Here is a 55,703-nt window from a genome sequence, read left to right as displayed (position 1 = left end):
AAGACTCAGATCGATGCCGACTGCGAGACCCGCATGCGCGAGGCGCGCCGGCTGGCGCTCATGCTGAACGCACTCAATACCATGCCGAAGCCCCTGATCGGCCGCATCCAGGGCGGCGCTTTCGGCGGTGGCGTCGGCATCGCCTGCGTCTGCGACGTGGCGATCGCCGAAGGCGCCACGCGGTTCGGGCTGACGGAGACGCGGCTGGGGCTGATCCCCGCCACGATCGGTCCCTATGTCGTGGCGCGGATGGGCGAGGGGAATGCCCGTCGGGTCCTCATGTCGTCCCGCCTCTTCGACGCCGGGGAGGCGGTCTTGCTCGGCATCGTTGCCCGCGCCGTGCCCATGGCCGGGCTCGACGAGGCGGTCGAGGCGGAGGTGCTGCCCTATCTCTCGGCCGCGCCCGCTGCCGTCGCCGCGGCCAAGGCCCTCGTCCGCAGCCTTGGGCCCCGCATCGACCAGTCGGTCATCGACGATACCATCCGTCGCCTCGCGGATACCTGGGAGCGAGCGGAGGCGAAGGCGGGCATTGCCGCCTTCCTCGAGAAAAAGCCTCCACCATGGAGCCGGAGTTAGAGGTTCGCACTCCGGCACACCGCTCCTTCTTCGAGGCCTCTATCTCCCGACCGCATAGGCCTGCATCAGCCGTGGCGTGGCGGCCGCTCGCAGAAGCCCGTCCGCGTCGCGCCTTGCAGCGGTCAGGCGTCCCACTGTCCAGGGGTCGGCGACGGTGACCCTGTGGCCACGGCGCCGCAATTCGTCGAGGACGCGATCGCTGATATTGGCCTCCACCATGATCTCGCCGGGCGAACTCGTCCGCGGATAGAAGGAGCCCGGGAAATGCGAGGTGTGGAAGAGCGGCATGTCGATTGCCGCCTGCAGGTTCTTCCGGTGGTGAACGTAGCGGAGGAAGAAGGGCAGCTGCCACTGGTCCTGCTGGTCGCCGCCCGGTGTGCCGAAGGCAAGGGTCGGCCGCCCTTCATGGAGGGCAAGCGACGGCGTCAGCGTCGTGCGCGGTCGCTTGCCGGGCGCAAGCGATGTCGGAAGCCCGGGCTTCAGCCAGAACATCTGGGCGCGGGAATTCAGGCAGAAGCCGATGCCGGGCACGATCGGCGACGACTGCAGCCAGCCGCCGGAAGGCGTCGTCGATACCATATTGCCCCACCGGTCGATGACGTCGATATGGACCGTGTCGCCACGCTTTTCCGAAAGGTGCGCCATCGTCGGCTCGTAGACGGCGCCCTTTCCGCTCATTTCGTCGAGCATGGCGAGCGTCAGGTCGTACTGCGCTTCGAACCCGGGTACCCGTCCCGGGCGCAGGTCGTGTGACGCCTCGCCGGTCATCAGCTTGCGGCGCTCGTCGTTATAGGCGTCCGAGAGCAGGTACTCGATCGGCACCTCGGCGAAATCGACGTCGCCGTAATAGACTTCCCGGTCCGCGAAGGCGAGCTTCATTGCTTCCACCACCGTGTGCACGAAATCCGGCCCGGCCGGGTCCATCGCCGCGATGTCGAAACCCTTCAGCAGCGCGAGCGATTGCAGCAGCACCGGGCCCTGGCCCCATGCGGCTGTCTTGGCGATCGTCCAGCCGTGGTAGTCATAGGTCTGCGGCGCCTCGATCGTCGCTTCCCATCCGGCCATGTCGTCCGCCGTCAGCACGCCCTTGTGGCGCTGCCCGCTGGCGTCCATAACCTCGGCCGTCCGCACATAACGGTCGATCGCTTCCGCGACGAAGCCGCGATAATAGGCGTCGCGTGCGGCCTGGACCTGTTCCTCGCGTCCGGACTTCGCCTCCGCCTCGGCAATGATCCGCTTCCATGTCTCGGCCAGAACCGGGTTCCTGAAATTGGAGAGCGGCTCCGGAACCGCGCCGCCCGGCAGCCAGGTCTCGTGGGATGTCGGCCACTCCTTCTCGAAGAAGGCCGCCATGCCCTGGATCGTCGCGGAAACGCGAGGCAGGACGGGATGGCCGTGCTCGGCGTAGTAGATGGCTGGCTCCAGCACCTCGCGGACGGACATGGTGCCGTAGTCCCGAAGCATCAGCATCCAGCCGTCGAAGGCGCCCGGGATCACCGTCGAAAGCAGGCCGTCGCCGGGGATGAGCTTCAGCCCTTCGGCACTATAGTGCTCGATCGTCGCCCCGCGTGGCGCGGGGCCCTGTGCGCAGATGACCTCGATCCTGTTATTCTTCCGGGAATAGATGACCGCCGGCATGTCGCCGCCCGGGCCGCAGAGGTGCGGCTCGACGACCTGCAGCACGAAGCCCGCCGCCACGGCCGCGTCGAATGCATTGCCGCCCTTCTCCAGGATGCTCATGCCGACGGCCGAGGCGATCCAGTGGGTCGAGGTGAAGACACCGAAGGTGCCGAGGATTTCCGGCCGGGTGGTGAAGTCGCTCATGTCGTGAATTCCCTGTGAATGTCATGCTTCGCGCGGATCGAGCGCATCGCGCAACCCGTCGCCGAGGAGATTGAAGCCCATCACGATCAGGAAGATCGCGATGCCGGGCCAGGTCGCCATCCAGGGGGCCTGCGAGAGAAAGTTCTTGGCCACGTTCAGCATCGAACCCCAGCTGGGCGCTGGCGGCTGCTGGCCGAGGCCGAGGAAGGAGAGGCTCGCTTCCGCGATGATGGCCGTGGCGATCGTCACCGTCGCCTGGACGATGATCGGCGCCATGGCGTTCGGGAGAATGTAGCGTAGCATGATGTTGGCATGCCCGAGCCCGATAGATCGCGCGCTCTCGACATAGTCCTCCATCTTGACCGCCAGCACCTGTCCCCGCGTCAGCCGCACGAAGATCGGCATGGCTGAAAGTCCGATCGCGATCATCGCATTGGTGAGGCTCGGTCCGAGGAAGGCCGCAAGCGCGATCGCCGTGATCAGGAACGGCATGGCGAGCAGCGCCTCGGTGACGCGGGAGATCACCTGGTCCGTCCAGCCGCCGAAATATCCGGCCAGAAGCCCGAAGGGGACGCCGATCGCGACTGCGATGGCAACCGAGAAGACCCCGGCCATGAGCGACGCCTGCGCGCCCCAGATCATGCGCGAAAGGATGTCGCGTCCCAGGTCGTCCGTGCCGAGCCAGTGTGCGGCCGAAGGCGCCTTGCGGATGGCGGACCAGTCCGTCGCCGCGGGGTCCGGGATCGGCAGCACGGGCGCCGCAATCGCCAGCAGGGCGAAGAACAGGATGACGCAGAGACCGACGACGGCTCCCCGGTTGGCCTTGAGCTTGCGCCAGGCGCGGCCGGCCGGGCGATCGCCGGCGGGCGGATGTGTCGTCGCGGCGATCGTCATGTCGTCCCCCTGAGTTTTGGGTTGAGGAGAACGTAGAAGACGTCGGCGATCAGGTTCATGAGGATGAAGCCGATCGCGGTGCAAAGCACGACGCCCTGCACCACCGCATAGTCACGCGTGAAGACGGCATCGACGATCAGCTTGCCGAACCCGGGGATCGTGAAGATCTGCTCGGTGAGGACCGCCCCCGCCAACAGTTCCCCGAAGAGGAGCGCGATCATCGTGACGATGGGAAGGAGCGCGTTGCGGAAGGCGTGGCTCATGACGACATCCCAGGGCGAAAGCCCCTTGGCCCGCGCGGTGCGGATATAGTCTGCACTCAGGACCCCGAGCATGGAAGAGCGCGTATGGCGCATCAGCTGTGCGGCAAGTGCTGTGCCCAGCACGAAGGCCGGCATGATCATCGTCTCGATGGAACGGACGGGGTCAACGAAGATGGATTCGTATCCGGACGCCGGCAGCCATCCGAGGTTCACGGAGACGAGAAGGATGAGCATGATGCCCAGCCAGAAGTTCGGCACCGAGAGGCCCGACAGGGCGACGAGATTGCAGATATAGTCGATCGGGCCGTTCTTCCAGACGGCGGCCAGGATCCCGGCGGGAACGCCGATCGCCAGCGCGAACATCATCGCCATGACGGCGAGCTGGATCGTAACCGGCAGCTTGTCGCCGATCAGCTCCAGCACCGGCTGGTTTGTCCGCAGCGAGATGCCGAAGTCCCCGGTGACGACGCCGCCCAGCCAGTTGAGATACTGCAGGACCACGGGGTCGTTCAGCCGGTACTTCTCGCGAAGAAACGCAAGCGTTCCAGGGTCGCGCTCCTCGCCGGCCATGGCCAGCACCGGGTCGCCGGGAAGCAGCTTCTGCAGCGAGAAGACGAAGATGGAGATGATGATCAGCGTCGGGATCGCGACCAGCAGCCGCTTTCCGATATAGACAGCCATGGGACGGCCCTCGCGTTTTGAAGCCGCATGGGCGAGCCCATGCGGCCGGAGGACTTAGTCGGCGTCCTTGACGCCGACCAGGCGGATCATCCCGTCCGGCGACGGCGCGAAACCCTCCACGCCCTTGGCGATCGCATAGGCATAGGGCTGATGGCCGAGATAGATGATCGGCAGGTCGTCGTTGAGAATCACGCTGACCGCGTCATACTTCTGCTTGCGGACGGCCTCGTCAGTTGAGGCCCGCGCCTCGTTGAGAAGCTGGTCGACCTCCGGGTTGCAGTATTTGACGTCGTTGATGCCGCCCTTGCAGGTGATGAACTGGTGGATGTTGCCGTCCGGATCGATCCGCCCCGACCAGTCGGAACGGCTGAGCTGGTAGTTGCCGGCCGTCTGCTCGGAAAGAAGGGTCGCGAACTCGGTCGATCTCAGCGTGACGTTGAAGCCCGCCTCCGACACCATCGACTGGATGGCCTGCATCATCTGCGTCTGGGTGGTGTTGTTGGCATGCTGCAGTTCGATATCGAGCGTCTCGTGGCCCGCCTCCTTCATGAGTTCCTTTGCCTTCTCGATGTCGCGTGCCGGCACCGGAAGGTCCTGGTTGAACCATGGGCTGGTGGGCGGAAACGGCTGGTTGCCGCCCTTTGCGGTCCCTTCGAAGACGATCTGGTTGAGCGCCTGACGGTCGATGGAAAGCGAAAACGCCTGGCGCAGACGCTTGTCCTGCCCCAGCGGGTTTTCCGCTCGCGGGCCGTTGGCGAGATTGACATACATGGCCATGTAACCCGGGCCGATCACGTCCGCATAGGTGAGGTTGGCGTCCTCCTTGACCGAGGCGGCATCGGAGGCGGAGATCCGCTCGGCGATGTCGAGATCGCCGGACCGGAGGTTGGCGAGACGCACGGTCGTGTCCGGGATCGGCAGATAGATCACCCTGTCGAGGTGGACCTCGTCCTTGTTCCAGTAGTCCTCGAATTTCTCCAGCACGATGCGGTCCTGCTGGATGCGCTCGACGAACTTGAATGGGCCGGCGCAGACGGGGTTGGAGCCGAAATTGGCGCCGAGTTCCTGCGCCGCCTTCGGCGAGACGATCATCCCGGCGCGGTCGGAAAGCTGTGCCAGGAGCGTGACGTCGGGGCTCTTGAGGGTGAATTTCACCTCGTGTTCGCCGCTCGCCTCGACTTTCTCCACCGACGACAGCTCGCTCTTGCGGCGCGATTCGGGAAGCGTCAGGTTCCGCTCGATCGTCGCGACGACCGCGTCGGCGTTGAAGGGCGTGCCGTCGTGGAATGTCACGCCTTCGCGCAGCTTCATGGTGAGCGTCGTGGCATCGTCCGACCAGGTCCATTCGGTCGCCAGCTGCGGGACGATCTTCATCTCCTGCGATATATCGACCAGCTTGTCGCACATGGCGGTGTAGACGAGACGGCCGACGAATGTCCTCGACTGCGCCGGATCGAGCACGTCGGCATCATCCTGCAATCCGATGCGAAGTTCCGCGGACGCCGCCGGAAAGGCGGCAAGTCCAGTGGCAAGAAGCACTGCTGCACGTAGGTTGAGCTTGGTCATGTCCTGTTCCTCTGGATCGTTTTTTGAGTTTTCTTGGTATGCCCGGCTGGTTGCGTGCCTGCGCCTTGGTTCAGCACGCGCTGCGGATGGGATCGTCCTCCGTATGTTCCAGCGACGTCGCGCGGATGAGGCGCTCCTGCAGCATGAGAAGGTGCTGCCGCATGGCCTCGGCCGCCCTCGTCGGATCGCGTGCGGCGATGGCGTCGATGATGCCGTGATGCTGCGCAATCGAGATCGTCATCGCGTTGCCGGCATTGCGTGCGTTCTCCCGGATTGCCTGCCACGCCTCGTCCTGGCGCACCCGGTTGACGAGGTCGAAGATGCCGAGGAAGAGCTGGTTGCCCGCGCTCTGGGCGATCTGCCGGTGCAGCGCCCCATCCCAGAGTTCGCGTGAATCGGCGTCCTCGCTGTGGCTGATCCTGGCGGCGAGACTGCGCATGCGCTCGATGTCCCGCGGTTTGGCGCGCATCGCGGCAAGCTGGGCAAGTTGCGGCTCGATCCTGAGCCGGACCTCCATGATCTCCATGAAATCGGTGCCGGCGACGATCGCCCCGAGTTGGTCGGTCAGGCTGTCCGGCTTTTCTCCGGCAAAGGTGCCCGCGCCGTGCTTGCGCCACACCAGTCCTTCCGATTCCAGGACTTCCAGCGCCCGCCTGACGGCGCGCCGGCCGATGCCGAGCTTTTCGGAAAGGTCCCGCTCGGTCGGCAGCCGTCCGTTTGGGGCAAGCTCGCCGGCCGCGATCATCTCGCGCAGCCGCTCGAGGGCGTAGTTGGCATTGTCGTGCTTTACCGTACTCAAGTTCGTACCACCGTGCGCACCACTTTCCGATTGGTTCAGTGGACGTCGGTTTCGACGCGCCGTCAATCTATTTTTTGGTCATTCCGGAAATTGGCGAAGCTTTAGGCAGTCAGAGCGTTTCGCTCGGATCGACAGGGGAACGGGCTCAGGCCTCTATCTCGACGTCGCCCTTCGGGCGCGAGCAGCAGGCGAGGATGAAGCCCTCCTCGATCTCCTCGTCAAGAATGCCGCCATTGTGGGTCATTTCCACGTCCCCCGAGAGCTTGAGCACTCTGCACGTGCCGCAAAGGCCGGATTCGCAGGCGGCGGCGATCCGCACTCCGGCGGCGCGGGCGGTCTGTAGGATCGTGTGCCCGGGCTCGCAGCGCCCTTCCTTGCCGGAAGCGGAAAAGGCCACCCTTGCCGGGGCGATCTCGCCGATTTCCCCGGCGCTCGTGGAGGGCAGTGGCGTCGCGACCGGCTGGAAGCTCTCCTCGTGGTAGCGGCCCATGTCGAAGCCCGCGCCCTTCAGCGCGTCCCGCACGGTCGCCATGAACGGCTCCGGCCCGCAGCAGAAGACGGTGCGGTCGAGGAAATCGGGCGCGAGCAGCGCGATCTTCGCCTTGTCGATGCGGCCCTTGAGCCCGGACCAGAGCTGTCCGCGCGACAACTGCTCGACGATCAGGCCGAGCGTGAACTGCGGCATGTCGCGCGCCCGGGCCTCCAGCTCCCAGCGGAAGATGATGTCGTCGGGCGAGCGGGCGCAGTGCAGGAAGGTGATGTCGCTGTCGGGCGACCGGTCGCCGAGATCGCGCGTCATCGACATCATCGGCGTGATGCCCGATCCGGCGGAGATGAACAGATACCGGCTGCCCGGGTGCCTGGCATAGGAAAAATCGCCGAGCGGGCCGAAGGCCTTCAGCGACATCCCCGGCTTCAGGTTGTCGAACATCCACCGCGTCCCGATCGATCCGGCCTGCGCCTTGACGGTGACCGAGACCGTATAGGGGCGGGACGGGCTGGAGGAGAGCGTGTAGGTCCGCATCAGCGGCTCGGGACCCACGGGTATTTCCAGGGTGACGAACTGGCCGGGCAGGTAGCGGAACCATATGCCGGGCTTGTCCGGGCGGAAGGTGAAGGTCATCACGTCCGGCGCTTCCGGCGTGACCGCCACGCATTCCAGCCGGTGCTCCCGGTCTGTCCACGGGCGCATTTCGTCGAGGTGGCGGAAGATCGGCTGCGCCATGTTCATCTCACGCCACCGCCGAAAGCGCCGTGCCGCCCTGCAGGCGGGTCAGCATGAAGTTCGTGTACCACTCGACGAACTGCATGACTCCGCCCTCGTGCTCGGGAGAATAGGGTCCGGGCTCGTAGGCCGGCGAGCGGATGCCGAAGGCGTTCTCCTCGACGATCTGCCGGTCCTGGTCGTTGGTCATGTTCCACACATGCGTCAGGTCGTGGAGATCGTAATCGACGCCCTCGACGGCATCCTTGTGCACCAGCCATGTGGTGGTGACCGCCGTCTCTTCCGCCGACAGCGGCAGCACGCGGAAGGAGATCGCATGGTCGACGAGGATGTGGTTCCACGTCGTCGGGTAATGGAAGAGCAGCATCGTGCCGATATGCGAGATCGTGACATCGTCGGAGAGCGGCCGTCGCACGGCCCTTCGGCCCGTCATCGTGTAGCTTTCGGCATCCTCGATCAGCGGCATGCGGGCGGTGCGGAACTGGCCGGACGGGTCGATGCGGAACTCGCTCGGCAGCCGCGCCGCCTCGCAGCGTGCCCAGTGTTCCGCGATGACCGGATCGTCCTTTGCGCCCTGCACCCCCGTCGCGCTCGGCGCCTCTGGATAGGTGCGGCAGAGTTCCGGGTGATTGCTGGCGCAGTGGTAGCATTCCCGGTTGTTTTCCCAGACGAGCTTCCAGTTGCCCTTTTCGACGATCGTGTTCCGGTGGGCGACCTTGGCTTCCCACAGCCGGTGCGGCTTCATGTACGGCTCGATCGACGCGCGCACCGGACCGAAGTCGCCCGGCGTCTCGGCAAGGCAGATGAAGATGTAGCCCGCGACGCTCTCGCAGGCGACGGCCTTCATGCCGAACTGCGCCTTGTCGAAATCCTCGCCCATCTGCCGCGCGAAGACCAGCGAGCCGTCGAGGTCGTAGGTCCACTGGTGGTAGGGGCAGACGAGGCGGGCGGACGCGCCGCGCTCCTGGGTGCAGACCCGGTGGCCGCGATGGCGGCAGGTATTGTGGAAGGCCCGGATCGCGCCGTCCTTTCCCCTGACGATCACCACCGGATAGTCGCCGATCTGCGCCGTGAAATAATTGCCGGCGCGCGGGATCTCGCAGTCATGGCCGATGAACAGCCAGTCCTTGTACCAGATCTCCTCCAGATCGACCCGGTGGAAATCGGGATCGGTGTAGAAGGGTTGTTCGAGGCTGAAGCCGGGGGTCCTTGCCCTGATCCGGCGAAGCATGTCGTTGCGGGCATCCATTCTCTTCATCCCTTCGCGGGACCGTCGGATGGCTTAGTTGCGCACCGGCCCGCCCTGAGGCGCCGTCGCCCGATCGCCCACCGCAACCAGTCGTTCCTATCGACCCTGGGCCGGTCATCGTCTTCTCGAAACCGCACTGCGCGTGCGGCGCCGAACAGCTTCAGGCTAGCAGAGGTGCCGGCATTTCGAGATGTTCTTTCGCGACATGGCGACTGCGCAAACGGAACAGCCGTTCGACACGGCGATTTCCTCTCCGGTTCCGGCCCGTCCTGTGGTATCGGCATGACGGTCGCGCTCGCGGGTGGACTGCCCATGCCGCCGCGCGACACGGGGCATCAATCGGAGGAACAGCATGCCGACACCACCTTTCCGTGCCGACCACGTCGGCAGCCTTCTTCGCCCGCTCGCCATTGCGGAGGCACGCGCGGCGCAAGTCGACGCGGCCACCCTGCGCGCCATCGAGGACGCTGAAATCCCGAAGCTCATCAGGATGCAGGAAGAGGTCGGCCTCAAGGTCGTCACCGACGGCGAGGCCCGCCGCGCCTTCTGGCATTTCGATTTCATGGGCATGCTCGACGGCATGGACATGGAAACCCGCGGCCAGGGCGTGCAGTTTCACGGCACCCAGATCCCGCCGGTCCATCCGGTGATCAACGGCAAGCTCGGCTTCCCCAAGGATCACCCGATGCTCGAGCACTTCACCTTCGTGAAGGATCATACGACCGTCTGCCCGAAGATCTCGATCCCCGGCCCGTCCTGCGTCCACTTCCGCACCGATCCGGTCGACGTCCGCCCGGCCGAGTACAAGGATCCCGACGTCCTCTTCGCCGATATCGCCGAGACCTACCGTCAGGCGGTCGCCGCCTTCTACGCCGCCGGATGCCGCTACCTGCAGCTGGACGACATCTTCTTCGCCTATCTCGGCGATCCGAAGCAGCGCGAGCAGCGCAAGGCCATGGGCCAGGATCCGGACTGGCTGATCGACCGCTATGCCTGGATGCTCGAGGAGGCGATCAAGGACCGGCCCTCCGACATGGTCATCGGCATGCACATGTGCCGCGGCAATTTCCGCTCCACCTACGCCGCCACCGGCGGCTACGACGCGGCCGCGGACGCCATCTTCAACAAGACCAGCGTCGATATCTATTTCATGGAATACGATACCGACCGCGCCGGCGGGCTGGAGCCGCTCAAGCTCCTGCCGAAGGGCCGCAAGCGCATCATGGCCGGCTTCATCACCACCAAGACGCCGGAGCTGGAATCCATGGACTGGCTGCGCAAGCAGTTCGAGGCGGCCTCCCGCTACGTCGACATGGACCAGCTCGGCATCGCGCCGCAATGCGGTTTCGCGTCGACCGAGCACGGCAATGCCATCACCGAGGAAGACCAGCGCCGCAAGCTCGAACTGGTGGTGAACACCGCCCGGGAAATCTGGGGAACGGCGTAAGCCCTTGGTAAAGCCGAACCCGTCCGTTGCCGCGGGCGGGTTCGCATCGATCCCGACCCTCTCCCGCCAGAACCTCCCGCCCGCGAACGGCCCGCCTCCGCGCCGGTGACAGGTGCCTCTGATCCTTTCCCGCACCGACCCGATTGACACTCGCCCGGACTTCGCCGAACATGGCCGCATTCCGAGGGGGGCATCGTAACGATGCTGAGATGGCGGTGAGCCGGACCCTTGAACCTGATCCGGGTCATGCCGGCGTAGGAACGGAAACGGCCTTTTTCGGCGCGAATTCTCTTCTCCGCTTTGCCTGGATCTCCGTGATGTAACGTCGGGAGATCGATTCATGCCATGCATTTCAAGTCGGCGCCCCCGGACGGGGCGTCCGCCGTCCGGCCGGCCGGCGCGATAGGCGGACCATGCCGTCCCGTCACATGGGGATGGGGGTCGTCGGCCTGCTGGTGCTCTGGCAGCTCGCGGTCTGGCTCTTCACGCCCCCGGCCTACATCCTGCCGCCACCGGCGAACGTGCTCGCCGCCTTCGCCACTCGGGGCGGCTTCCTGCTGTCCAACAGCCTGGTCACGATCACCGAGATTGCCATCGGGCTTGCCTGCGGCGCGCTGCTCGGCTCGCTCGCGGCCCTTGCGGTCGCCGCCTTCCCCCGTGCCGGCCGGCTCGTCTGGCCCGTCATCCTCGTGCTTCAGGCGCTGCCGGTCTTCGTGCTGGCGCCGATCCTCGTCTTGTGGTTCGGGTTCGGTGTCGCGTCGAAGGCGGTGATGGCCACGATCATCATCTTCTTCCCGGTCGCGTCCGCATTCGCCGATGGCCTCAACCGGACCGACCCCGCCATCCTCGATGCCGTGGCGCTGACCCCGGCGACCCATTGGCAGACCCTTCGCCACATCCGCGTTCCGCTCGCCCTGCCGGGCCTCGTGTCCGGCCTGCGCGTCGCAGCGCCCCTTGCGCCCATCGGCGCGGTGGTCGGTGAATGGGTCGGCGCGTCTGCCGGGTTGGGCTTTGTCATGGTCCAGGCGAACGCCCGCATGCAGACCGATATCGTCTTCGCCGCAACCGTCGTCCTCGCGCTGCTCACCCTTCTGTTGCGGCTCGCGGTCGATGCGGCCACCGCCCGCTTCACGCCCTGGGCGCCCGAAGTCCCGTCCCGTAACGCAAGATAGTTAGCCGGAGAAGCTTTCATGAATAGTCGTCTTGTTTCCCTCCTCCTCACCGCGGCCCTTTCGATGCCGATGACCGCTCATGCCGCGGATCGCCTGACCGTCATGCTGGAGTGGTTCGTCAATCCCGATCATGCGCCGATCGTCGTCGCCCGCCAGAAGGGCCTGTTTGAGGCGGAGGGGCTGGAGGTCGAACTCATCCCGCCGGCCGACCCCTCGTCCGTTCCGCGGCTCGTCTCGGCACGGCAGGCCGATGTCGGCGTCCACTATCAGCCCAACCTCTACCTCGACCATGCCGCGGGTCTGCCGCTCGTTCGCTTCGGCACCCTGGTGGAGACGCCTTTGAACACGCTGACGGTGCTCTCCGACGGACCGGTCAACACGCTCGCAGATCTCAAGGGCAGGAAGATCGGCTTTTCCGTCTCCGGCTTCGAGAGTGCCATGCTGAGGTGCATGCTTGCGGCCGAGGGGATAGCCCCGGACGAGGTGGAACTCGTCAATGTCAACTTCGCGCTTACCTCGTCGCTTCTCGGCAGGCAGGTCGATGCGACGATCGGCGGCTACCGCAATTTCGAACTCACCCAGATCCGGCTTGCGGGAGGAAAGGCGCGCGCCTTCTTCCCTGAGGAACACGGCGTGCCGATCTATGACGAATTGATCTTCGTGACGCGCAGCGAACTTGCCGGCGACGATCGCCTGCCGCGGTTCCTCAAGGCGGTGGAAGAGGCCAGCATCTTCCTCACCAACCATCCGGATGAAGCCTGGGCGCTCTTCATCGCCGCCTATCCCGATCTCGACGACGAACTGAACCGCCAGGCCTTCCGCGATACCCTTCCGCGCTTTGCCAAGCGCCCCGCCGCGCTCGACCGTGGTCGCTATGCCCGCTTCGGCGCCTTCCTGGTCGAAAGTGGGCTGATCGAAAAGGCGCCGCCGGTCGCGGATATCGCCATCGAGATCGGGGGGTGACGCGGATGGCGTCCGGCGACAGTGCCGGCGGGAACCCGGCCCAGCCCGCCTTGCTCCGACCGGAAGACCGGCCGGCAGCGCCTTCCGTCGCGGCCGGGCTCGCGCTGCGGATTACAGGCGTGCTCTCGGCTGCGGCGGGCATTCTCCTCGCAATGCTCCTGCTTCTCGTCCTCGTCGCGGTCGCGCTCCGCTACGGCGCCTCGACCGGCTTTGCCGGCACGGAGGAGGCCGCTCTCTGGCTCTTCCTCGCGCTTGTCTGCGCGGGCCTGCCGCTGACGCTGCGGGGCCCGCTTTCCCTTCGCCTCGATATCGTCACCCGGCTCCTGCCGCCGCGCGGGCGGGGCATGGCAACCGTCGGCGCCGATGCCGTGAGTGCGGCCGCGGGCTTCCTTCTCGCCAGGGGAGGGGCCGAGGCGGCGACGGCGATACGCTCGGTCTCGCCTGCGCTTGGCCTGCCGGAATATCTGAGGTTCTGGCCGCTCGCGGCGGGCGGCCTTCTCCTTCTTGCCATGCTCCTCCTGCTGCGCATCGCCGAGGGGAAGGGATTTCATGGCGTCCTGTCGCTTGTCGCCGGCGCGGCAATCGCCTTCGTCCTCCCGGAGGCCGACCTCGTCTCCGGCCTCCTGCCGAGCGCGGTCGCCGCACTCGCCGCCGGCGCCGGTCTCCTCGTCGGCGCCCCGCTTGCCCACTGCCTCCTGGCCGGGGTCCTGATCGCAATTCCGGCCGGAAGCGGAATGTCGGAACCTGCCATCGTCTCCTCGGCCGCGTCGGGCATGTCGCGCTTCCTGCTCCTCGCCATCCCATTCTTTCTTCTCTGCGGCGGCCTGCTCACCATCTCCGGCGCCGGGCATCGCCTCGTGCGGCTGGCTGAAACCCTTGTCGGCCACAGGAGGGCTGGCCTGGCGCAGACCGCGCTCCTGACCAGCGTCTTCTTCTCCGGCGCGTCCGGTTCGTCGATCGCCAACGCCGCCTTCGGGGCGGCCACCTTTCATCCGCATCTCGTGCGCCAGGGCTATCCCCCCGAGCGTTCCGCCGCGATCATCGCCGCCACTTCCGTCCTCGACAATATCATTCCCCCGTCGATCGCCTTCCTCATCCTGGCGGCCGCGACGGACGTTTCGGCCGGTGCCTTGCTGACGAGCGGCCTCTATGCCGGTCTTCTCATGGCCGCCTGCCTGGCGGTGGCGATCCGTCTGGCGAATGGCGACAGCCCCCGCGGTCGCCGGGCCGGCGGCCCTGAACGGGCAAGCGCCATGCTGGCCGCGCTGCCGGCGCTCGGGCTTGTCGCCGTCGTCATCTGCGGCATCCGTTTCGGGATCGTGACCCCGACCGAGGCTGCCGCCGTCGCGGCCGGCTACGCGCTTCTTCTTGCCATCGCAGGCGGGTTCCGTGGCCGGGAGCTTGTCTCCACCTTCCGCCAGGCGGGCGCCGAAACGGCCGCGATCGGCCTCCTGATCGGCGCGGCGGCGCCCTTCGCCTTTCTTCTCGCCATGGACGATGTCGCCGGGGCGGTCGTCGGCATCGTCGGGTCGCTCGGCGAAAGCCCGTGGCAGGTCCTCCTGCTCTGCAATCTCGTCCTGCTCGGGGCAGGCCTCGTGCTCGACACCGGAGCCGCCATCCTCCTGCTCGGACCGATCCTGCTGCCGCTTGCGATCGCCGCCGGGATCGATCCCGTCCAGGTCGGGGTGATTGCCGTGGTCAACCTGATGATCGGAGGCCTCACGCCGCCGGTCGGCATGCTGGTCTTCGTCGTCAGCGGTACGACCGGCGTTCCCGCCGGCGCGCTCTTCAGGGCGGTCGTCCCCTATCTCGCCGCGCTGCTATGCGCCCTCCTGATCCTCTGCCAGCTCGCACTTCTCCTCTGAAAGGATAGCCGATGCTCCCGCTCAAACGCCGTGACTTCCTTGCCGCCGCCGGCCTTCTCCCGGCCCTGGCCTCGCCCGGTTTCATTCGCCCCGCCCATGCCCGCACCCGGGTGGTCACGGTCGCCTCGCTGCTCGGGGAGGAAAAGCCGGAAACGCGGATCTGGCGCTGGGTCGCGGAACGGTCGGAAGAGCGTCTTCCCGGCCGCTTTCGCTTTAGGATCGTCGCCAACGGTGCGTTGGGCGGCGAGAAGGATGTTGCCGACGGCGCGCTGCTCGGCTCGATCCAGGCAAGCCTCTGCACCGTCTCGACCCTGACCGCCTGGGTGCCGCAACTGCAGATCCTCGACCTGCCCTTCCTCTACGGCGACGGGGCCCATCTCGCCCGCGTCGTCGGCGGCGGGGTCGGCAGCGAACTCGGCCGGCGGCTCGGCGAGGAGGGGTTCGTGGTCGGCGGTTTCGTCGATTACGGCGCCCGCCATCTTCTCGCCAAGGAAGCGGTCACCCGGCCGGAGCAGCTGCAGGGCAAGACGATGCGGGTGATCCAGAGCCGCCTTCACACCAGCCTGTGGAGCGGCTTCGGTGCCATCCCCGTCGGGATACCGATCACCGAGACCTATAACGCCCTTTCGACCGGCGTGGCCGACGCCATGGACCTGACCGTTTCCGCCTATTCGGGCCTGAAGCTCTATGAGGTCGTGCCCTTCCTGACGCGGACCTCGCACATCCGCTCCGCCGGTGTCGCCTTCTATGCGGCGGACTTCTGGCGGGGTCTCGACGAGGAGGAGCACCAGGCGCTCTCGGCAATCACCGCCGAGGCCTGCGACCTTTTCAACGGCTGGATGGCGGCGGACGAGAAGGCCTCGCTCGATATCGCCGTCTCGCAGGGAGCGCAGGTGCTCGAGCCGGAACAGCCCGAGGCGTGGCGAAAGCCCGCCGAAGCCGTCTGGGAGGAGTTCAGCGCGACCGTCGGCGGCAAGGAGGTCATCGACGAGGTCCTCCAGCTTGCCTGAGCCGCAGGTCGCTGCGGTCAGTCCTCCCGCAGCAGGTCCTTCACCAGGTGGCGAACGAGGCCGACATGCTGGAGCGCCTCGCGCAGCCGCTCCATGTCGCCGCGCTCGAGCCTGGACACGTCCACCGTGCCCCCGGGCTTGCGGCCGGCCTCGATGTCGGCGATCTGTTGGGTCAGGATGAGCCGCATCAGGAAGCCGTGCATGTCGGCCAATAGCTCCGCGTCGGCCTGCCCGCGTCCGGCCGCCGCGGCCGCCTGGCGCAGGCGCTCCGGCGTCGCATGGGCGCAGATGCCGTGGCGGAGCGCCACGACGCGGGCGCCGGAGACGATCGGCAGCAGGGCCCCTTCCTTGAGGTCGATCCGACCGTGATTGTCTTTCCGCAATCGGCCGAACATGCCGAGCGGGTTGCGGCGTGCCGCTGCGTCCTCGCCGAGCATCCGCAGCATGTCGAGGGAACCCCGCGCCGTATTGCCAGCTTCCGTCCGGACGCTTTCCGCAAGCCGGGAAGCCCCGGTCGATGAGACATGCGCCGGCACGAGGTCGAAGAAGATGTCGACGTTCGCGAGATCCTGCCGCGTCGGGTTCGTCGCCCAGTCGCGGGCCTGCTGCAGCCATTCCGCATGCGTCCGGCGCCAGGCGCCGTTGCGGGCCATCACGCCGGCGCGGCAGGTATGCATGCCGGCGCGGTCGAGGATCTCGTTCACCCGGCACGAGAAGCGGCTGAACCAGTCGTCTTCGGAGTCGAGGTCGCCCTCGTATTCGTCGTCGACGACAAGCGCATTATCCTGGTCCGCGGCCAGCAGGCTCTCGCCCCGGCCGGCGGATCCGAGGACAAGGAGCGCGTAATCGGCAGGCGGCGGGCCGTGGCCGGCAGAAAGCAGCTCCGCCTCGGCGATCTCCGCCGCGCGCGCCGTCATCGCCCTGCCCTCCGCGGCGATCACCGCTCCCACGGCCTGGGCGTTCAGTCCGTCCGACAGCAGGCCGGCGGCGAGCGAGGGGAGGGCCGACTGGACGCGGGCAAGCTCGCGCGGCCGTGTCGCGGCGGCAATCTCGTCGCCCACCGCCAGCGTCGACAGCGCCCTTTCCCGCAGGAGGGTGCGCAGCGTGAAGACGCCCGCAAGCTCGCCATGCTCGTCCCGGACCCCGAGATAGCGGAGGTTCCGGCGCGCCATCAATCCGAGGGCGCGGTAGAGGAACGTGTCCGCCGTCGCGGTGATGACCGGCGAGCTCATGATCGCACCGACTGTAATCGCGCCGGCGTCCGCTCCCTTGTCGGCGAGCGCCCGCAGCACGTCGCGTTCGGTCAGGATCCCGTGCGGGCCGCCGGCCTGCCGGACGATGACGCAGCCGATCCCCCTGTCGGCCATCAGGCGGGCCGCCTCGTGCAACGAGGCATCGGCCCCGACCGTGATCGGCGGGCGGCTCATCACGTCCTCCAGCCGCTGGCGGTAGAGGAAGCTGTCGATGGCCTGCTGGCTTCCCTGCTCGATCGCCGTGTGGAGGAAATCGGGCTTGCCGGCCGGACGCTCGAACCACCCGACGCCCCGCTGCTGCTCCATCAGCGTGGTTGCGGAACGCCCGAGATTTTCCGCCTCGCCGAGGGTGCGCACGCCGCGAGCGAGGAGGCGCGGCTGCATTCCGGCATAGACGCCGGCGGTCGCAAGCGCGTCGCCCAGCGCCGTATGCCGGCCCTCGAGCCGGACGTCGTAGGTGAGCGCAAGGTTGTCGAGCGAGGGGCTGACCAGGCCGGGGGTGATCGCCACCGACATCAGCGCCACGTCGAGCCAGCGCGGCTCCTTCCAGCGCACCCCGTGCCGATGCGCCTCGTTGCGCAGCATGGCGAGGTCGAAGTTGATCGAGTGGCCGACGACGACGCGGTTGCCGATGAACTCCCGCAGCCGCCCGGCGACCTCGGCGAAGCAGGGGCTTGCCGCGACGTCCTCGTCCCAGAGGCCATGCACGCGGGTGGAGGTCGGCGGGATCGGGATGCCCGGGTTGACCAGAACGTCGAAGACCTCGGTTTCCAGGATATCGGCGCCGTGCATGCGAACCGCGCCGATCTGGATGATGCGGTCGTGACGGACGTCGAGCCCGGTGGTTTCGGTATCGAGGACGACCGTATCGAGGGCGATCAGCGGGGCGCTTGCGCCCGCCGCGGCATCACCGGGCGTTCGTGGCGTCAAGCCGATGCTCCCATGTCGTTCCCGGCCCTGTTCATCGCCCTTCCCCGTCCGGTTCCCGGACTGCCCTTTTCGCCAAACTCGACCGGATTTCACCCGCCCACAAGTAGACTTAAGGCGGAGTGCACGCTGCCGGACGATGGCGATGCGGCTTTGTCCTTGCCGCCTGCTTCCGCTATCACTCGGCAAAGGCATGGCATGCGGGAGGGCGACGTGGAGGAAGTGGAATGCGTGGTGGTGGGCGCGGGCGTCGTCGGACTGGCCGTCGCCCGGGCGCTGGCGCTGTCGGGGCGGGAGGTGATGATCCTCGAGGCCGAGGCGGCGATCGGCACCGGGACCTCGTCCCGCAACAGCGAGGTCATCCACGCGGGCATCTATTATCCGGCCGGAAGCCTGATGGCGCGATTGTGCGTGACGGGCAGGCATGCGCTCTATCGCTATTGCGGCGAACGCGGCCTGCCGCATCGCCGCTGCGGCAAGCTCATCGTCGCGACGTCCGCCGAAGAGCTTGCCGTGCTGCCGTCGATCGCGGCCCGGGCGGCGGCGAACGGCGTTAACGACCTTCGCCAGCTGTCCGCCGGGGAAGCCCTCGAACTGGAGCCGGCCCTGGCGGCGACGGGCGCACTCCTGTCGCCCTCGACCGGGATCATCGACAGCCATGCGCTGATGACCTCGCTGCTCGGCGATGCCGAGGACGCCGGCGCGCTTCTGGCCGTCCGGACGCCGGTCTTGAAGGGGCGGGCGACCGACGCGGGCTTCGAGATCGAGGTGGGCGGCGAGGCGCCGATGACGCTGAGGGCACGGACGCTGGTCAACGCCGCCGGACACGGGGCGCCCGCGCTTGCCCGGTCGCTGGCCGGAACGCCGCAGGACCGCGTGCCGCCTGCCTATTTCGCCAAGGGCAGCTATTTCTCGATGAGCGGCAGGACGCCGTTCTCGCGGCTGATCTATCCCGTGCCGGTGAAGGGCGGGCTCGGCATCCACCTGACGCTCGACCTTGCCGGCCAGGGCCGTTTCGGCCCCGATGTCGAATGGGTCGAAGGTCTCGACTACGCGGTCGATGCGGCAAGGGCCGAGACCTTCTACCGGGGCATCCGCCGCTACTATCCCGGCCTTCCCGACGGGTCGCTGATCCCGGCCTATTCCGGTATCCGGCCGAAGATCGTGCCGCCGGAAATCGCCGCGCAGGACTTCGTCATCGAAGGCCCGCGGTCGCATGGCGTTCCCGGCCTCGTCAACCTGTTCGGCATCGAATCGCCGGGCCTGACCTCCTGCCTCGCCATCGGCGACCATGTCCGCGACATGGTAAGCCAAGGCTGACGCGTCAGATGTTGCGGCGCTTGCCCTCCAGCAGGTCGAGCACCTTGTTGGCGGCATCGAGCACGTTCGTGCCGGGACCGAAGACGGCGGCGACGCCGTGCTCCAGCAGGTAGTCGTAGTCCTGGCGAGGCACGACGCCGCCCACCACGACGATGATGTCGCCGCCGCCCTTCGCCTTCAGCGCCTCGACCAGCTGTGGCGCGAGCGTGTTATGGCCGGCCGCGAGCGACGACATGCCGACCACCTGGACCTTTTCCTTGACGGCAAGCTCCGCCGCCTCGTCCGGCGTCTGGAAGAGCGGACCGGCCAGCACGTCGAAGCCGATGTCCCCGAAGGCCGAGGCAATCACCTTGGCACCGCGGTCGTGGCCATCCTGGCCGAGCTTGGCGACCATGATCTTCGGCTTGCCGGAGGACCGGGCATAGCCGGAGAGGCGCGTGACCAGCGTCTTGTACTCCGGGTCGTCCTCGTAGGCCGGCCCGTAGATGTCGCCCACCACTTCCGGCACGGCCGAATGGTCGCCGAAGGCTTCCCGCATGGCGTCGGAAATCTCGCCAACCGTGGCGCGTGCGCGCGCCGCCTCGACCGCGGCCGCAAGCAGGTTGCCCTTGCCGGTTCGTGCCACCTCGGAAAGGGTGGCGAGCGTCTCCTCGACCCGTTTCGGGTCGCGCTGGCGGCGCACCTGCTCCAGGCGTTTGATCTGCGCGGCGCGAACGGCGGTATTGTCGATCGCGAGGATGTCGAGTTCCTCCTCGTTCTCCAGCCGGTACCTGTTGACGCCGACAATGACCTCCTCGCCGCGGTCGACTGCCGCCTGGCGCTTGGTGGCGGCCTCCTCGATCAGCCGCTTCGGCAATCCCTCCGCCACCGCCCTGGTCATGCCGCCGAGCTTTTCCACCCCCTCCATCAGAGCCCAGGCCTTCTCCGCCAGCTCGTTGGTGAGGCTCTCGATGTAGTAGGAGCCGGCAAGCGGATCGACGACCTTGGTGATGCCGGTCTCGTGCTGCAGGATGAGCTGGGTATTGCGGGCGATGCGGGCGGAAAAGTCGGTCGGCAGCGCCATCGCCTCGTCGAGTGCGTTGGTGTGCAGCGACTGGGTGCCGCCGAGCACGGCCGACAGCGCCTCATAGGCGGTGCGCACGACATTGTTGTAGGGATCCTGCTCCTGCAGCGAGACGCCGGACGTCTGGCAATGGGTGCGCAGCATCAGCGACGACGCCTTCTGCGGCTTGAAATCCTCCATGATCGAGGACCAGAGCAGGCGCGCGGCGCGCAGCTTGGCGATCTCCATGAAGAAGTTCATGCCGATCGCGAAGAAGAAGGAGAGCCGGCCGGCGAAGTCGTCGACATTGAGCCCCTTGGCAAGTGCGGCGCGGACATATTCGCGTCCGTCGGCAAGCGTGAAGGCAAGCTCCTGCACCAGCGTCGCGCCGGCTTCCTGCATGTGGTAGCCGGAGATCGAGATCGAGTTGAAGCGCGGCATTTCCTTCGCCGTGTACTCGATGATGTCCGCGACGATCCGCATGGAGGGCTCCGGCGGATAGATGTAGGTGTTGCGGACCATGAACTCCTTGAGGATGTCGTTCTGGATCGTGCCCGACAGTTCGGCGCGCGAACAGCCCTGTTCCTCGCCGGCGACGATGAAGGAGGCGAGGATCGGGATCACCGCGCCGTTCATCGTCATCGAGACGGACATGTCCTTGAGCGGAATGCCGTCGAACAGGATCTTCATGTCCTCGACGGAATCGATTGCGACACCCGCCTTGCCGACATCGCCCTCGACGCGCGGGTGGTCGGAATCGTAGCCGCGGTGGGTGGCGAGGTCGAAGGCGACGGAAAGGCCCTTCTGGCCGGCGGCGAGGTTGCGGCGGTAGAAGGCGTTGGAGGCCTCGGCCGTCGAGAAGCCGGCATATTGCCGGATCGTCCAGGGGCGGCCCGCATACATGGTGGCCCGGGGACCGCGCACGAAGGGCTTGAAGCCCGGCAGGCTGTCGAGATGGTTGACCCCCTCGAGGTCCTGCGCGGTGTAGAGCGGCTTGACGTCGATGCCTTCCGGCGTCTCCCAGACGAGCGTCTTCGGCGAAGCCTTGAGCTCCTTCTCGGCAAGCTGTTCCCAATCCTTCAGGGTCTTCTCGGACATCTGATATTCCTCATACGCCGGTGTTCACGCGCGGAGACCTCCGCCGTGGCTTAAAGCTAGTGTTCGGACGGGGCGCTGAAAGCTGCCTCGTAAAGTTAGTTTATGTGGCACCTCTCAGCGCCCCGTTCGGCGGTTTTTGCCCGCGACTTGGGTCTCTCTGTCGAGGTCTTGCGGGGAGGTGCTTTCCGCCGGTTTCCCGGGTCCCGAGGCTTTAAGCCCCGGTCTCTCGTCGGACTTGAAAATCCGGCGACACCATCTCCGTCGACCCCCTTGTGTGCCGCACAGGCACGCCCGGCGCGCTGTTCGGGCATCAGAAGCAGGTGGCCGGTCCTTGCACCATCCCGCTTCCCCCGTGTCGCCGGAGGGAGACCATTTTCCGCGGACCCCGATGATGAGGACTTACGTCGTTTCCCCACCACCAGCGCCGGCCCCGCCTCGCCAGCACGCCTGCCGGTGTATCCGAGGGCGGAACAGTTGACAGTCTGCCTCATAGTTTGACCCCGGGGACGATCCGCGCCTTGATTTTTCTCAAGCCACTGATTTCGTTGAACCCGGGACACGAACTCATCCCCGTTTTCCAGCCCTATTCGAACTCCATGATCAGCTCGTCGACCGCAAGGCTTTGCCCCGCGGCCGCGGCGATGCGCTTGACGATGCCCTTGCGCTCGGCCTTCAGGACATTCTCCATCTTCATGGCCTCGACGCTCGCAAGCGTCTGGCCGGCCTCGACGGCCTCGCCTTCGCTCACGGCGATCGAGGTGATGACGCCGGGCATCGGGCAGAGCAGCATTCTCGACGTGTCGGGCGGCAGCTTCACCGGCATCAGCCGTGCAAGTTCGGCGACCCGCGGGCTGCGGACCCGGGCGATCACGTCGATGCCGCGCCAGCGCAGCCGGATTCCCGACCCGTGGAGATCGACCTTCACGCCCATATGGTGTCCGCCGGCATGGAAGACCGCATGGCTCTGGCCGGGTGCCCAGTCGCTTTCGACGGAAACCGGTTCACCGTCCGCGAAGGAGACGAACGTGCCCTCAGCCGAGGTGTCGAAGCCGGCGGAGAGTTCCGTCTCGGCAAGCGTCACGACCCAATTCCGCCCGACGACGCGGCGGTGATTGCCGATCGTGCCGGAAATCCGCACCGCCCGCTCCTGCAGGGCCTGGTTGATGGTGACGGCGATCGCCGCAAGGCGGCGGACGGCATTGGCGTCCGGCTTCAAGCCCGAAAACCCTTCCGGGAACTCTTCGGCGATGAAGGCGGTGGTGATCTTGCCCGAGCGGAAGCGCGGATGCTCCATGACGGCCGACAGGAAGGGAAGGTTGTGGCCGATGCCCTCGACCTCGAAATCGTCCAGCGCGTCACCCATGGCGCGGATCGCCGCCTGGCGGTCCGGCCCCCAGGTGCACAGCTTGGCAATCATCGGGTCGTAGTACATGGAGATCTCGCCGCCCTCGAAGACGCCGGTGTCGTTGCGCACGATCGTGCCGTCGCCTCGCCTGCCTTCCGCCGGCGGCCGATAGCGAGTGAGCCGCCCGATCGACGGCAGGAAGTTGCGATAGGGGTCTTCCGCATAGAGACGGCTTTCGATCGCCCAGCCGTCGAGCCGGATGTCCTCCTGGCCGAAGGACAGCGTCTCGCCGGCGGCGACGCGGATCATCTGCTCCACGAGATCGATGCCGGTGACGAGTTCGGTGACCGGGTGCTCCACCTGCAGGCGGGTGTTCATCTCGAGGAAGTAGAAATTGCGGTTGCCGTCGACGATGAACTCGACCGTGCCGGCGGAATGGTAACCCACTGCTTTCGAAAGCGCGACCGCCTGCTCGCCCATGGCGCGGCGGGTGGCCTCGTCGAGGAAGGGCGAGGGGGCCTCCTCGATGACCTTCTGGTTGCGGCGCTGGATGGAGCATTCGCGCTCGCCGAGATAGAGGACGTTGCCGTGCCTGTCGCCGAGCACCTGGATCTCGATGTGGCGCGGTTCGGTGACGAACTTCTCGATGAAGATGCGGTCGTCGCCGAAGGAACTCTTCGCCTCGTTCTTCGACGACTGGAAGCCTTCGCGGGCTTCCGCGTCGTTCCAGGCGATGCGCATGCCCTTGCCGCCGCCGCCGGCGGATGCCTTGATCATCACCGGATAGCCGATCGAGGCGGAAATCCTGACCGCCTCCTCGGCATCCTCGATCAGGCCCATGTGGCCGGGGACGGTCGAGACGCCGGCTCCGGCCGCGAGCTTCTTCGAGGTGATCTTGTCGCCCATGGCCCGGATGGCGCCGACCGGCGGGCCGATGAAGGTGACGCCTTCCTTCTCCAGCGCCTCGGCGAAGGCGGGATTCTCGGACAGGAAGCCGTAGCCCGGATGGACCGCATCGGCGCCCGTCCGGCGGATGGCGTCGAGGATCTTCTCGATGACGATGTAGGACTGCGAGGAGGGCGCCGCGCCGATATGCACCGCCTCGTCCGCCTGGCGTACATGCAGCGCGTCGCGGTCGGCGTCGGAATAGACCGCGACGGTGGCGATCCCCATCTTCTTCGCGGTGCGGATGACGCGGCAGGCGATCTCGCCGCGGTTGGCAATGAGAATTTTCCGGATCGGCACGGTCAAACCTCGAACACGTCTTCAAAGGATTCCGGGAAGCTCTGCCGCGCGACCTTCTCGTTGATCATCAGCAGGGCCTCATAGGAGGTCGGGTCGAACTCCTTCTCGGCGGCGACGATCTCGCGGCCGAAGAGGAGGTTGATGCGCGCCGCGTCGAGATTGCCGCGCTCGAAGGGCTCGCTCCCGAAATGGTGCCACAGGGCATGCAGGAAGGCCGCATCGATCCGGTGTTCCTTGGTGCCGGGCCGGCCATGGCGGGGCAGCGCCTTGATCGGCGTCACGCCCTTCGGATTGGCACGCCGGATGGTGAACTGGATGCCGGTGCCCGGCATGCCGGAGGGAAAGCCCCGGTGCTTCGTCATGTCGGGCAGGTTCGCCATTTTCTTCTCCTTCAGGCCTTGCCGATCTTGTCCTGGGTCTTCGTCTCGAAATCCGAGGCGTCGTGGCGTTCGTGCAGTTGCGAGGACGGTGCGCCCGAGAGGCGGTTGACCATGCCGCCGCGCTTGACCGCCGGACGTTCGCCGACCTGCTTTGCCCAGCGCAGGACATTCCCATATTCGTGGACCGCCAGGAACTCGCCCGAATCCGGATAGGAATCGTCGAGCGCGAGGCGGCCGTACCACGGCCAGATCGCCATGTCGGCGATCGTGTACTCGGACCCGGCCATGAACTCGTTGCCGGCGAGGTGCCGGTCCAGCACGTCCATCTGCCGCTTCACCTCCATCGCATAGCGATCGATCGCGTAGCGGATCTTCATCGGCGCATAGGTGAAGAAATGGCCGAAGCCGCCACCGAAGAAGGGCGCCGATCCCATCTGCCAGAACAGCCAGTTGAGCGTCTCGGTGCGGGTCCGGATCTCCTGCGGCAGGAAGGCGCCGAACTTCTCGGCGAGGTAGAGGAGGATCGAACCGGATTCGAAGATGCGCAGCGGCTCGCCGCCGCCCTTCGGCCGGTGGTCCATCATCGCCGGGATCTTGGAGTTCGGATTGACCTCCACGAAGCCGGAGCCGAACTGCTCGCCGTTGATGCGGACCAGCCAGGCATCGTATTCGGCGTCCCGGTGGCCGGCGGCCAGCAGTTCCTCCAGGAGGATGGTGACCTTCACGCCGTTCGGCGTGCCCTGGGAATAGAGCTGCAGCGGATGCCTGCCGACCGGCAACTCCTTCTCATGCGTGGCGCCGGCGACGGGCCGGTTGACGCCGGCGAATTCCCCGCCATTGCTTGCCTCGAGGGTCCACACTTTCGGGGGCACATAGCCGGGGGGCACGTTCTTCTCGGGCGGAAACTTCTCGGTGTCGGTCATGAGGGCGATCCTTGTCGGAAGGTTTCGGTGGGGCGTGACGTCATTCGAAATTGTTCGGCCGGCCGGGCGGCATTCCCGGGTCTTCTCAAAGCGGGATCGTATCGTGCTTCTTCCAGTGGGTCGTGACCCGCTTGTTGCGCAGCGAGGCGAAGGCGCGGGCGATGCGGCGCCGCGAGGAATGCGGCATGATCACCTCGTCGATGAATCCGCGCTCGGCGGCGACGAACGGGTTGGCGAAGCGCTCCTCGTACTCCGCCGTGCGGCCGGCGATCTTTTCCTTGTCGGAGAGTTCCGAGCGGTAGAGGATCTCGGTTGCGCCCTTCGCCCCCATCACGGCGATCTCGGCGGACGGCCAGGCATAGTTGATGTCGGCGCCGATATGCTTGGACGCCATCACGTCATAGGCGCCGCCATAGGCCTTGCGGGTGATCAGCGTCACCATCGGGACGGTCGCCTCGGAATAGGCGAAGAGGAGCTTGGCGCCGTGCTTGATGACGCCGCTATATTCCTGGGCCGTCCCCGGCAGGAAGCCCGGCACGTCCACAAGCGTCAGGATCGGGATGGAAAAGGCGTCGCAGAAGCGCACGAAACGGGCGGCCTTGCGGGAGGAATCGATGTCGAGACAGCCGGCCAGCACCATCGGCTGGTTGGCGACGACGCCGACCGTCTCGCCCTCGATCCGGATGAAACCGGTGACGATGTTCCTGGCGAAGGCTTCCTGGATCTCGAAGAAGTCGCCTTCGTCGGCGATCGCCAGGATCAGCTCCTTCATGTCGTATGGCTTGGTGGCGCTGTCGGGGATCAGGCTGTCGAGCCGCATCTCGACCCGGGACGGATCGTCATGGAAGGGCCGGACCGGCGGCTTCTCCCGGTTGTTGAGCGGCAGGAAGTCGAAGAGCCGGCGCGTCGCCTCAAGGGCCTCGATGTCGTTCTCGTAGGCCGCGTCGGCGACCGAGGATTTCTTTGTATGGGTCCCGGCGCCGCCGAGTTCCTCCGCGGTGACGATCTCGTTGGTGACCGTCTTCACGACGTCCGGACCGGTGACGAACATGTAGGAACTGTCGCGGACCATGAAGATGAAGTCGGTCATCGCCGGCGAGTAGACCGCGCCGCCGGCGCAGGGGCCCATGATCACGGAGATCTGCGGGATGACGCCGGAGGCCTCGGCATTGCGGCGGAAGACTTCCGCATAGCCGGCGAGCGAGGAAACGCCTTCCTGGATGCGCGCGCCGCCCGAATCGTTGAGGCCGATCACCGGCGCCCCGACGCGCACCGCCATGTCCATGATCTTGCAGATCTTCTGGGCGTGCGTTTCCGACAGCGATCCGCCGAGGACGGTGAAATCCTGCGAGAAGACGTAGACCTGGCGGCCGTTGATTGTGCCCCAGCCAGTGACGACCCCGTCGCCCGCGATCTTCTGCTCGGCCATGCCGAAGTCGACCGCCCGGTGGGTGACGTACATGTCGAACTCCTCGAAGGAGCCCTCGTCGAGCAGGACCTCGATCCGTTCGCGGGCCGTCAGCTTGCCCTTGCCGTGCTGCGCCTGGATGCGTTTCTCGCCACCGCCGAGCCTTGCTTCGGACCGACGCTTCTCCAACTCATGCAGCACTGCGCGCATTGGCAACTCCCAAGGTTATTCCGGCTTCCTTATGTCCTCGGCCGGCCGCAGAAAAGCATTGAACGCGTGCTGGTGCCAAATTATAAAATTGCAAAGCGGAAAATGCGAAATTGCAAACATGGCGATCGGCAAGCTTTTCATCGGCCGGAAGGTAAGGGAACTCCGCGCGGCGAGCAATGCGACGCAAAGCCAGTTCGCCGAGCGGATCGGCATTTCGACCAGTTACCTGAACCAGATCGAGAACAACCAGCGCCCGGTCTCGGCGGCGGTCCTTCTCGCGCTCGCCGACAAGTTCCAGCTCGACCTTGCGGAACTGTCGACCGGGGAGACCGACCGCCTTCTGTCGGCGCTGGCCGAGGCGCTTTCCGATCCGCTGTTCGACAATTATGCGCCGAGCGTCCACGAACTCAAGCTGGTGACGCAGAATGCGCCTGGACTGGCGCATGCGCTGATCACCGTGCACCAGGCCTATCGGCGAAACAGCGAACAGCTGGCAAGCATGGACGACCGGCTGGGCGGCACCGCGGCGGTGGAGACGACGCCCTATGACGAGGTGCGCGACTTCTTCCACTTCGTCGACAACTACCTCCACGATCTCGACACGGAGGCCGAGCGGCTCGCGGGCGAGCTCGGCCTCGGCGACGCTAGCCGGCACGCCGTCCTCGCCGATCATCTTGAGCGGCAGTACGGCATCCGGGTCGCCTACCAGCCGATGCCGGACAGTGCCTTGCGGCGCTTCGATCCCGCCGGGCGGATCCTGACGATCAATCCCTATGCGCCGCCGGCCACGCGCGACTTCCAGGTCGCGGTCAAGATCGCCCAGCTGCATGCCGCAGGCATGGTCGACGCCATCGCCAGAGGCGCCGGCTTCCGCACCGAGGAGGCGGTGGAGATCTGTCGCATCGGCCTGCACAACTATTTCGCCGGCGCGCTGATCATGCCCTACCAGGCCTTCCTGCGCTCCGCGCGGGAGCTTCGCCACGACATGGAACTGCTGGCCGCGCGCTTCGGGACGTCGCTGGAGCAGATCTGCCACCGCCTCTCGACCCTGCAGAGGCCGGGGCAGAAGGGCGTACCGATCTTCTTCGCCCGCATCGACCGGGCCGGCAACATCACCAAGCGCCATAGCGCGACCAAGCTCCAGTTCGCCCGCTTCGGGGCGGCCTGTCCGCTCTGGAACGCCCACCGGGCCTTCGAGGCGCCGGGGCGGATCATCCGCCAGCTTGCCGAGACGCCCGATGGCGCGCGCTATCTCTGCCTCGCCATCGAGGTGAACAAGGGGCTAGGCGGGTTCCGCTCCCAGCAGCCGAGCTATGCGCTGGCGCTGGGCTGCGAGATTTCCTATGCGCAGGCCTTCGTCTATGCGGACGACCTGAACCTGACGGAGCGGTCGAGCTTCGATCCGATCGGCATTTCCTGCCGCACCTGCGAGCGGGTCAACTGCGCGAGCCGCGCCGTGCCGCCCTTCCGCCGCCGGATCTTCGTCGATCCCGATATGCGCGAGACGACACCCTACCGGATCGGCTAGGCTCGGACGGCAAACCCACGAGGATGATGAGAATGCGGGCACTGGTACTGGAAGAAAAAGGCGTCCTGGCGCTGCGCGAGATCGACCTGCCGATGACGGTCGGCCCCGACGACGTGAGGATTGCCATCCATACGGTCGGCGTCTGCGGCAGCGACGTGCATTATTACACGCACGGCGCGATCGGCCCCTTCGTGCTGCGCGAGCCGATGGTTCTCGGCCACGAGGCCGCCGGCACGATCGTCGAGGTCGGAGCCGCGGTCAGGCACCTGAAGGTGGGCGACCGGGTCTGCATGGAGCCCGGCGTGCCGAACCTCTCGTCGCGGGCCTCCAAGCTCGGCCTCTACAATGTCGATCCGGACGTCCGCTTCTGGGCGACGCCGCCGGTCCACGGGGTCCTCGCCCCCTATGCCGTCCATCCCGCCGCGTTCACCTACAGGCTGCCGGACAATGTCTCCTTTGCCGAGGGCGCCATGGTCGAGCCCTTCGCGATCGGCATGCAGGCGGCGACGAAGGCGCGCATCCGGCCGGGCGACGTGGCGGCGGTGATCGGCTGCGGGCCGATCGGCATCATGGTGGCGCTGGCAGCCCTGGCCGGCGGCTGCGCCCGCGTCTTCATCTCCGACCTCAGCGCCGAAAAGCTGGCGATCGCCGGTCGCTATCCCGGTATCGTCCCGGTGAATATCAACGAGCGGTCGCTCGCCGACGTCATCGCCGACGAGACGGGCGGATGGGGTGCCGACATCGTCTTCGAGGCAAGCGGCAGCCTGAGGGCCTTCGACGGGCTGTTTGACATCGTCCGACCCGGCGGCGCGGTGGTGCTTGTGGGCCTGCCGGTGGAGAAGGCCGCCTTCGACGTCGCCGGCGCGATCTCCAGGGAAGTGCGCATCGAGACCGTCTTCCGCTATGCCAACATCTTCGACCGGTCGCTGGAACTGATCGCTTCGGGCAAGGTCGATCTCAAGCCGCTGATCACCGGGGTCTATGCGTTCGAGGATTCGATTGCAGCCTTCCAGCGTGCGGCGGCCGGCAACGCCTCGGACGTCAAGCTGCAGATCCGGATTGCCGGCGAGGAATAGCCTGTCGTTCCCGCCGGGCGGCTTTCGGTTCAAAAACGGTCAGTTCCGGAAAAGTTTAGCGATTGCCTTAAGCGGATGCAGATGAGCATCGGCTAATGGTATCGGCGTGGGTGAGGCATGTGACCTCACGGGCATCACGCCCTTGCCGCCGGATGAGCCGGCAGACGAACGACAAGAAACGGCTCAGACAGGCAGGGACGCATCATGTTCAGGAAGTTTGCGATCGCATTCGCGGCACTCGCCGCCATGGCCACCTCGGCGGAAGCAATCAGCCTCGGCGCCGCACGGAGCGCCAAGCCACAGGCCTCGCGGACGCTCGCGGCACCGGCCGGCTATCAGATTTTCTGCATTCGCAACAAGGCGGAGTGCCGGGGCGGCGGTGCCTCCAAGATCGAATATACCGCCGGGACAGCAAACCTGCTGCGCCGCGTCAACGACGCCGTCAACGGCTCCATCCGCTACCGCGCCGACCGCGCGGGGAAATGGAGCCTCGGCGGTCGCTCGGGGGATTGCGAGGATTTCGCGCTGACGAAACGCAGCCGCCTCATCAAGGCCGGCATCCCGGCGGGCGCCCTTCGGCTCGCGACCGCGCGGACCAGCCGCGGAGAACTTCACGCGGTCCTGATCGTCAAGACGGACAAGGGGGATTACGTGCTGGACAATATCCGCAAGTCCATCGTCTCGCGGGGGCAATCCGGATACCGTTACCTCAAGGTCGCGACGAGTGACCCGAAGGTATGGCAGCCTGCAAGGGCCGGCCGCGAGATATAGCGGACGGCCCTTGGGCTAAAATCTTTAAGCTTCGAGCGATCAGGTCGGCGAAGCAGGAACCGGGGCAGCGATCGGGGACGGGCCGCTGCCGAAGTCGCTCGACTCGCCACCGACGCCTCCGGTATCGCCGGTTCCCGCACCTGCGCCGGCACCCGGGCCGGCAGCCGTGTCGGTTCCCGTGGCAGCAGATGCCTCGGCGATTTCGTCGGCAGCCGAAGCCGGTGCCGCACCGAGGGCAGCGGCGACGATTTCGTCTTCCGCGGCCGGGTTCGCGGCGATGGCAGCGGCGACGATGTCACCGATTTCGTCATCCGACGCACCGGCTGCAGCTGCGGCCGAAACAGCGGCTGCAACTTCATCCGGAGTGGAAGGAACCTGGGCGAATGCCGGGGCCGAGAAGCCCACGGAAAGAGCGAGCGCGATGGCCGGGATTGCGAGCTTGGATTTCGTCGACTTGCTCATTTGTAACATCCTTGATCTGGCTTCCGGGAGAAAAGCCTAAAATATCCAACACAGATGAAAACGACCGCTGTCCGCCAAAGTTCCCGGCGTAGTTCATCAACTAATGGTATTAATGGCACAGGCAAAAGTAAAACTCAATACTCGCCCGATCCCAGATGTTCTATAGTATCGATCCGGCCGATGATCACCATGTCCTGTGCAGCGCTAATATTCGTGCCGTGCGAGCGAAGTGCTCCGACGGAGGCCGAGCTCCGTCGGGCATCCGTCATCGCCCGAAAAGCAGGTTGGGCACGAAGAGGACAAGCTCGGGGACGAAGACCAGCAGCAAGGCGACGAAGGTGATCGCGACCATCAGCGGCACCGATTCGCGCGTATATTCGCCGATCTTCACCTTGAGGATTGAGCAGACCGCATACATGGCGGCCCCAACGGGCGGCGTGAAATTGCCGATGGTCGCGGCGACGACGAAGACGACGCCGAAATGGACGGGATCGCCGCCGAGGCTTCGCACCAGCGGCAGGAAGATCGGCGTCAGCATGATGATCAGCACCGTCGCGTCGATGAAGAAGCCGCAGGCGATGATGAAGAGGACGATGAGCGTGAGCACGCCGTAGAAGCTGTCGGTGACCGACAGGATGGCGCCCGAGATCAGTTCCGGGACCCGCTCCAGCACGATGCCGTAGCTGAAGATGGCGGAAAGCGCGATCAGGAACATCACCGCGCCGACATCCGACAGGCTGCCTTCCAGCGCGTCGCGGAAGGAGGCGGCCTTCAGCTTCCGATAGGCCAGGACGCCGATCAGCACCGCGTAGATGACGGCGAATGCGCCGATTTCCGACGGCGTGAAGATGCCGAAGCGAAGGCCGGCGAGCAGGATGATCGGGAAGAGGATCGCCCAGATGCCGCCCCGCAGCGCATCGAAGACTTCCCGCGCCGACGGACGATCCGTGCGCTGCGCCGGATAATTGCGCTTGCGGGAGACGACCGAGACGGTGAAGGCGAGGGCGGCCCAGAGCAGGAAGGCCGGGACGAACCCCGCCGCAAAGAGCCGGCCGATCGAGACCTGGCCGATCGTGCCGTAGATGATGAAGCCGAGGCCCGGCGGAATGATCGGCGTGAGGATGGAGCCGAAGGAGAGGACGCCGGCCGTGAAGCCCTTCGACATGCCGCGGCTGATCATCTCGTTGCCGAGCATCCGGCTCTGCATCGCGGCATCGGCGATGGCCGAGCCGGACACGCCGCCCATCAGGGCCGAGAGCGCAAGCGACATCTGGGCGAGGCCGCCCTTCATCCGGCCTGCGATGACCGAGGCAAGGTCGAGCAGCCGTTCGGTGATTCCAGACGCGTTCATCAGGTTGCCCGCCATGATGAAGAGCGGGATCGCCAGGAGCGCGAAGTTCTGCGTGGTCGAGATCGTCTGCTGCAGCGGAATGGTGATTGGCAGTTCCGGGTGCTGGAGGAAGAAGACGACGCCGGATATCCCGATCGCAAAGGCGACGGGCATGCCGGTCAGCATCAGGACGATGAAGGCTATGGTAACGAGCAGCATGGCCCTGGCACCTCAGGCGGCTGTGACGGCAGCATTGGTGCTGCGGCGAAGGTCGATGAGCTTGACGATCGTGGTCATCGCCAGAAGCAGGCCCCCGAACGGGAGGCTGGCGGTAACCCAGGAATAGCTGATCCAGGAAATTCCCTGGAAGCTGCGCGCCCGGCTGATCCAGGCGAGCTGGGCCCCGTAGATCACCACGAAGGTGAGGAAGGCGAGCAGGATCACGTAGTTCACATAGGTGAGCAGGCGCTGGGCCGATGCCGGCAGGCGCTCGGTGACGAGCTCGATCGACATCAGCGCGTCGCGCCGCCAGGCGATGTCGGCACAGATGAAGCACGCCCAGGCGAAGAAGCATGTGGCGAAATCGATGGTCCAGTTGAGAGGATGCGAGACCAGGCGCGCCAGCCCCGCCATGAAGATCAACAGGACCATCAGGATGAGAAAGGTCCCGGCCACGACCGCTTCGAATTTACCTATTGTTTCGTAGATCTTTCGCATCGGTCTTTCCTGCGGCCGGGTTCCTGTTCTGGTTACTTCGCGAGTTCGGCCTGGACGGCGTCGCGCGCTTCGGTGATGCCGAGGGCCTCATAGGCCTTGTCGCCGGCAGCCTTGAAGGCCTCGAGGTCGATCTCGCTGACGACCTCCATCCCCTTCGACTGCAGGTCGGCCTTGATCGTTTCGGCCATGTCGGCGATCTTCTGCGAGGTCTCGCGGCCGGCGGCGCTGCATTCCTCGACGAGCGCCGTCTGGTAGTCGGCCGGAAGCGAGTCGAACCACTGCGAGCTGACAACCTGGAAGTTGATCAGCATGATATGCTTGGTTTCGTTCGCGTATTTGAGGACTTCGTAGAAGCGCCCGCCCGGAATGTTGGCATAGACCAGTTCGACGCCGTCGATCGCCTGCTGCTGAAGTGCCGGATACATGTCGCCGAAGGCCATGGCGGTCGGGGCCGCCCCGAGGGCGCGGACGGATTCCTGCCAGATCGGCGCCGGAGGGGTCCGGACGCGCAGCCCGGCCAGGTCTTCCGGCGTCTTCACCGGCTTGTTGGTGAAGAAGTGGCGGAAGCCCTGTACCCAGTCGAAGCAGACGACCTTCAGGCCGTGCTGGGTCGCGAGCTCGTCTTCCCACTTCTGGATGGTCGGCGAGTCGGAGAGCTTCCAGACGTCGTCGAGCGAGCTGACCAGATAGGGGCCGTTCATCACGGCGATGTTCGGGACGTAGTTGCCGAGGCGGGCCGAATCCGTGTTCTGGCCGACATTGGCGCCCTGGCGGATCTGCTCGATGATATCTTCCTCAACGCCGAGCTGGGCGCTGTGGTAGACCTCCATCTTGAGGCCGCCATTGGTGCGCTCCTCCACCTTCTTTGCCCAGTTCGTGAACCCTTCGTGGAAGGGCTCGCTCGGTCCAAGCACGTGGTTGAACCGAAGCGTGAAGGTTTCCTGCGCGATGGCCGCCTGCGAGGTGACGGCTGCGAGACCCGTGGCCGCCAGCAGAGGCAGAAGCTTTTTGGCAATCCTGTTCATACTCTCCTCCAAGTGTTGTGGTGTTCCGGCATCCGTCGTGGATGCCGGCAGATCACCGGCTTGCCGGCCGGCCGCAGCCCCTACCTGTCGAAGGGCAGCGTCAGGCTATATTTTTCGGCAAGTTCGGCAAAGCCTTCCCGTGTGGCGGGATCAAGCGGCAGTCCGGTCCGGCGTCGCTCCTCCGCGACCTTCCATTCCCGGTCGCCCGGCGCCATGACGGTTGCCCCGGCCCGCGCCGGCGAGGATCGCAGAACCTCGACATAGCGCTTCATTCCGGCGTCGAAGACCTCCCTCTCGACGAAGGCGCCGGGCTTCAGCGCAAGCACGAAGGCGCCGAGGCCGCGCGGGGTGGTAAGATCCGGTCCGTTCATCGGCAGGATGTCGAAGCTCAGGCGCATGCCCGAGATCACGGCGCTGAGGATTTCGGCAACCCCGGCAAGCGCGGCGCCCTTGAACCCGAACGCGCCGCCGACCGGAGCCAGCATTTCGACCTCGGCCGGATCGAGGACGTCCTGGCCGGTCGCGTCCGACGCGACGCCTTCCGGAAGCTCCACCCCGAGGCTGCGATAGAGCTGGACGCGATTGTAGGGAATGGCGCTCGTGGCCATGTCGAGAAGCCAGGGCTGTTCGTTCTCCACCGGGACGGCGAAGGCGATCGGGTTCGTGCCGTGGAAGCGCATGGCGCCGTCATGGAGGCGCACGAAGCTGTCGGAATTGCAGACCGCAAGCCCGATAAAGCCGCGCTCGGCTGCCGCCATCGCATAGGCGCCGGCCGGGCCGAAATGCGAACCGTTGCGGATCGACACGGCGCCGATGCCGAACTTCTCGGCAAGGTCGACCGCATTGTCCATGGCGCGGTAGGCGCCGAGGGCTCCGTGGCCGTGATCGGCGTCGAGCGAGGCAACGGCGCCGAAGGACTGGACGAGCCTGACGTCGGGGCGCCGGTTTACGCGACCGGCCTCCATGACCTTCACATAGTGGACGAGAAGCCGGACGCCGTGGCTGTCCACACCGAGTCGCGAGCCGTGCATCATCGCGCGGGTGGCCGCGTCGGCGGTCGCCTCGTCGGCGCCGACGGCGGCGAACACCTGCCGGCAGAAGCTGTCCGTTGCCTCGATGGAGGCGTGGACGACCTCGCTGCCTGTGGTCCTGACGGACGAATTCATAATGTCTGGCCTCCGTCTATGACCAGCAACTGGCCGGTCATGTATGCTGTTTCTTCGCTGGCTAGGTAGACCGCCGCGGCGGCCATTTCCTCTACCGTCCCCAGTCGCCCCATCGGCTGGCGGGCGAGGAAGGTCCGGTGCATTTCGGCGGGGTCGTCGCTGGCGTCTATGCGATCCTGCAGGGAAGGGGAATGCGTCGTCCCGGGGCACAGTGCGTTGCAACGGACGCCGGTCGCGATCACGTCGCGGGCGACCGCCTTTGTCAAGCCGATCATCGCCGCCTTGCTGGCCCCGTAGGCCGCGCGGTTGGCGACCCCGGTGATGCTGGAGGCGACGGAGGCGACGTTGACGATCGATCCGCTGCCGCGCTCGATCATCGAGGGCAGCGCGGCCCGGATCGTCCGGAAGGCGGCGGTGGCGTTCTGGTCGAGACTCCGTTGCCAGGCCTCCTCGTCGCAATCGAGGATCGACCCGTTGTGGACCCATCCCGCGCAGTTGACGAGGATGTCGAGAGGCCCGGCGGCGGCAACGACGTCGCGGATCGCGGTCGCGTCGGTGACGTCCAGCCCGGCGATGCGGATACGGTCGGACGCGCGGGGCAGGTCCTCCATCTTGGCAAGCGTGCGGCTCGTCGCCACCACGGTCGCCCCTTCCCGGGCGAAGCGAAGGGCGATCGCCCGGCCGATACCCTGGCCGGCGCCGGTGACGAGCGCGTGCTTCCCGGCGAGACGCTCTCCCATGCTCTCTCCTCCATAACGTATGCGGTGTACACTATACGTAATGTTTCGGCGTTAGCAACCCCGAAACGATTTTCATGGTCGCCTGCCGTTTGCTGCAGCACGAGCAAGCTGATAAGCTTCTTACGTAAGACAACCGCAGCTTGAACGATCCGGTGGAGGGCAAATGGCTTCGGACGGCGCGCTTGGGTCGGACGCCCGCGATGCAAAGGCGGTTGGCGGTACCGTTCCCCGCCTTTACCAGCAGGTCTTCGAGATCGTCGCCGGGCAGATATCGCAGGGCGTGCTCCGCGAGGGTGCGCGTCTCAGCGAATCGGGCCTGGCCGAACAGTTCGGCATCAGCCGGGCGCCCGCGCGCCAGGCGCTGTCCGAGCTGGAGCGGAAGGGGCTGCTGCTGAAATCGTCGGGACGCGGCTACCGCGTCGCCAAGCCCAAGGAAAAGACCTTCACGGCCCCGGCAACCGCCGCCGCTCCCGGCCTGAACGAGGACATGCGCCTGACCCAGCTTGCGACCTGGGAGCGGATCTACGGCGAGGTGGAAAGCGAGATCGCCGCCCGCACGTCCTTCGCCGGGTGGCGGGTCAACGAAACCGAACTGGCGCGCTTTTACGACGTCAGCCGCACGGTGGCCCGCGACGTGGTGGCCCGGCTCCAGCAAAGGGGCCTGGTGCGCAAGGACGACCGTTCACGATGGATCGCCCCGGCCATGACGCCGGACCATGTGGGCGAACTCTACGAGCTGCGCTGGCTGCTTGAGCCCGTGGCCCTGGAAAAGGCCGCACACCGCCTGCCGCCCGGAATTCTTGCCGACATGCGCGGACGCCTGGAAGATGCGATCACCCATGCGGCGACGCTGACCGGGCCGGATCTTGATCGCCTGGAGGAGGACCTGCACGTGACCCTGCTCGGTCATTGCGGGAACGGCACGATGATGCAGGCGATCAGCCTGCCACAGGCCCTGCTGATCGCGCACCGGTTCCTCTATCGCTGGATGCCGCGACTGTTCGGCGCCGAGCCGTTTCTTCCCGAACATCTCGACATCGTCGAAAAGCTGGAAGCGGGCCACCTCGGCGCTGCCGCAGACGCGCTATGCCGCCATCTGCAGGTCTCGCGTGACCGTGCGATCGACCGCATCCACAGGGTCACGCAGCAGGTCCATCCCGACGACCTTCCCTACCTCGAAAAGTTCTAGTTTACGTAATAGTCGGAATAGGTCTGGTAGCCGAACAGCTTGGTGCGTTCCTGCTGGTTCAGGACGGCGAGGATCGGCGTGCCTTCCGGAGCGCTTTCACGCAAGGCAGCCACGGCGTGCTTCGCGCTGGCCTGGGGGGTGACCGCCCAGCGGACGATGAAGACAATGACGTCCGCATGCCGCGCAAGGTAGAGCCCGTCGACCACCGGTTCCACCGGCGGCGTGTCGAGGATGATATAGTCGAAGTTGCGGCGCGCGACGGCAATCAGGCGGGCGATTTCCGGCCCCATAAACAGGTCGTCGGTCGGAAAATTGCTCCGCCGTCCCGAAAGAAGCACCGTCAGGCCGGTGGGCTGGTCCGTGACCGTGAGCTTGGGCAGGGAGGCGCCGGTTTCCGCCCCGCGGAGGAACTCGACGAAGCCGGTGCTGGGCTCCAGCCCGAGGTGGCGGTGGAGGCTCGGCTTTCGCAGGTCGCAGTCGATGAGGAGCGTCCGCTTGCCAGAAAGCGCATAGGTGCGCGCCAGCGAGAGCGCGATGGTCGACTTGCCTTCGTTGGGCAGCGCGGACGAGACCATGATGACCGTCCCGCCGCTTCCTTCGTCGCGGATACCCTGCGTCTTGAAGAGGTACTGGTCGATCGCGACGCGAATGCGGCGCACCGATTCGGCGAACATGGAGAGGGGGGAGCGAATGATGATGTCGGAGAGCGTGCGCGCGCCCGTCTCCTGCGCCGCCTCCTCCGCTTCACGCGGGGAGATGGACGCGAGCGGCAGTCGCAGGACCGATTGCACCTGTTCCTCGCTGGTGAGCCCGCCCACGAAATACTCGCGAACGAAGGCGAGCCCGATGCCGAGCGCGAGCGACATCATGAAGGCCACGGGCAGGATGACCCGCTTCTTCGGATAGGACGGATCGCGGGGCGGCGTCGCGTTGGAGATGACGCCGCTGTCGGGAAGCTGCAGCGCCGCCAGGATATCCATCCGGCCCGCCTGCATCGACAGGTCGTCGAAATTCTTCTTCGCGCTCTGGACCTGGTTGGCGAGACTGTAGAGGTCGCCGACCGCCGCGTCCGGCAGGTTGCTGCCCATTACCGCGTTCAGCAGGTTCGAGCGGACGGAGGTTTCCTGCTGCTCGGCGGTCGCGAGCTGGCCGCGATACTGGTCCATCGCGCGGGTGGCCTCGTCGCGAATGGCGTCGGTGACGCGCTGGAGCTCGGACCGCAGCTCGATCGCCTCGTCCTCGTCCGCCCGGGCGATCTCGCCGGTGAGTTCCTCCTGCCGCTGCTGCAGTTCCTTTGCCGCGTCCGACTGGAGGTTCTGGAACAGCGACCCGTAATCGTTCTGGCGCAGGGTCTGGTCGATGGTCTGGATTCGCTGGAAATCCCGTTCCCGCTGGCCGCGGATGCGGGTCAGTTCGTCGTAGAACATGCCGACGCCCGGCGAGCCCTGCTCGCGCAACAGCTCGATGTTCCGGTCGATGAACGTATCGATGCTGCGCGACGTCGACGTCAGCGTCTGGCGGGCCTGCTCGAGTGCCGGCTGGACGCGGTCACGCGCCTCCTGGATGGCCGCGACCTTGGTGTCCATCTGCCTCTGGATGGAGGCCCTGGCGACCGTGTTGGCAAGACGCGCCGCCTTTGCCGGATCCCTGGACGTGACGGTGACGTCGATCACATAGGTGAGCCCGCGCCGGCTGACGCTGACGGCGTCGCGGAAATTGTCGAGCACCTTGGCGGCAGCGTCGGCGCTGTCCGCCGGGGTGGGTTCACCGAGCCTGAGGAACTGCAGGACCCGGTCGACGAGGGAGACCTTCACGCCGAATTCGTCGTCGGCCACGAGGTTTTCGCTGGTGATGACGGAAAGCAGGATCTCGTCCGTGCGCGTGATCACCACTTCGGTTTCGACACGCGCGTTGTCGGCGGTCGTATTGCGGACGGTTTCTTCCGTATCCAGGATGCCTTTGCCGGCCGTATCGACGAAAACCTGGGCCGAGGCGGAATATCGTGGCTCAAGCGAATAGGTGATGACCGCAGCTATAGCGGTTAGCCCGACAACGACCGAGACAATGAGCCAGAGCTGTCGACGGATTATGCCGAGGAGGCCCCGGAGATCGATATCGCTTTGCATGCTGCTTCCCGGATAAGCGATGAATAATATTTACGTCGAATCAAAAGGCTCTTCAGTCGGCATCAATACAGGAAAGATAAAGCTCTACCATCCTCGCCCGCCCCGCTTAGTTAACCCACCGCAAGCTTAACTATATTGTTGTTTCGGTCAATTCTGACGCAGGACAACCGCCCGGTTGCATAGGCGCCCGTATCGACATTGATCCGGCCCGGCGTCAGCTCGACATCGGGGACGGGCGTGTGACCGTGGACGACCACGAAATCGCCGGGCGGCGCGATCTCGCCCGAGGGGCGCAGCCAAAGCAGGTCTTCGTCGGCCTGCTCTTCCAGCGGAATTCCCGCCCGGATGCCGCCATGCACGAAGACATAGCCGGGGACGGCCAGAAGCGACGGCGCTTTTTCAAGAAAATCAACATGTTCCGACGGCACGTGACTTTCCAGGAGAGCCTTGGCCGAGGTCCCCCGCTCGCCCATGTCGTACAGTCCATAGGAGCGCAGGGTGTCGTGACCGCCAAGGCCGAGCCAGAAATGATCCGGGCCGGGGGTCGCCAGATAGGAGAGCATCAGCTGCTCGTGATTGCCGGCCAGGCAGAAACGGCGAAGGCCGGCGGGCGGCGCCGACAGCAGATGATCGAGCACGCCCGCACTTTCCGGCCCCCGATCGACATAGTCGCCGAGGAGGATGATCCACTTTTCTCCCGAGACGGCCGCGGCATCCGCGGCGATCGCCCGCTCCATGGTCGCCAGCAGCGAGAGACAGCCGTGAACGTCGCCGATCGCATAGATGAGGTCGGGGCGACGGTCGAAGAAAAGCTTCTGCCGCCCCTGGGAGCGCCCCTGGGAGCGGTTGGGCCTGCCGGGCAGAAGCCGCCTGAGCAATTGCCTCACCATCAGCCCCGTTCCGATTGGCGCACACGCCGCGACATCGCCCCCAGCCCGTTCGCGACGACGGCAATGAAGAGATAGGCGACGCCCTGGATCTCGAGGCTGAAGTCGACGATCGAATGGATGGCGCCGCCGACGATCGTGCCGATCGCGGCGAGGACCGCGGGGTCGCCCTTGCCGTCCCGGCGCACCAGCCCGAAGAGGCGAAGCAGGCACCACGCTAGGATGATCATCGGAAACGTGCCGACGACCAGCCCGTAGCTGACCCAGAGTTCCAGGTAGGTGGAATGCGCCTTGTCCCAGACGAGGTCGAAGTTGACCGGGGCCTGGTGGTAGAGCGGGTAGGCATATTCGAAGCTGCTGCCGCCGAAGCCGAGCAGCGGACGGTCGGCGATCATCGACCAGATCTGCCAGTAAAGCGAGGCGCGAACATTGGCGTCGCTCTCCACCGATCCCAACCGTTCGAAGAGGAACGTGCCGTAGAGAAGGACAAGCAGTCCAAGGCCGGCGACGCCCGCCACGACGATCGCGACCAGCGCACGCCCGCCGAACCGGTGCCCGCGCTGCCATGCGAGGAGCACGAGCGCGGCAAGCGATCCGCAAAGGGCGGCGAAGAAGCCCATGCGCGACGCCGTCAGCGCCAGCGTCACGACCAGGAGCAGGCATCCGATCATCAGGTAGATCGCTCCGCTCATGCCCTCGAAGACGTTGATCCAGCGGCGGGCCCGGTTCTCGGTCGCCGCCGACAGAAGGCGGTTGGCAAGCAGCGTGGTGCCGATCGTGAGGCCGATCGCGAGAAAGGTCGCGTAGGAATTGCGGTTGACGAAGCCCCCCGTCGCCGAGCCGAGATAGGCCCATTTATCGGTGAAGAGGATGGAATCGCCGAATTCGAGGAAGAGCGCGAGGCCATAGATCGCATGGGCGACGACGATCCAGAAGAGGACCGTCAGAAAGGTACGGGAGCGGGAGCTGTTGGCGGAAATCTGGAGACAGAGGTAGAAGAGGAGGCCGTAGCTCAGCCAGCGCATCAGGGCGAGGCCGGTATCGCCGGGCGCGATGGAGACGGACCGGCCGGGATCGACCCCTCCGGGAAGCGCCAGCCAGGACGACGGCAGGAGGCCGGCGAGCGGCAGCGTCTGGATCACCATGTAGCCGGCCGTCAGCCCGAAGAGGATCGTCGGCAGGCGGAAATGCCGCGTGGTGGCGCGCAGCGAGACGTCGGCGAAACCGAGCCGGCCGAAATAGATCGTGCCCCAGACAAACAGGAAGACCGCCGAGAGCGCCCAGATCGCCGGCCGGTTGCCGCCGAGGGCAACGGGCGTCAGGAGCACGAGCGTCGCGACCACGCCCGCGGTCCAGTTGTTGAGGCGGTAGCGCAAGCCGGACGACCGGCCCCCCATCGTGTCCATGCGAAAACCCCCGAGCCTACCGCAGCACGCGCTGGACGTTGTAGAGGAATGCCCGCTGCCGCTCGGGAGGCAGGCGCTCGACGATCTCGATGATGCGTTCCCTGAACTCCTGGTTGGAGGCATAGCGCGCCGCGATCGCGCGGGTGCCCCGGATGCTGTTTGCGAGGAGAGTCAGGTCCGCCTCGTGCTGGCGAAGGCTTTCCGCGTCGAGCTGGGCGAACATGTCTTCCGCGAGGCGCGTGCGGTTTTCCGCCAGCCACTGTTCATTGGGTGCCGTCTCGCGGGACTTGCGGTAGCTCGCCAGGAACGCGGCGGTATTCCCGAGGCGCGCCTCAGCGAGCGCGTTGACGTACCAGGCCTGCGCATTTGTAGGCATGGTGGCCGTGATGCCGCGGCTCAGCCTCTCGCAGGAGCGCGCCACGCCGGCCTGGTCGGGCGCCGTCAGACGGCTGGTCGCATGCAGCGCATAGGTGCAGTCGGCAAGCGTGATCTTCTTGGAATAGCTGGATGGCCCGTAGGGCGGAGGGCGGGAGGCGATCTGGGGGAAGAAGCGCGCATCCGTGCGTTGCGGCTGCAGGAGGATGTCGATTTCCTGCAGGAACAGGACGCTGCCGGCCAGTGCCGCGACGAGGCAGGCGAAGGACATGGAAAACAACTTCAACTGACGCATCCGAGTCCTTTGGAGGTGCGAAATCCTCCTACTCTAGTGCAGCAATCGGCGGGACCATGTCAAACCATTACTTGTAAAAGCTGTGTGAGGCAAAGGGCTTGGCGCCCTTTGCCTCACGACTTGCTGGCTCAGATCTCGCCGCTGGCCCAGTCTGCCTTGTTGCCACGCTCCTGCCGGTTGTGCCGGATCGAGGACCACAGCGAAAGGCCGATGAGGCTCGCCCCGCCCAGGCCGGTGATGACTTCCGGAATGTGGTAGAAGGACTGGACGTACATGATCACCGAGAGGATCAGGATGGCGTAGAACGCCCCGTGCTCCAGGTAGCGGTAGTGCGTCAGCGTCTTCTTCTCCACCAGCATGATCGTCATCGAACGCACGTACATCGCGCCGATGCCGAGGCCGATGGCGATGATGAACAGGTTGTGCGTCAGCGCGAACGCCCCGATCACGCCATCGAAGGAGAAGCTGGCGTCGAGGACCTCGAGATAGAGGAAGGCGCCGAGGCCACCCTTTGCCGCTTCCGACATGGTCCGCTGCGACGCGTCCAGAAGACCGCCCAGCAGTTCAACCGCGAGGAAGGTCAGGAGGCCGTAGATCGCCGACACCAGGAAGGTCGTCGAATCCTCGCCTTCCAGGATGTTCGAGAAGATCAGGATCAGCGCCAGCACGAAGGCGATTTCGACGCCCTTGATCGTTGCATAGCGAGACATGTACTTCTCGAGCATGACGACCCAGTGGATCTCCTTCTCGTGGTTGAAGAAGTAGGTGAGGGCCACCATCATCAGGAACGTGCCGCCGAATGCCGCGATCGGCAGGTGGGCTTCATGCATGATGCGCGAGTATTCGTCCGGCTGGGCGGCCGCCAGCACGATCGCATCGATCGGGCCGATGCCTGCCGCGATCACGACGATCAGCAGCGGGAAGACGATGCGCATGCCGAAGACGGCGATCAGGATGCCCCAGGTCAGGAAGCGCTGTTGCCAGACAGGCGTCATGTCCTTCAGCTTGTTGGCGTTGACGATGGCGTTGTCGAAGGAAAGCGAGATTTCCAGGACAGCCAGGACTGCGCAGATGAAGAAGACGGTCAGCATGCCGCTGACGGTTCCGGTCGTCTGCCACCCGAGCACGCCGCCGAGAAGGAGGCCGACGACGGTGACGATGATCGACCACTTGAGGTAGCCGAACAGGGACGTATGGGAAGCCTGGTTCATTTGCCGGCCTCCGTCTGGAGGGTAGAGGAACGAAGTCGGGCAGCGGGAGCCTTTCCGGCATTGCTGCAGGTCGAAAGAGAGTAGGTCATGGATATAAAAAATCCGCCGGCTTGATTGCAGGCGGTACCGACATCGCGAGAGCGCCGTAGTACTCTCGCCAGAGGGGCCCGGCACCGGGTTCTGATTCGTGCCATTTTTCTGGCAGCACGAAGACGAGGACGTAGTTGGACATTTCTTGCGCCGCGTCAAGTGGGGAGCGAGACGTGCGGTCCTTGACGTTTGCGGCGTCCCGATGCATTTGAGCCTTGAAAACCCGAAAAGCGCGGCGCGACAGGCCAGTGTGCCGGACGCCGGAAGCCGCGCGAAAGAGATACAAGAATGGCAAAAGCTACCTCCTCGGCGCCGTCCCAGCGCATGCTTCGCGTTGGTGAGCAGGTGCGCGCGGCAATCACCCAGGTGCTGCAGCGGGGCGAGGTGCGCGACGATCTTCTCGAGAAGACCGTGGTTTCCGTGTCGGAAGTCCGCATGTCGCCCGACCTCAAGATCGCCACCGCCTATGTGACGCCGCTCGGCCTGCCCGATCACAAAGCCGTCATCGACGCGCTGAACCGCAATGCGAAGTTCATTCGCGGGCGCCTCGGCGGCCAGCTGCGGCAGATGAAATACATGCCGGAGGTCCGGTTCCGGGACGATACCAGCTTCGACAACTACAAGAAGATCGACGAGCTGCTGCGCTCACCGGAGGTCAGCCGCGACCTCGACACGCCGGCCTCCGAAGACGAAGAATAAGAAAAGCAGTTCATGTCAAAGCCTCGCAAGCCCAAGGGCCGCCCGGTATCGGGCTGGCTCATCCTCGACAAGCCCGTGGACTTCGGTTCCACCGAGGCCGTCTCCAAGATCAAGTGGCTGTACAACGCCCAGAAGTGCGGCCATGCCGGCACGCTCGACCCGCTGGCCTCCGGCATGTTGCCGATCGCGCTCGGCGACGCCACCAAGACCGTTCCCTATGTCATGGACGGCCGCAAGGTCTACGAGTTCACCGTGACCTGGGGCGAGGAGCGGCTGACGGACGATCTCGAGGGTGAAGTCACCCACAGGTCGGACAAGCGGCCGACCGAGGAAGAGATCCTTGCGCTCCTGCCGGGCTATACGGGCACGATCAGCCAGGTGCCGCCGCAGTTTTCGGCCATCAAGATCGCCGGCGAACGGGCCTATGACCTGGCGCGCGAAGGCGAGGTGGTCGATATTCCCTCCCGCGAGGTGGAGATCCATCGGCTGACCCTGCTCGGCTGCCCCGAGCCCGGCACAGCCCATTTCGAGGTGGAATGCGGCAAGGGCACCTATGTGCGGGCCCTGGCGCGCGATTTCGGCCGCGAGCTCGGATGCTACGGCCACATCTCCGGCCTGCGGCGGACCTTCGTCGCACCCTTCGCCGAGGACCGCATGGTGCCGCTCGCCGACCTCGTGGCGCTCGAGAAGATCGAGGATCGCGACGAACGCCTTGCCGCCCTCGACGCCTACCTGATCGATACCGCCGAGGCGCTTTCCAGCCTTCCGCACCTTGCCGTGACGGATGACCAGGCGCACCGCCTGCGGATGGGCAATCCGGTGATCGTCCGTGGCCGCGACGCGCCGCTTTCCGAACCGGAGGCCTATGCGACCGCCCGCGGACGGCTCGTCGCCATCGGCGAGATCGGCCAGGGCGAGTTCCGTCCGAAGCGGGTCTTCGGCTGAGCGGAGCCTGACCCCTTCCATTCGCGGGGCATATGGAGTATAGGCAGCGCCAGCATCGGGTGCCTCGGGCATTCCCTTTTGCTTTTCACGGCCATGGCTGGACGACATCCCGGCCAACGGCGACCCCATGATCCTCACCAAGAAAGGACCTGTCCGATGTCGATCACTGCCGAGCGCAAGGCTGCGCTGATCAAGGAATACGCAACCGTCGAAGGCGATACCGGTTCTCCGGAAGTCCAGGTCGCGATCCTGACCGAGCGCATCAACAACCTGACCGAACACTTCAAGGGCCACAAGAAGGACAACCATTCCCGCCGTGGCCTGCTCGCAATGGTTTCCAGCCGTCGCTCGCTTCTTGACTATCTCAAGAAGAAGGACGAAGGCCGCTACACCAAGCTGATCGCCAGCCTGGGTATCCGCCGCTAAGATATTCCGTGGCGGGTGTCTCCCAGGAGGCGCCCGCCATGGCAATTTCCGCACGAGCGGAAATGACTGGTCCTTCCGGGCCAGATGGCAGGCCGGATGGGCCGGACCCGCCAATTTAACCGATGACCTGCCATGGGGCAGGATTGCCGGATGCTTTCGCCGGGCGCATTGCCCGGCTCGACAGGATCGAGACGATCCGCCGGACCGAAAGCCTCCCGTTGTCTTGCCCGTGTCACGTCACCACATGCGCCGGCCGCTCCGTCCAAGGACGCCAGCAGGCCGCGCCACGAAGGACACGAATAATGTTCAACAAGCATTCCGTTGAAATCGAGTGGGCAGGACGCCCGCTCAAGCTGGAAACCGGCAAGATCGCCCGCCAGGCGGACGGTGCCGTCCTCGCCACCTACGGCGAAACCGTCGTTCTTGCGACCGTTGTTTCCGCCAAGGCACCGAAGGCCGGCCAGGACTTCTTCCCGCTGACCGTCAACTACCAGGAAAAGACCTATGCTGCCGGCAAGATCCCCGGCGGCTACTTCAAGCGCGAGGGCCGTCCGAGCGAGAACGAGACGCTCGTCTCGCGCCTGATCGACCGTCCGATCCGCCCGCTCTTCCCCGACGGCTACAAGAACGACACGCAGGTCGTCGTCACCGTCATCCAGCATGACCTGGAAAACAATCCCGACGTCCTGGCCATGGTCGCCACGTCTGCAGCGCTGACGATCTCCGGCGTTCCCTTCATGGGCCCGATCGGCGGCGCGCGCGTCGGCTACATCAACGGCGAATACGTCCTCAACCCGCATCTCGACGAAATGCCGGAATCGACGCTCGATCTCGTCGTCGCCGGTACGGGTGACGCGGTCCTGATGGTCGAATCCGAAGCAAAGGAACTGCCGGAAGACGTCATGCTCGGCGCCGTCATGTTCGGCCACCGTGGCTTCCAGCCGGTGATCGACGCGATCATCAAGCTGGCCGAAGTCGCCGCCAAGGAGCCGCGCGAATTCGAGCCGGAAGACCATTCCGCGCTCGAGGCTGAAATGCTTCAGCTGGCTGAAACCGAACTGCGCGACGCCTACAAGATCACCCAGAAGGCAGAGCGCTACGCCGCCGTCGACGCCGTCAAGGCGAAGGTGAAGGCACACTTCTTCCCGGAAGGCGCAGAACCCCGCTTCACGCCGGAAGTCATCGGCTCGGTCTTCAAGGGCCTGCAGGCGAAGATCGTCCGCTGGAACATCCTCGACACCAAGAGCCGCATCGACGGCCGCGACCTGGAAACGGTTCGCCCGATCGTCGCCGAAGTCGGCATCCTGCCCCGTACCCACGGTTCGGCGCTCTTCACGCGCGGCGAAACCCAGGCGCTGGTCGTTGCGACGCTCGGCACCGGCGAAGACGAACAGTATGTCGACTCGCTGACGGGCATGTACAAGGAGCAGTTCATGCTCCACTACAACTTCCCGCCCTACTCGGTCGGTGAAACGGGCCGCATGGGCTCCCCGGGTCGTCGCGAAATCGGCCACGGCAAGCTCGCATGGCGCGCCATCCACCCGATGCTGCCGACCACCGAGCAGTTCCCCTACACGCTGCGCGTCGTTTCCGAGATCACCGAATCCAACGGCTCGTCGTCGATGGCAACGGTCTGCGGCACCTCGCTTGCGCTGATGGATGCCGGCGTTCCGCTGGCAAAGCCGGTTGCCGGCATCGCCATGGGCCTCATCCTCGAAGGCGATCGCTTCGCCGTCCTGTCCGACATTCTCGGTGACGAGGATCATCTCGGCGACATGGACTTCAAGGTCGCCGGTACGTCCGACGGCATTACCTCGCTGCAGATGGACATCAAGATCGCCGGTATCACCGAGGAGATCATGAAGGTCGCGCTCGGCCAGGCCCAGGGCGGCCGCCAGCACATCCTCGGCGAAATGTCGAAGGCAATCACCGAGAGCCGTGGCCAGCTCGGCGAGTTCGCGCCGCGCATCGAAGTGATGAACATCCCGGTCGACAAGATCCGTGAAGTCATCGGTTCGGGCGGCAAGGTCATCCGCGAAATCGTCGAGAAGACCGGCGCCAAGATCAACATCGACGACGACGGCACCGTCAAGATCGCTTCGTCCTCCGGCAAGGAGATCGAGGCTGCCCGCAAGTGGATCCACTCGATCGTCGCGGAACCGGAAGTCGGCGCCATCTATGAAGGCACGGTCGTCAAGACCGCCGACTTCGGCGCATTCGTCAACTTCTTCGGCGCCCGTGACGGCCTCGTGCACATCTCGCAGCTCGCATCCGACCGCGTTGCCAAGACGACCGACGTCGTCAAGGAAGGCGACAAGGTCTGGGTCAAGCTGATGGGCTTCGACGAGCGCGGCAAGGTTCGCCTGTCCATGAAGGTCGTCGACCAGGCGACCGGCCAGGAAATCCCGCAGGAAAAGAGGGAAAAGAAGACCGAGGGCGGCGAAGCTGCCGAATAAGGTTCTTCTTTCCTGAAGCATCAAGGCGCGGGATGGTTTCCGCGCCTTTTCTTTATCCATACTTCTAAGGTCAGTTGCGATGAGCAGAGACGCCCTCAAGACCCTCTTCCACCCCTTTGCCACCGGCGCGGTGGCGGTCCCGCTCGCGGGCGAGCGCGTCCTGTTCCTGGGCGCCGAAGCCGGGCAGGGCTTTCCGGAAGGCTTCGCCGCGGACGTGACGGCCGTGCAGCCGTTCCGCCCGATGTTCCGCTTCCTGGGCGAGGGCGCCTTCCCGGAGCCGGAAGGCACCGACTACGACATGGCGCTCGTCCTCTGCGGCAAGCACAAGGGCGAGAACGAAAACCGCGTGGCGGAGGCGCTGGAGCGCGTCAGGCCGGGCGGGATGATCGTCATCGCCGGCGGCAAGGAGGATGGCATCCAGCCGCTGCGCAACACGCTGCTCAAGCTCGGCATGACGCTCGACTACACGCCGAAGTATCACGGGGTGGCCATCTGGCTGGCACGGCCGCAGGACGCGGCCGCAGCCATCCAGGCGCTGAAGAAGGTACCGGTTACCGTGGAGGGCCGCTTCCGGGCAGCGCCCGGCATGTTCTCCCACGACCGCATCGACCCGGGTTCGGAGCTTCTCGCCGAGCGGCTGCCGACCGACTTCGACGGCAACGCAGCCGATTTCGGCGCCGGCTGGGGCTACCTGACCGTGCGGCTCGCGGAACAGTCCCCGCGGGTCAACCGCATCGACCTCTTCGAGGCGGACCACAAGGCGCTGGAATTTGCCCGCGAGAACGTCGCCCGCAATTGCCCGGACCTCAATGCGCGGTTCTTCTGGCAGGATCTTGCCCAGGAGCCGCCGAAGGAAAAATACGATCTGGTGATCATGAACCCGCCCTTCCACGAGGCGCAGGCGGCCGATCCAGAACTGGGCAAGGCGATGATCCGCGCCGCTGCAGCGGCACTCCGGGGCAATGGCCGGCTGATGCTGGTCGCCAATCGCGGCCTGCCCTATGAGCCGGTCCTCAAGGCCGAATTCAGGGACAGCGGCGAGACCTGCCGGAATTCCCGGTTCAAGGTCCTCTGGGCGAAGAAATAAGAAAATATCGACCGATGAGAAGCCCTGCTCGATGCAGGGCTTCTGCTTTTGCGCGTCTGAAAACTATTCCAGATCGGCCTTGCGAAGACGCTCGAGCGTCGGCAGCGACGTGATGTTGTAGCCGGCATCCACATAGTGGATTTCGCCCGTGACGCCGCGCGACAGGTCCGACAGGAGATAGAGCGCCGACCCGCCGATATCCTCGATGGTCGCGGTCCGCCGGAGCGGGGCGTTCTTCTGGTTCCAGGAATACATCGCCCGCGCGTCGGAAATGCCGGCACCGGCAAGGGTGCGCACGGGTCCTGCGGAGATCGCGTTGACACGGATGTCCTGCGGTCCGTAATCGGCCGCCAGGTAGCGTACGGACGCTTCCAGCGCCGCCTTTGCGACGCCCATGACGTTGTAGTTCGGAATGACGCGCATCGAGCCGCCATAGGTGAGGGTCAGCATAGCGCCGCCCTCGGTCATCAGCTCTGCGGCGCGTTTGGCGACTTCCGTGAACGAGAAGCAGGAGATCACCATCGTGCGGGAAAAGTTCTCGCGCGTCGTGTTCGCATAGAGCCCCTTGAGCTCGTTCTTGTCGGAAAAGCCGATCGCGTGGACGAGGAAGTCAAGCTTGCCCCAGCGCTCGCGGATCGCGTCGAACGTCGCGTCGACGGAGGCGATGTCGTCCACGTCGCATGGCAGCAGGAAATCCGAGCCGACTTCGGCGGCGAGCGGCTTCACCCGCTTGCCGAGCGCCTCGCCCTGATAGGTGAAGGCGAGCTCGGCACCCTGCGCCGCCACCGCCTTGGCAATTCCCCAGGCGATGGAATGATTGTTCGCGACCCCCATGATCAGGCCGCGCTTCCCCTGCATGAACCCCGTCATGAGACCTATCCGTTGTAGCGCTGGAAGACGAGCGTGGCGTTGGTGCCGCCGAACCCGAAGGAATTGGAAAGAACGGTGTCGATCTTCGCGTTGTCGATGCGCTTGCGCACGATCGGCACGCCTTCGAACTCGGGATCGAGCGTCTGGATGTGCGCGCTCTCGCCGATGAACTTCTCCTGCATCATCAGCAGACCGTAGATCGATTCCTGCACGCCGGCGGCGCCGAGCGAGTGGCCGGTGAGCGACTTGGTCGACTGGACATGCGGGATGCGGTCGCCGAAGACTTCGCGGATGGCGCCGATTTCCTTCGAATCGCCGACCGGGGTCGAGGTGCCGTGGGTGTTGATGTAGTCGACCTCGCCCTTCACCGTGGAGAGCGCCTGGCGCATGCAGCGGATCGCGCCTTCGCCGGAGGGAGCCACCATGTCGTAGCCGTCCGAGGTCGCGCCGTAGCCGACGATCTCGGCATAGATCTTGGCGCCGCGTGCCTTGGCGCGTTCCATTTCCTCGAGCACGAGGACGCCAGCACCGCCGGCGATGACGAAGCCGTCGCGGTCGACGTCATAGGCGCGCGAGGCGGTTGCCGGCTGGTCGTTGTACTTGGTGGACATGGCGCCCATGGCGTCGAAGAGGTTCGACATGGTCCAGTCGAGGTCCTCGTGGCCGCCGGCGAACATCATGTCCTGCTTGCCCCACTGGATCATCTCCGCGGCATTGCCGATGCAGTGCGCCGAGGTCGAGCAGGCCGACGAGATGGAATAGTTCACGCCGTGGAGCTTGAACCAGGTCGCGAGCGTCGCCGAAGCCGTCGAGGACATGGCCTTCGGAACCGCGAACGGGCCGATGCGCTTCGGGCTGCCGTTCTTGATGGTGATCTCTGCGGCCTCGATGAGGGTGCGCGTGGAGGGGCCGCCGGAGCCCATGATGATGCCGACGCGCTCGTTCTCGGCATAGTCCTTTTCGTCGAGGCCGGAATCGGCGATCGCCTGCTTCATGGCGACGTGGTTCCAGGCCCCGCCCTGCGACAGGAAGCGCATGGCGCGACGATCGACCAGATCGGTGGGATCAAGGTCGGGGCGGCCCCAGACCTGGCAGCGGAAGCCGTGCTCGGCGAAATCCGGCGAGAAGGAAATGCCGGACTTTGCCTGGCGGAGCGATTCGGTGACTTGGGAGGCGTCGTTTCCAATGGAGGACACGATGCCGAGACCCGTGACAACAACCCGTCTCATCTGATGGACCTTTTCTGCTCTTTCTGCCTCGGTGCGTCGTTGACGCCTCAGGCCGTCTTATCCTTAGACAGACCAACACGCAGGTCCGTCGCCTGATAAATGGTTTCGCCGTCCGCCTTGACCCAGCCGTCGGCGGTTCCGAGGACGAGACGACCGCGCATCACTCGCTTGAAGTCGATGCCGTATTCGAGGAGCTTGGTGTGGGGGCGGACCATGCCCTTGAACTTCACTTCGCCGGTGGACAGCGCCATGCCGCGGCCCTCTTCGCCCAGCCAGCCGAGGTAGAAGCCGGTGAGCTGCCACATGCCGTCCAGGCCAAGGCAGCCCGGCATGATCGGGTTCCCCTGGAAGTGGACCGGGAAGTACCAGTCGTCCGGATGGACGTCGTATTCGGCGCGGATATAGCCCTTGCCGAATTCGCCGCCGGTTTCCGAGACGTCCGTGATCCGGTGGACCATCAGCATGGGGGGCAGGGGGAGCTGGGCGTTGCCCGGCCCGAACAATTCCCCGCGACCGCAGGCCAGAATTTCATCGTAAGAAAAGCTCGACTGTCTTTCCGTCATCAAAGTTCGGTTCCCTCGTGCCGTGCCAGATCTTTATGACAGGAACGGCGGAAATTGAAGCACAACCATGTCCGTGGCGAAAGCGTATACGGTTGCCCGGGACGATCGCGGCGGACGGCATTCCCGGCATCGCATATAGGAAGCTGGCTTTGCAAACTAGAGGTCGAGGACCAAATTGCACGTTTTTGCAGGGATCTGCATGTCGACGACCGGTTCGCACCCTATTGAAAGGTGCGGCGGCAAAAGTTATATCCGAAACTCAAGATAGTATATGTCGCAGACATCGATGGGACATGCTGGCAATATGGCAGGGGCTTTGCTGAATATCGAGACAAAGTTGCGCGGCTGCGGGTTGCGACCGACTCGCCAGCGCATTGCGCTTGCCGAACTGCTTTTCGCCAAGGGCGACAGACATGTGACGGTGGAGGAACTGCACGAGGAGGCATTTGCCGCCAATGTGCCGGTGTCGCTCGCCACCGTCTACAATACCCTGCACCAGTTCACCGAAGCCGGAATGATCCGCGTCCTGGCGGTCGAGGGTGCGAAGACCTATTTCGACACCAACGTCTCCGACCATCACCACTTCTTCATCGAGGGCCGCAACGAGGTCCTCGACATTCCCGTCAGCAATATCGAGATCGGCAACATTCCGCCCGCACCGGAGGGGATGGAAATCTCCTACGTGGACGTCGTGATCCGGCTGCGCGAGAAGAAGAACTAGCCTCCTCAGCGTTTCTTGACGGCATCCTCGGGATCGCGCCCGGCCCTCGGCCGGTAGCGCGGGATCGTCCACCCGTAACGAATTGCCCCTCCCCTCAGCCCGAAGGCGACGAGGAACCCGGCGACGGAACTTCCGATCGGCGGGAGCCCGAGCGCCTGCAGCAGGGTGAAGACGCAGGCGCCGGCAAGCGCGGCGGAAATATAGATCTCGGAGCGCAGCAGAACGGACGGCTCGTCGGCCAGCGTGTCGCGGAGGATGCCGCCGCAGGTGGCGGTCAGCACGCCGGTCACGATGGCGATCGCTTCCGAGCCCGTCGAGGAAAGGCCGATCGCGGCGCCCATGACACCATAGGCCGCAAGCCCCACGGCATCGAGCCAGAGCAGCAGCCGGTAGCGCCATTCGATGAGGTGGGCGGTGAAGAAGAGCACGGCGCCGGTGGCGACGCAGACGAGGATATAGGTCGGATCGACCACCCAGAAGACCGGCGTGCGCCCGAGGATCAGGTCGCGAAGCGTGCCCCCGCCGACGCCGGTCAGCGCCGCGAAGAACAGGAAGCCGATGATGTCGAGCTGCTTGCGGGACGCGGCGAGCGCGCCGGTCGCGGCGAAGACCACCACGCCGGCATAATCCAGTATATAGAGCATCTCTCACCCTCCGGTCGGTTCACCAGCGTCGCGCAAGTGCCGTCTGTTAGCACCGCCTCATCCGATCGAACCTCCTTACGCGCATCCTGCGGGGAGGCGAAGGGGCCGAGGAGCCAATGCCCGTGAAAAAGCATCTGATCATCGTCGCGCAGGTCCTGGCGCTCGCACTTGTGCCGGCGACCGCCTCGGCGCAGCAGGAATTGCTGAGCGATCCGGAAATCTACGAGAAGGATCACTTCCGCGACCAGTGCAGGATCGCCCAGTTCGGCAGCGGCTTCATCACCCGGCTGGACATCAACAATGACGGCATCGTCGATGCGGTCAGCAATCACGGCGAGGTCACCTGCGACGGCACGCGCGGCCCCGACTGCAACGAGGACGGGTGCCCCTACAATTTCTACCTTCGGGCCAAGGAGGGCGGCTATTTCATGATCGCCACCGCCCGCATCTACGGCTACGACTTCATCAAGCGCTTCGGCAACATGGTCTTCCTGATGAAGATGCATCCGCGCTTCTGCGAGCGGACCGACGACAAGCCCTGCGAGATGACGGTGCGCGTGCGTGGCGGACGCTTCGTCACCATCTCGCGCAAGTGACGCTCATGGCGCCGGAAAGAGGCTGTCGATCCGGCCGGTGAGATAGTAGCCGAGCAGGCCGATCCACTCGCGGACCGCCGTCGACGTCAGTTGCGCGTTCGAGGTGGGCTGCGTGAAGTCGAAGCCGAGGCGCAGGACGCCGCTGGTGCGGTAGTCCACCGGCCACGGGGTGACCGCGATATCCGCCTTCCGGAAAAGCCCGACCGAACGCGGCATGTGAAAGGCGGAGGTCACCAGCAGGCAATCCGTGAGGCCTTCACGGGCCAGCACATGCCTCGTCTCCTGCGCGTTCTCGTGGGTCGTGCGCGAGGCGCTTTCCTTGACGAGCCGCTCCGGCGGGATGCCGAAGGCCGAGAACAGGCGCTCCGATGCTTCCGCCTCGGGCTCGTAGGCGCCACTGATCGACCCGTCGCCGCCCGATACCAGGATGCGGGCCTGCGGATGCCGAAGCGCGAGCCGCAACGGTTCGACGAAGCGCTCCGCCGCCTGGTTGAATTCCACGCCGCCGCGGCTGGTGGTGACCTCGTTCTCCAGCGCACCGCCGAGGATGAGGATGCAGGTAAGATCCCGGGGCTCCTCCGAGGACTTCGGAAATCTCGCCTCCAGCACTTGCAGCGCAACGCCGCCCGCCGTCGTGTAGAGCGTCACGAACAGGATGAGGGCGGCGAGTGCCGCCGCGATCCCCCCGGTCCGCCGGAAGCCGGAAAACGCCAGGAGCGCGCCGGCTGCGCTGAACAGGAAGGCAAGGGAGAGCGGCTGGGTCACGAGCCAGAAGAGCTTGGAGAAGAGGAACATGCCCTGACCTGTCGCCACATCCGACGGCGCTGTCAACGCCGCCGTCCGCCTTTCGGCACGATCGGCTGCTGGAAATGCAGGTGGAGCGGACGCGGCAGAAAGCCTGTCGCGAGGGCAATCGCCACGATGCCGATCACCACGGCCCACAGTGCATCCTTGCCGAGCCAGTTGGTGAGGAATGCGCCCGTCACCGCGCCCGCGGCCATTCCGGTCCAGGGGATCGTCTGGATCACCCACCCCGCCGGGTTGCGGTCACCGACGATCCAGCGGCCGATCCCGCGCCCGAAGCGGGAAAGGGCGCCGGTGATGTAGGTCAGCCCGATCGGCAGGCCCTCGATATGCTCCACGGTGGCGTTGATCATGCCCATCGCCAGGATGATGAGGTAGAACTGGACGCGGCGATAACCCTCGTCCGGGAGCAGGGCGGCCAGCGTGACGACGAGCGCAACGCTGGTGAGGACGGCGAGGCTCCGACGGCTGGAGATCGTGTGGGCGATGACGATGCCGACGGCATTGCCGATGATGAAGACCCAGAGGGCCACGAACAGGATGAGCGCGTGCAGGTAGTTGCCGTCCGCAAACGAGATGGCGGCGCGCGTCGTGTTGCCGGTCATGAAGGACACGAAGTCGCCGGTGAGGAGGAGACCCACGGCGTCGGTCATTCCGGCGATGAACGAGATGGCGGCGACGAGAACCAGTCCCGTTACGGTCCGTCTCGTGCTGACGAGATGTCTGCGTCTGGTCAGTGTCATGTCGGCAGGTCCTGCGATATTCGAAGGTGGAACCTGGCCATACCCTAGCCTCGCATCCGGGGGAGCGAAAGCGGTCTGATCAATGACCGGTTGCCGCAGGAAGGTCGCCGTCAGCGCCCGGCGAGCCACTCTTCGATGCCGCGCGCCGCGGCGCGCCCGCTGGCAAGGCAGGCGGTGAGGAGATAGCCGCCCGTCGGGGCTTCCCAGTCCAGCATCTCTCCGGCCACGAACAGGCCGGGCAATTGTTTCAGCATGAAGCGGTCGTCGATCGCCTCCCACGCCACGCCGCCGGCGGACGAGATTGCCTCCTCGATCGGCCTTGGCCTCAGGAGCGGGATCGGCAATGCCTTGATTCGCAGGGCGAGTTCGTGGGCGCGGAGGGCGGAAGCATTGGGCACACATTCGCGCAGCAGCACCGCCTTTACCCCGTCCAGTCCGGCCGCCTTGCGCAGCCGGTTGGCGAAGCTTGCCTTGCGGTCCTGCCGTTCGAGGTCGCGGGCGAGACGCTCCGCGGTTCGGCCGGGGGCGAGATCGAGCACCAGCGAGGCCTGCCCCTCCTTCGCCAGCCGGTCGCGCAGCGCCGCGGCATGGGCGTAGACGAGGCTGCCCTCGATGCCGTGGCGGGAGATGACGAACTCGCCCTGGACGGTGCCGGCATCGGATGTCGCGGTGACCGACTTGACCGGGCTTCCGGCAAAGCGCTCGCGAAAGGTGTCGCTCCACGCAACGTCGAAGCCGCAATTGGCCGGAGCGAAGGGCGTGATCGGGACAGCGCGGGCCTCAAGCCACGGCACCCAGGCAGCGTCGGACCCGAGGCGGGGCCAGCTGGCACCGCCCAGAG

General features: G+C 65.6%; 49 protein-coding genes and 1 riboswitch (2 of these 50 running past the window's edge). Of the genes, 18 read left to right on the top strand and 31 right to left on the bottom strand.

The window, feature by feature from the left end; translation table 11 throughout:
- On the top strand, nucleotides 1-576 hold the 3' portion of the coding sequence (locus ACWGPT_RS04915; protein WP_452604458.1) for a crotonase/enoyl-CoA hydratase family protein. 213 nt of this gene lie to the left of the window's left edge; only the last 576 of its 789 coding nucleotides appear in the window; the start codon falls outside the window, past its left edge; its stop codon occupies nucleotides 574-576.
- A gap of 39 nt (nucleotides 577-615) precedes the next feature.
- Here ACWGPT_RS04915 and ACWGPT_RS04910 read toward each other — a convergent pair whose 3' ends face one another.
- The 7 genes from ACWGPT_RS04910 to ACWGPT_RS04880 form a co-directional block, all read right to left on the bottom strand.
- A complete protein-coding gene (locus ACWGPT_RS04910; protein ID WP_452604457.1) occupies nucleotides 616-2,400 on the bottom strand; it encodes a gamma-glutamyltransferase family protein in 1,785 nt (594 codons plus the stop codon).
- Nucleotides 2,401-2,421: 21 nt separating this feature from the next.
- Nucleotides 2,422-3,294, bottom strand: a complete 873-nt coding sequence (locus tag ACWGPT_RS04905) for an ABC transporter permease (RefSeq protein ID WP_452604456.1) — start codon at nucleotides 3,292-3,294, stop codon at nucleotides 2,422-2,424.
- Nucleotides 3,291-4,238 carry an ABC transporter permease gene (locus ACWGPT_RS04900; protein ID WP_452604455.1) on the bottom strand — a complete coding sequence of 316 codons (948 nt, stop codon included), beginning with the start codon at nucleotides 4,236-4,238 and terminating at the stop codon, nucleotides 3,291-3,293. Before ACWGPT_RS04900 ends, ACWGPT_RS04905 begins: the two co-directional genes overlap by 4 nt.
- A gap of 54 nt (nucleotides 4,239-4,292) precedes the next feature.
- Nucleotides 4,293-5,804, bottom strand: coding sequence for an ABC transporter substrate-binding protein (locus tag ACWGPT_RS04895; RefSeq protein WP_452604454.1), 1,512 nt, complete (start codon nucleotides 5,802-5,804; stop codon nucleotides 4,293-4,295).
- Nucleotides 5,805-5,874: 70 nt separating this feature from the next.
- A complete protein-coding gene (locus tag ACWGPT_RS04890; RefSeq protein WP_452604453.1) occupies nucleotides 5,875-6,603 on the bottom strand; it encodes a FadR/GntR family transcriptional regulator in 729 nt (242 codons plus the stop codon).
- A gap of 145 nt (nucleotides 6,604-6,748) precedes the next feature.
- The gene (locus ACWGPT_RS04885; RefSeq protein WP_452604452.1) at nucleotides 6,749-7,834 is read right to left on the bottom strand and encodes a 2Fe-2S iron-sulfur cluster-binding protein; all 1,086 of its coding nucleotides are present in this window, start codon (nucleotides 7,832-7,834) and stop codon (nucleotides 6,749-6,751) included.
- A 1-nt stretch (nucleotide 7,835) separates the two neighbouring features.
- A complete protein-coding gene (locus ACWGPT_RS04880) occupies nucleotides 7,836-9,077 on the bottom strand; it encodes an aromatic ring-hydroxylating oxygenase subunit alpha (protein ID WP_452604451.1) in 1,242 nt (413 codons plus the stop codon).
- A gap of 352 nt (nucleotides 9,078-9,429) precedes the next feature.
- Here ACWGPT_RS04880 and ACWGPT_RS04875 point away from each other — a divergent pair, with 352 nt between their 5' ends.
- The 5 genes from ACWGPT_RS04875 to ACWGPT_RS04855 all read left to right on the top strand — a co-directional run bounded on the left by ACWGPT_RS04875 (nucleotide 9,430) and on the right by ACWGPT_RS04855 (nucleotide 15,534).
- The gene (locus tag ACWGPT_RS04875; protein WP_452604450.1) at nucleotides 9,430-10,524 is read left to right on the top strand and encodes a 5-methyltetrahydropteroyltriglutamate--homocysteine S-methyltransferase; all 1,095 of its coding nucleotides are present in this window, start codon (nucleotides 9,430-9,432) and stop codon (nucleotides 10,522-10,524) included.
- Between the two features lie 174 nt (nucleotides 10,525-10,698).
- Nucleotides 10,699-10,802: riboswitch (TPP riboswitch) on the top strand.
- 135 nt (nucleotides 10,803-10,937) lie between these two features.
- Nucleotides 10,938-11,696 (top strand): ABC transporter permease, encoded by a 759-nt coding sequence (locus ACWGPT_RS04870; protein ID WP_452604449.1) that lies wholly within the window; start codon nucleotides 10,938-10,940, stop codon nucleotides 11,694-11,696.
- Between the two features lie 18 nt (nucleotides 11,697-11,714).
- Nucleotides 11,715-12,659, top strand: coding sequence for an ABC transporter substrate-binding protein (locus ACWGPT_RS04865; RefSeq protein ID WP_452604448.1), 945 nt, complete (start codon nucleotides 11,715-11,717; stop codon nucleotides 12,657-12,659).
- A gap of 5 nt (nucleotides 12,660-12,664) precedes the next feature.
- A complete protein-coding gene (locus ACWGPT_RS04860) occupies nucleotides 12,665-14,524 on the top strand; it encodes a TRAP transporter large permease (protein ID WP_452604447.1) in 1,860 nt (619 codons plus the stop codon).
- An 11-nt stretch (nucleotides 14,525-14,535) separates the two neighbouring features.
- A complete protein-coding gene (locus ACWGPT_RS04855) occupies nucleotides 14,536-15,534 on the top strand; it encodes a TRAP transporter substrate-binding protein (protein ID WP_452604446.1) in 999 nt (332 codons plus the stop codon).
- Nucleotides 15,535-15,551: 17 nt separating this feature from the next.
- Here ACWGPT_RS04855 and ACWGPT_RS04850 read toward each other — a convergent pair whose 3' ends face one another.
- On the bottom strand, nucleotides 15,552-17,717 hold the full coding sequence (locus ACWGPT_RS04850) for a DUF294 nucleotidyltransferase-like domain-containing protein (RefSeq protein WP_452604445.1): 2,166 nt from the start codon (nucleotides 17,715-17,717) through the stop codon (nucleotides 15,552-15,554).
- A gap of 210 nt (nucleotides 17,718-17,927) precedes the next feature.
- Between ACWGPT_RS04850 and ACWGPT_RS04845 the strand changes: the two genes are divergently transcribed.
- Nucleotides 17,928-19,034 carry an NAD(P)/FAD-dependent oxidoreductase gene (locus tag ACWGPT_RS04845; protein WP_452604526.1) on the top strand — a complete coding sequence of 369 codons (1,107 nt, stop codon included), beginning with the start codon at nucleotides 17,928-17,930 and terminating at the stop codon, nucleotides 19,032-19,034.
- Between the two features lie 4 nt (nucleotides 19,035-19,038).
- On the opposite strand, the gene scpA is transcribed toward ACWGPT_RS04845, so the two are convergent.
- The 5 genes from scpA to ACWGPT_RS04820 form a co-directional block, all read right to left on the bottom strand.
- Nucleotides 19,039-21,174, bottom strand: a complete 2,136-nt coding sequence (scpA, locus tag ACWGPT_RS04840) for a methylmalonyl-CoA mutase (RefSeq protein ID WP_452604444.1) — start codon at nucleotides 21,172-21,174, stop codon at nucleotides 19,039-19,041.
- Nucleotides 21,175-21,757: 583 nt separating this feature from the next.
- On the bottom strand, nucleotides 21,758-23,764 hold the full coding sequence (locus ACWGPT_RS04835) for an acetyl-CoA carboxylase biotin carboxylase subunit (RefSeq protein WP_452604443.1): 2,007 nt from the start codon (nucleotides 23,762-23,764) through the stop codon (nucleotides 21,758-21,760).
- 2 nt (nucleotides 23,765-23,766) lie between these two features.
- Nucleotides 23,767-24,144 carry a hypothetical protein gene (locus tag ACWGPT_RS04830; protein ID WP_452604442.1) on the bottom strand — a complete coding sequence of 126 codons (378 nt, stop codon included), beginning with the start codon at nucleotides 24,142-24,144 and terminating at the stop codon, nucleotides 23,767-23,769.
- 11 nt (nucleotides 24,145-24,155) lie between these two features.
- A complete protein-coding gene (gene yghU, locus ACWGPT_RS04825; RefSeq protein ID WP_452604441.1) occupies nucleotides 24,156-25,067 on the bottom strand; it encodes a glutathione-dependent disulfide-bond oxidoreductase in 912 nt (303 codons plus the stop codon).
- Between the two features lie 85 nt (nucleotides 25,068-25,152).
- Nucleotides 25,153-26,685: an acyl-CoA carboxylase subunit beta gene (locus tag ACWGPT_RS04820; RefSeq protein ID WP_452604440.1), complete on the bottom strand. Its 1,533-nt coding sequence runs from the start codon at nucleotides 26,683-26,685 to the stop codon at nucleotides 25,153-25,155.
- Between the two features lie 118 nt (nucleotides 26,686-26,803).
- Between ACWGPT_RS04820 and ACWGPT_RS04815 the strand changes: the two genes are divergently transcribed.
- The 3 genes from ACWGPT_RS04815 to ACWGPT_RS04805 all read left to right on the top strand — a co-directional run bounded on the left by ACWGPT_RS04815 (nucleotide 26,804) and on the right by ACWGPT_RS04805 (nucleotide 30,060).
- On the top strand, nucleotides 26,804-28,213 hold the full coding sequence (locus ACWGPT_RS04815) for a helix-turn-helix domain-containing protein (protein ID WP_452604439.1): 1,410 nt from the start codon (nucleotides 26,804-26,806) through the stop codon (nucleotides 28,211-28,213).
- Between the two features lie 32 nt (nucleotides 28,214-28,245).
- A complete protein-coding gene (locus tag ACWGPT_RS04810) occupies nucleotides 28,246-29,289 on the top strand; it encodes an NAD(P)-dependent alcohol dehydrogenase (RefSeq protein WP_452604438.1) in 1,044 nt (347 codons plus the stop codon).
- Nucleotides 29,290-29,493: 204 nt separating this feature from the next.
- Nucleotides 29,494-30,060, top strand: a complete 567-nt coding sequence (locus ACWGPT_RS04805; protein ID WP_452604437.1) for a transglutaminase-like cysteine peptidase — start codon at nucleotides 29,494-29,496, stop codon at nucleotides 30,058-30,060.
- Nucleotides 30,061-30,099: 39 nt separating this feature from the next.
- Here ACWGPT_RS04805 and ACWGPT_RS04800 read toward each other — a convergent pair whose 3' ends face one another.
- From ACWGPT_RS04800 to ACWGPT_RS04775, 6 genes are all read right to left on the bottom strand, one after another.
- Nucleotides 30,100-30,522 (bottom strand): hypothetical protein, encoded by a 423-nt coding sequence (locus tag ACWGPT_RS04800; RefSeq protein WP_452604436.1) that lies wholly within the window; start codon nucleotides 30,520-30,522, stop codon nucleotides 30,100-30,102.
- Between the two features lie 265 nt (nucleotides 30,523-30,787).
- Nucleotides 30,788-32,071, bottom strand: a complete 1,284-nt coding sequence (locus tag ACWGPT_RS04795; RefSeq protein ID WP_452604435.1) for a TRAP transporter large permease — start codon at nucleotides 32,069-32,071, stop codon at nucleotides 30,788-30,790.
- Between the two features lie 12 nt (nucleotides 32,072-32,083).
- Nucleotides 32,084-32,569, bottom strand: coding sequence for a TRAP transporter small permease (locus ACWGPT_RS04790; RefSeq protein ID WP_452604434.1), 486 nt, complete (start codon nucleotides 32,567-32,569; stop codon nucleotides 32,084-32,086).
- Between the two features lie 32 nt (nucleotides 32,570-32,601).
- Nucleotides 32,602-33,594 (bottom strand): C4-dicarboxylate TRAP transporter substrate-binding protein, encoded by a 993-nt coding sequence (locus ACWGPT_RS04785; RefSeq protein ID WP_452604433.1) that lies wholly within the window; start codon nucleotides 33,592-33,594, stop codon nucleotides 32,602-32,604.
- An 80-nt stretch (nucleotides 33,595-33,674) separates the two neighbouring features.
- Nucleotides 33,675-34,760, bottom strand: a complete 1,086-nt coding sequence (locus ACWGPT_RS04780; protein ID WP_452604432.1) for an Ldh family oxidoreductase — start codon at nucleotides 34,758-34,760, stop codon at nucleotides 33,675-33,677.
- The gene (locus ACWGPT_RS04775; protein ID WP_452604431.1) at nucleotides 34,757-35,500 is read right to left on the bottom strand and encodes an SDR family oxidoreductase; all 744 of its coding nucleotides are present in this window, start codon (nucleotides 35,498-35,500) and stop codon (nucleotides 34,757-34,759) included. The genes ACWGPT_RS04780 and ACWGPT_RS04775 overlap by 4 nt, the downstream gene beginning before the upstream one ends.
- Before the next feature lie 163 nt (nucleotides 35,501-35,663).
- On the opposite strand from ACWGPT_RS04775, the gene ACWGPT_RS04770 reads away from it, so the two are divergent.
- Complete coding sequence (locus ACWGPT_RS04770) at nucleotides 35,664-36,689, top strand: GntR family transcriptional regulator (RefSeq protein WP_452604430.1); 1,026 nt, start codon at nucleotides 35,664-35,666, stop codon at nucleotides 36,687-36,689.
- On the opposite strand, the gene ACWGPT_RS04765 is transcribed toward ACWGPT_RS04770, so the two are convergent.
- The 5 genes from ACWGPT_RS04765 to ACWGPT_RS04745 form a co-directional block, all read right to left on the bottom strand.
- Nucleotides 36,686-38,815, bottom strand: coding sequence for a Wzz/FepE/Etk N-terminal domain-containing protein (locus tag ACWGPT_RS04765; RefSeq protein WP_452604429.1), 2,130 nt, complete (start codon nucleotides 38,813-38,815; stop codon nucleotides 36,686-36,688). The two genes, ACWGPT_RS04770 and ACWGPT_RS04765, sit on opposite strands and share 4 nt — an antisense overlap.
- A 110-nt stretch (nucleotides 38,816-38,925) precedes the next feature.
- Nucleotides 38,926-39,705, bottom strand: a complete 780-nt coding sequence (locus tag ACWGPT_RS04760) for a metallophosphoesterase family protein (RefSeq protein ID WP_452604428.1) — start codon at nucleotides 39,703-39,705, stop codon at nucleotides 38,926-38,928.
- A complete protein-coding gene (locus ACWGPT_RS04755) occupies nucleotides 39,705-41,108 on the bottom strand; it encodes an O-antigen ligase family protein (RefSeq protein WP_452604427.1) in 1,404 nt (467 codons plus the stop codon). The genes ACWGPT_RS04760 and ACWGPT_RS04755 overlap by 1 nt, the downstream gene beginning before the upstream one ends.
- 16 nt (nucleotides 41,109-41,124) lie before the next feature.
- Nucleotides 41,125-41,778 carry a hypothetical protein gene (locus tag ACWGPT_RS04750; RefSeq protein WP_452604426.1) on the bottom strand — a complete coding sequence of 218 codons (654 nt, stop codon included), beginning with the start codon at nucleotides 41,776-41,778 and terminating at the stop codon, nucleotides 41,125-41,127.
- Between the two features lie 128 nt (nucleotides 41,779-41,906).
- The gene (locus tag ACWGPT_RS04745) at nucleotides 41,907-42,989 is read right to left on the bottom strand and encodes a DUF475 domain-containing protein (RefSeq protein ID WP_452604425.1); all 1,083 of its coding nucleotides are present in this window, start codon (nucleotides 42,987-42,989) and stop codon (nucleotides 41,907-41,909) included.
- Nucleotides 42,990-43,367: 378 nt separating this feature from the next.
- Here ACWGPT_RS04745 and rbfA point away from each other — a divergent pair, with 378 nt between their 5' ends.
- From rbfA to ACWGPT_RS04720, 5 genes are all read left to right on the top strand, one after another.
- Entirely contained in the window at nucleotides 43,368-43,778 is a 411-nt protein-coding gene (gene rbfA, locus ACWGPT_RS04740; protein WP_452604424.1) for a 30S ribosome-binding factor RbfA, read from the top strand.
- A gap of 12 nt (nucleotides 43,779-43,790) precedes the next feature.
- Nucleotides 43,791-44,723 carry a tRNA pseudouridine(55) synthase TruB gene (gene truB, locus ACWGPT_RS04735; RefSeq protein ID WP_452604423.1) on the top strand — a complete coding sequence of 311 codons (933 nt, stop codon included), beginning with the start codon at nucleotides 43,791-43,793 and terminating at the stop codon, nucleotides 44,721-44,723.
- A gap of 156 nt (nucleotides 44,724-44,879) precedes the next feature.
- Nucleotides 44,880-45,149 (top strand): 30S ribosomal protein S15, encoded by a 270-nt coding sequence (rpsO, locus tag ACWGPT_RS04730; RefSeq protein ID WP_052641016.1) that lies wholly within the window; start codon nucleotides 44,880-44,882, stop codon nucleotides 45,147-45,149.
- Between the two features lie 302 nt (nucleotides 45,150-45,451).
- The gene (gene pnp / locus ACWGPT_RS04725) at nucleotides 45,452-47,605 is read left to right on the top strand and encodes a polyribonucleotide nucleotidyltransferase (protein WP_452604422.1); all 2,154 of its coding nucleotides are present in this window, start codon (nucleotides 45,452-45,454) and stop codon (nucleotides 47,603-47,605) included.
- Between the two features lie 79 nt (nucleotides 47,606-47,684).
- Nucleotides 47,685-48,692, top strand: a complete 1,008-nt coding sequence (locus ACWGPT_RS04720) for a class I SAM-dependent methyltransferase (protein WP_452604421.1) — start codon at nucleotides 47,685-47,687, stop codon at nucleotides 48,690-48,692.
- A 63-nt stretch (nucleotides 48,693-48,755) separates the two neighbouring features.
- Here ACWGPT_RS04720 and fabI read toward each other — a convergent pair whose 3' ends face one another.
- From fabI to fabA, 3 genes are read right to left on the bottom strand one after another with little or no spacing between them, the layout of a single operon-like run.
- Nucleotides 48,756-49,562, bottom strand: coding sequence for an enoyl-ACP reductase FabI (fabI, locus tag ACWGPT_RS04715; protein WP_452604420.1), 807 nt, complete (start codon nucleotides 49,560-49,562; stop codon nucleotides 48,756-48,758).
- 5 nt (nucleotides 49,563-49,567) lie between these two features.
- Entirely contained in the window at nucleotides 49,568-50,791 is a 1,224-nt protein-coding gene (fabB, locus tag ACWGPT_RS04710; RefSeq protein ID WP_452604419.1) for a beta-ketoacyl-ACP synthase I, read from the bottom strand.
- Nucleotides 50,792-50,838: 47 nt separating this feature from the next.
- On the bottom strand, nucleotides 50,839-51,354 hold the full coding sequence (fabA, locus tag ACWGPT_RS04705) for a 3-hydroxyacyl-[acyl-carrier-protein] dehydratase FabA (RefSeq protein ID WP_452604418.1): 516 nt from the start codon (nucleotides 51,352-51,354) through the stop codon (nucleotides 50,839-50,841).
- 304 nt (nucleotides 51,355-51,658) lie between these two features.
- Here fabA and irrA point away from each other — a divergent pair, with 304 nt between their 5' ends.
- On the top strand, nucleotides 51,659-52,075 hold the full coding sequence (gene irrA, locus ACWGPT_RS04700; protein ID WP_452604525.1) for an iron response transcriptional regulator IrrA: 417 nt from the start codon (nucleotides 51,659-51,661) through the stop codon (nucleotides 52,073-52,075).
- A 5-nt stretch (nucleotides 52,076-52,080) separates the two neighbouring features.
- On the opposite strand, the gene ACWGPT_RS04695 is transcribed toward irrA, so the two are convergent.
- Nucleotides 52,081-52,719: a trimeric intracellular cation channel family protein gene (locus ACWGPT_RS04695; RefSeq protein WP_452604417.1), complete on the bottom strand. Its 639-nt coding sequence runs from the start codon at nucleotides 52,717-52,719 to the stop codon at nucleotides 52,081-52,083.
- 122 nt (nucleotides 52,720-52,841) lie between these two features.
- On the opposite strand from ACWGPT_RS04695, the gene ACWGPT_RS04690 reads away from it, so the two are divergent.
- A complete protein-coding gene (locus ACWGPT_RS04690) occupies nucleotides 52,842-53,315 on the top strand; it encodes a hypothetical protein (protein WP_452604416.1) in 474 nt (157 codons plus the stop codon).
- Between the two features lie 3 nt (nucleotides 53,316-53,318).
- Here ACWGPT_RS04690 and ACWGPT_RS04685 read toward each other — a convergent pair whose 3' ends face one another.
- From ACWGPT_RS04685 to ACWGPT_RS04675, 3 genes are all read right to left on the bottom strand, one after another.
- A complete protein-coding gene (locus ACWGPT_RS04685; RefSeq protein ID WP_452604524.1) occupies nucleotides 53,319-54,110 on the bottom strand; it encodes a YdcF family protein in 792 nt (263 codons plus the stop codon).
- 32 nt (nucleotides 54,111-54,142) lie between these two features.
- A complete protein-coding gene (locus tag ACWGPT_RS04680; RefSeq protein WP_452604415.1) occupies nucleotides 54,143-54,862 on the bottom strand; it encodes a YoaK family protein in 720 nt (239 codons plus the stop codon).
- Nucleotides 54,863-54,972: 110 nt separating this feature from the next.
- Nucleotides 54,973-55,703 carry the 3' portion of a TIGR03862 family flavoprotein gene (locus ACWGPT_RS04675; RefSeq protein ID WP_452604414.1) on the bottom strand. It continues 481 nt past the right edge of the window, so the window shows 731 of its 1,212 coding nt (coding positions 482-1,212); its start codon lies beyond the right edge, outside the window; its stop codon occupies nucleotides 54,973-54,975.

The organism is Pseudorhizobium sp. NPDC055634, assembly GCF_053618655.1.
Note: the sequence above shows the minus strand (reverse complement) of the source record. Positions and strands in the feature narration are given on the sequence as shown.

What these genes read in the sequence shown, in the direction of transcription:
- ACWGPT_RS04910 (WP_452604457.1), bottom strand. Translation starts at nt 2,400, where the DNA reads ATGAGCGACTTCACCACCCGGCCGGAAATCCTCGGCACCTTCGGTGTC.
- ACWGPT_RS04905 (WP_452604456.1), bottom strand. Translation starts at nt 3,294, where the DNA reads ATGACGATCGCCGCGACGACACATCCGCCCGCCGGCGATCGCCCGGCC.
- ACWGPT_RS04900 (WP_452604455.1), bottom strand. Translation starts at nt 4,238, where the DNA reads ATGGCTGTCTATATCGGAAAGCGGCTGCTGGTCGCGATCCCGACGCTG.
- ACWGPT_RS04895 (WP_452604454.1), bottom strand. Translation starts at nt 5,804, where the DNA reads ATGACCAAGCTCAACCTACGTGCAGCAGTGCTTCTTGCCACTGGACTT.
- ACWGPT_RS04885 (WP_452604452.1), bottom strand. Translation starts at nt 7,834, where the DNA reads ATGAACATGGCGCAGCCGATCTTCCGCCACCTCGACGAAATGCGCCCG.
- ACWGPT_RS04880 (WP_452604451.1), bottom strand. Translation starts at nt 9,077, where the DNA reads ATGGATGCCCGCAACGACATGCTTCGCCGGATCAGGGCAAGGACCCCC.
- ACWGPT_RS04875 (WP_452604450.1), top strand. Translation starts at nt 9,430, where the DNA reads ATGCCGACACCACCTTTCCGTGCCGACCACGTCGGCAGCCTTCTTCGC.
- ACWGPT_RS04870 (WP_452604449.1), top strand. Translation starts at nt 10,938, where the DNA reads ATGCCGTCCCGTCACATGGGGATGGGGGTCGTCGGCCTGCTGGTGCTC.
- ACWGPT_RS04865 (WP_452604448.1), top strand. Translation starts at nt 11,715, where the DNA reads ATGAATAGTCGTCTTGTTTCCCTCCTCCTCACCGCGGCCCTTTCGATG.
- ACWGPT_RS04860 (WP_452604447.1), top strand. Translation starts at nt 12,665, where the DNA reads ATGGCGTCCGGCGACAGTGCCGGCGGGAACCCGGCCCAGCCCGCCTTG.
- ACWGPT_RS04855 (WP_452604446.1), top strand. Translation starts at nt 14,536, where the DNA reads ATGCTCCCGCTCAAACGCCGTGACTTCCTTGCCGCCGCCGGCCTTCTC.
- scpA (WP_452604444.1), bottom strand. Translation starts at nt 21,174, where the DNA reads ATGTCCGAGAAGACCCTGAAGGATTGGGAACAGCTTGCCGAGAAGGAG.
- ACWGPT_RS04830 (WP_452604442.1), bottom strand. Translation starts at nt 24,144, where the DNA reads ATGGCGAACCTGCCCGACATGACGAAGCACCGGGGCTTTCCCTCCGGC.
- yghU (WP_452604441.1), bottom strand. Translation starts at nt 25,067, where the DNA reads ATGACCGACACCGAGAAGTTTCCGCCCGAGAAGAACGTGCCCCCCGGC.
- ACWGPT_RS04820 (WP_452604440.1), bottom strand. Translation starts at nt 26,685, where the DNA reads ATGCGCGCAGTGCTGCATGAGTTGGAGAAGCGTCGGTCCGAAGCAAGG.
- ACWGPT_RS04815 (WP_452604439.1), top strand. Translation starts at nt 26,804, where the DNA reads ATGGCGATCGGCAAGCTTTTCATCGGCCGGAAGGTAAGGGAACTCCGC.
- ACWGPT_RS04810 (WP_452604438.1), top strand. Translation starts at nt 28,246, where the DNA reads ATGCGGGCACTGGTACTGGAAGAAAAAGGCGTCCTGGCGCTGCGCGAG.
- ACWGPT_RS04805 (WP_452604437.1), top strand. Translation starts at nt 29,494, where the DNA reads ATGTTCAGGAAGTTTGCGATCGCATTCGCGGCACTCGCCGCCATGGCC.
- ACWGPT_RS04800 (WP_452604436.1), bottom strand. Translation starts at nt 30,522, where the DNA reads ATGAGCAAGTCGACGAAATCCAAGCTCGCAATCCCGGCCATCGCGCTC.
- ACWGPT_RS04795 (WP_452604435.1), bottom strand. Translation starts at nt 32,071, where the DNA reads ATGCTGCTCGTTACCATAGCCTTCATCGTCCTGATGCTGACCGGCATG.
- ACWGPT_RS04790 (WP_452604434.1), bottom strand. Translation starts at nt 32,569, where the DNA reads ATGCGAAAGATCTACGAAACAATAGGTAAATTCGAAGCGGTCGTGGCC.
- ACWGPT_RS04785 (WP_452604433.1), bottom strand. Translation starts at nt 33,594, where the DNA reads ATGAACAGGATTGCCAAAAAGCTTCTGCCTCTGCTGGCGGCCACGGGT.
- ACWGPT_RS04780 (WP_452604432.1), bottom strand. Translation starts at nt 34,760, where the DNA reads ATGAATTCGTCCGTCAGGACCACAGGCAGCGAGGTCGTCCACGCCTCC.
- ACWGPT_RS04775 (WP_452604431.1), bottom strand. Translation starts at nt 35,500, where the DNA reads ATGGGAGAGCGTCTCGCCGGGAAGCACGCGCTCGTCACCGGCGCCGGC.
- ACWGPT_RS04770 (WP_452604430.1), top strand. Translation starts at nt 35,664, where the DNA reads ATGGCTTCGGACGGCGCGCTTGGGTCGGACGCCCGCGATGCAAAGGCG.
- ACWGPT_RS04765 (WP_452604429.1), bottom strand. Translation starts at nt 38,815, where the DNA reads ATGCAAAGCGATATCGATCTCCGGGGCCTCCTCGGCATAATCCGTCGA.
- ACWGPT_RS04760 (WP_452604428.1), bottom strand. Translation starts at nt 39,705, where the DNA reads ATGGTGAGGCAATTGCTCAGGCGGCTTCTGCCCGGCAGGCCCAACCGC.
- ACWGPT_RS04755 (WP_452604427.1), bottom strand. Translation starts at nt 41,108, where the DNA reads ATGGACACGATGGGGGGCCGGTCGTCCGGCTTGCGCTACCGCCTCAAC.
- ACWGPT_RS04750 (WP_452604426.1), bottom strand. Translation starts at nt 41,778, where the DNA reads ATGCGTCAGTTGAAGTTGTTTTCCATGTCCTTCGCCTGCCTCGTCGCG.
- ACWGPT_RS04745 (WP_452604425.1), bottom strand. Translation starts at nt 42,989, where the DNA reads ATGAACCAGGCTTCCCATACGTCCCTGTTCGGCTACCTCAAGTGGTCG.
- rbfA (WP_452604424.1), top strand. Translation starts at nt 43,368, where the DNA reads ATGGCAAAAGCTACCTCCTCGGCGCCGTCCCAGCGCATGCTTCGCGTT.
- truB (WP_452604423.1), top strand. Translation starts at nt 43,791, where the DNA reads ATGTCAAAGCCTCGCAAGCCCAAGGGCCGCCCGGTATCGGGCTGGCTC.
- rpsO (WP_052641016.1), top strand. Translation starts at nt 44,880, where the DNA reads ATGTCGATCACTGCCGAGCGCAAGGCTGCGCTGATCAAGGAATACGCA.
- pnp (WP_452604422.1), top strand. Translation starts at nt 45,452, where the DNA reads ATGTTCAACAAGCATTCCGTTGAAATCGAGTGGGCAGGACGCCCGCTC.
- ACWGPT_RS04720 (WP_452604421.1), top strand. Translation starts at nt 47,685, where the DNA reads ATGAGCAGAGACGCCCTCAAGACCCTCTTCCACCCCTTTGCCACCGGC.
- fabI (WP_452604420.1), bottom strand. Translation starts at nt 49,562, where the DNA reads ATGACGGGGTTCATGCAGGGGAAGCGCGGCCTGATCATGGGGGTCGCG.
- fabB (WP_452604419.1), bottom strand. Translation starts at nt 50,791, where the DNA reads ATGAGACGGGTTGTTGTCACGGGTCTCGGCATCGTGTCCTCCATTGGA.
- fabA (WP_452604418.1), bottom strand. Translation starts at nt 51,354, where the DNA reads ATGACGGAAAGACAGTCGAGCTTTTCTTACGATGAAATTCTGGCCTGC.
- irrA (WP_452604525.1), top strand. Translation starts at nt 51,659, where the DNA reads ATGGCAGGGGCTTTGCTGAATATCGAGACAAAGTTGCGCGGCTGCGGG.
- ACWGPT_RS04695 (WP_452604417.1), bottom strand. Translation starts at nt 52,719, where the DNA reads ATGCTCTATATACTGGATTATGCCGGCGTGGTGGTCTTCGCCGCGACC.
- ACWGPT_RS04685 (WP_452604524.1), bottom strand. Translation starts at nt 54,110, where the DNA reads ATGTTCCTCTTCTCCAAGCTCTTCTGGCTCGTGACCCAGCCGCTCTCC.
- ACWGPT_RS04680 (WP_452604415.1), bottom strand. Translation starts at nt 54,862, where the DNA reads ATGACACTGACCAGACGCAGACATCTCGTCAGCACGAGACGGACCGTA.